Consider the following 57,671-nt stretch of genomic DNA (forward strand, 5'->3'; position numbering starts at 1 on the left):
GATCGGCCACACCGGCATCCAGGCGGCGATTGCCAGGTTGCGATCGACGCCCGGATACCAGACCCGTTGGACCATGGTCTCGCAGCTTGCCCACGAGCCGGCGAATCTGCCGCGTCGTCAGTCCGAGTCTCTCGGCAGCACGCCACGGCTTGAGTTTGCCGTCCACCACGTCCTGAATGACCTTGAATCTGTCCAGCTCGCGCATCGTCATCGTGATCCGTTCCATTGCAACCATCGAAGCCTCCAGTCCCGCGAAAACAGCGGCTGGCTAGCATACGACGGCATCAAAAGCGGACATTTCTATCTAGCTAAAAGCGGACATTACCAGGTAGCCTCTACAACCCAGATGATCGATAATTTATCTTATGTAAAGTTAATCGCCATAACTGCAGAGAGTATTGGTTTGCCGAATACAGAAACTGAGCGGCACACCAGTTTCAGATGGATTTCGCCCAGGTGCGTGGTCTCCCTGACAGCGACGCCCTACAGCCGAAGTAACGCAAGCGCGTTGTTGCCGCGCCAGTCCTCGCGCACCGTGTCTGGCAAGTCGAGCGAATCGAATTCGCTCAATGCTTTCTCCACCGGCATCATCGGAAACGCGGATCCGAAGATCATGCGTTTTTTCAGCACCGTTCGGCCATATTGCAGTAGCGGCTCGTAGCCGGAGTGCGCCGTGGCCAGTAGTCCCGGACGCACGGCGAGCGTGCCGATCCAGACGTTAGGATGCCGCCACGCCACCGCCAGCAGTTCATGCACCCACGGCCAGCCCGGCGGCGACGCGCACACGCGCAGGTCAGGCAACGCCATCATCACGCGATCGAGTGCTGCCGGATGACCGAACGTCATCGACGTATGCGTCGAGAAATTCGTCCCGCAATGAATGTTCACTGGCACATCCAGTTCCACGCACTTGCGATAGAGCGGAAACAGTAGCGGATCGTCAATCGTCAGCTTGTGCTCGAAGCCTTGCACGTTCAGGCCTCGTAGGGGTCGCTTGAGAAAACGGAAAATAAAGCACGTTTAGCCGGCGACGCCCTGTCGGAAAGGGCGTGGGCTACGGCGCGGCGAACGCTTCGTCCATCTGGCGGGAGCGTTTAGCCTCGTCGCTTAGCAGGTAGATCGAGGTCGTTGCGATAGAGGCGTGGCGCAGGTTGTCCCGCACGGTCGTCAGCTCCGCGCCGCGAGCAAGCGCATGGGTGGCGTGGGTATGGCGCGTCCAGTGGGGGCTGGCGCGATGCAACTTTTCAGCTAGTACGGGATAATCGGTGCCGATGACATCGGCGGCCAGGCGGAAAAAACCGCGCATCACGAACCACAGACGGGAACGGGTGATGCCCGTTGCTCCTTCCCCATCAAAACTCGCCAGTAGCGGGGCTTTCGGATCCCAGCGCCGCGGTGTCACTGGCAGATGCCTCTGGACGAGGTACTGTTCGAGTGCAACGCGCGCGAGTGGCGGCAAAGCCACCTTGCCGGGCTTGCCTCCCTTGCCCACGAGATTGAGCCAGTGGGCACCGCGTTCATCTATCCGGATGTCGCCAAGCCTCGCGCCGACAAGTTCGCTCGCACGCAGACCGGTTGCGTAGGAAAAGTCGAGCAGGAAGCGCAGCCGCTGCGCGGCGGGTGCTTCCCAGCCGTAGGACCATTCCAGTCCGTTGGCGATCGTGCGAAGCAGCCCCCATTCGCCTTCCGTGAAGCCGCGCGCCGTGTCAAGTGGCGCGACACGCGTTTTGCCACGCACCTTGATACCGGCAAACGGATTGGTAAGCACGTAGCGTTGCTCGATCAGCCAGCGAAACAGGGCGCCCAGCACGGAGAGTGCGTAGGCGGTCGAGCGGCCCGACAGGTTTCCAGAGAACGGGCGCCAGTCTGGGGCGCTGCGCGGCCGCGGCGGCCCGACCCACCGCTCGCGCGGACCGGGATGCCGCAGAAAGCTCCGATACGCGATCGCATCCTCTGTTGTGAGCGAGGACAGCGCCCGTCCACGTTCGACGATGGCCCAGAGAATCAGGCGTTCAGCCTCCTTGCGGTAGGCACGCTGCGTGGCAGGAGTTTCGTGCAACGCGAGCCACGCGTGAACCGCGTCATAGTCGTTGTTCGCGTCAAGCGCGCAGGCCCGCCTGGGCGCCCGGAAGCTGCCGTGCGAACCATCCACCTCGTGCGGCACCCTCAACTGCTCCCATGGGACGACGACGCCCGACGTGGTCACGGCAACCAGCGCGTGAGCGCGTTCCGTCAGTTGCGGATGGGCGGCAAAGAATGCCTCGATCTGCCGGGCACTGGTCTGGCCAAGTCCGCGCACCGTGCTCCACCAGCGGCGTCGACGCGGCACCCGCACGGTCAGGTCCGCGAGGGTCGCGATGCCATGCGCACGCAGCACGCGCGCCGCGCGCGGCGTCAGCCACAGGCCGATGTCATCGGCGATCTGCGGTTGTGGCATCGGCAACGCACGCAGGATTTCGATCGCGTGTGCGACCGCGCCTGCCCGGGCGAGCCGGTCACCAACAGGATGTTGCAGCAGATCAGCAAGATCGGCGCGCTGGCGTTCAACGGCAAGGTTGACAAGCTGACGGCGGATCGCGCCGATGATGCCGCGCGCCGATGCGCCCGGCGCGCGTGCGTGAGACAGGTAGCGGTCCACGGCGGCCCGCGAAGACAGGCCGGCATACCAGCCGCGCAGCGCCGCAAGCTGGTCGGCATCCGGAAACGCCAGCGGTTCGGTGGAGGCCGGGTGCGAGGCAGGCCAGGACTGACGCGTTTTCATGTTTGTCAGTTTAGTGAAAAAAGGCATCCATTGCGATAAGAAGGATTATGGCAATGGATCGTATTACACTGCTGTTTTTCTGAACCGTCAGTCCAGTGGAATCGGTGCTGCAACCCGCCGTCAGCGCCATCCCCATCCTCTGTCGAGCCCACCATGCCCCGTCGTTCCATTCTCTCGCCGGCCGAGCGAGACAGCCTGTTTTCGTTCCCTGACAGCCACGATGATCTAATTCGCCACTACACGTTTAGCGAGCAGGACATGTCGCTGATCAGGCAGCATCGAGGAACGGCCAATCGCCTCGGATTTGCCGTCCAGTTCTGCTGCTTGCGTTTTCCGGGCTTCGCTTTGAGCGCTGGTGTCGAGCCTCCGCCCGCGCTGCTGCGGTACGTTGCCGGGCAACTCGGCATTGCACCGTCGCACTGGGAGGCGTACGCGCAGCGGGACCAGACGCGCCGTGAGCATCTGCTCGAACTGCAGGCGGCGCTGCAACTGCGTCCGCTTACGGTGGCCGACTACCATCCGGCGGTACTGGCACTCGTCGACCTGGCAATGCAGACCGACAAGGGCTTCGTACTCGCGCAGGCGCTGCTCGAATATCTGCGCCGGCAGGCAATCCTGTTGCCGGGTTCGAACGTGATCGAGCGGATCTGTGCTGAAGCGGTCACCCGCGCGACGCGTCGCATCCACGACGTGCTCACGGAATTGCTGTCGGACGGTCATCGGCGAAGACTCGACGAGTTACTGAAGCGTCGGGACGACGGCCGCATGACGTGGCTGGCATGGTTGCGGCTGCCGCCGGGCAAGGCGAGTTCGCGACAGATGCTGCAGCACATCGACCGCCTGAAAATCCTTCACGCCGTCGACCTGCCCGCGGGCCTCGACCGGCTGGTGCACAGAAACCGTTTGCTCAAGATTGCGCGCGAAGGCGCGCAGATGACGCCACACGACCTCGGGAAGTTCGAAACACAGCGTCGTCACGCGACCTTGGCGGCCATCGTCATGGAAGCGACAGCGACAGTCACCGATGAAATCGTCGACCTGCACGACCGCATCATCGGTCGGCTTTTCAATGCCGCGAAAAAGAAACATCAGCAGCAGTTCCACCGCTCGGGCAAGGCGATCAACGACAAGGTGAGACTGTACGGGAAGCTCGGCCGCGCCCTGCTGAAGGCCAGGGAAAATGGCGGCGATGCCTTCAAGGCGATCGAGTCCGTCATGTCGTGGGAGGTATTCACGAAAAGTGTCAGCGAGGCCGAGCAACTGGCCCAGCCCGAAGCGTTCGATTTCCTGCATCAGATCGGCGACCATTACGCGACGCTGCGTCGCTACGTACCGGCTTTCCTCGAAATCCTGAAACTGCGCGCGGCGCCGGCGGCGACCGATGTGCTCAACGCCGTCAACATGATCAAGGCCATGGACAATGATGGCGTGCGCAAGATGCCGGCGGACGCGCCGACCGCCTTCGTCAAGCCGCGGTGGAAACAACTGGTCTTGACCGACACCGGTATTGATCGTCGTTACTACGAGTTGTGTGCGCTGGCCGAGTTGAAGAATGCGCTGCGATCAGGCGACATCTGGGTGCAGGGCTCACGCCAGTTCAAGGACTTCGACGACTATCTGCTTCCGGCGGAAAATTTCCAGGCGATCAGGCGGGACAATGCGCTGCCAATACCCATCACCACCGACTGCGACCGTTACCTGAACGAGCGGCGGCAGTTGCTGGAGGAGCGGCTGGCAACCGTCAACCGGCTCGCGGCCGAAAACGGACTGCCCGATGCGATCATTACGGAATCGGGCCTGAAAATCACGCCACTCGATGCAGCAGTGCCCGAGGCTGCCCAGACGCTGATCGACCAGACGTCGGTCATGCTGCCGCGCGTGAAGATCACCGAACTGCTGATGGAGGTCGATGCGTGGACCGGATTCACTCGCCATTTCATGCACCTGAAGACCGGAGAGAGCGCAAAAGACAAGACATTGCTGCTCACGACGGTCCTGGCCGATGCGATAAACCTCGGACTGACAAAGATGGCAGAAGCATGCCCGGGGACCACCTACGCGAAACTCTCGTGGCTGCAGGCGTGGCACATCCGTGACGAGACTTATTCGCAGGCGCTGGGCGAACTGGTCAACGCACAGTTCGCCCAGCCGTTCGCTACCCATTGGGGTGACGGCAGCACTTCGTCATCGGACGGGCAGCGTTTCCGGGCCGGCGGACGCGCCGAGAGTACCGGACATGTGAACCCGAAGTATGGCGCCGAACCAGGCCGGATGTTCTACACGCACATCTCCGACCAATACGCGCCGTTCTACCCGAACCTCGTGAACGTCGGCGTGCGCGATTCGACCTACGTGCTCGACGGCCTGCTATACCATGAGTCGGATCTGCGCATTCAGGAACATTACACCGACACCAACGGTTTCACCGACCACGTTTTTGCATTGATGCACCTGCTGGGCTTCCGGTTCGCGCCCCGCATCCGCGATCTCCACGACATGAAGCTGTACGTGCCTGGCAGCGTGAAGGACTATCCGGCGCTCCAGTCGATGATTGGTGACACGTACAACGAGAAGGCAATCCGGCGGAACTGGGACGAGATCCTGCGCCTGGCGACGTCGATCCGGCAGGGTACCGTCACCGCTTCACTGATGCTGCGCAAGCTCGGCAGCTATCCGCGGCAGAACGGCCTCGCCGTTGCGCTACGCGAGATCGGTCGTATCGAGCGTACGCTGTTCATCCTCGACTGGCTGCAGAACGTCGAACTGCGCCGCCGCGTTCACGTCGGCCTGAACAAGGGCGAGGCCCGCAATGCGCTTGCACGTTCGGTCTTCTTCTACCGCCTTGGGGAAATCCGCGATCGCAGCTTTGAGTCGCAGCGCTATCGCGCCAGCGGCCTGAATCTGGTCACTGCCGCAATCGTGCTGTGGAACACCGTCTACCTCGACCGGGCTGTCCACGCGATGGTCGCACGCGGTACCCCGCCCGATGCAGTTTTGCTACCGTATCTCTCACCGCTTGGCTGGGAGCACATCAACCTGACGGGCGATTACGTGTGGCGCGAGGACCAGAACGTGCGGCGCGGTGGATTCCGGCCACTGCGTCCCGCCCGGGACCACTAGCGTTAGCCTTTCCTGTTGGGGGTGTTGTGCGCGGCAACTGTCCTAAGTAAGCTGGCGGAGCGGCGCAGTGCGGCCATGAAGAGACTTTGGTGATGTTCTCTCGAGCGGCTGAAATACGAAGAACAGCCGACTGCCACGTGCAAGCACACAAAGAGAACGCTCCGAGCGCTGCTCGTGGACCTGGAGTCCCGTAGCACATTGGCCTCTTGGGGATCTACAGCGGCGAAACGGCAAATTAACCCGTGTTTGGGAACTTAAATGGAGGTAAACGCCGGAATTTTGACCGAAACTCCACGATGTGTGCTGTTACAAAGTAACCTTCGATCTGCATGGCCAACGGTCCATCATGACAAAAGGCAATCTCGCCTCTTTCCATGAGAGTGATCCATGACGAAGGTGGCAATTTCTGACGCGCATGGTGTCATGCGTGAGGGGCTGCGTGCGCTGCTGTGCAGCACAGGGGAGTTCGAGTTTGCAGGTGAAGCGGCCGACGGAGCAAGCACGCTGGCACTTGCGAGAGCGACCGATGCAGCCTTGCTTACTCTCGGCCTCTCAATGCCCGGCCTCCATGGCCTCGATCTGATCCCCCTGATCAAGATCGAAAATCCTTCGTTGCGCATTCTGGTGGTGACGATGCATCCTGAGCAGGCGTACGCAGTTCGTGCGTTCAAGGCCGGAGCGTCCGGATACGTTACGAAAGATACGCCTGGCAAAGACTTTATAGCGGCGGCCCGAAAGGTTGCGTCCGGAGGCATCTATGTAAGTCTTATGATGGCGGACCAGATCGCCCACGGTTTTGCTGAAGTCGATTCTTCATTTCCCCACCAGCGCCTGTCCGCCCGCGAATTCCAGATACTTCTCCTGATTGCGGCAGGCGAATCTATTGCAGTGATCGCAGGAAAGCTGGGTTTGAGTGCCAAGACGGTCAGCACACATAGGACGAACATTCTGGAAAAGTCCGGCCTCGCGAACGACGCGGCGCTTGTGCGCTACGCTGTGCGCCACGACCTTCTTGAAGATGACGGTGCCGAGCTGCTCTAAGTCGCCCCTGGAGCGTGTCGATGTCACACTGACACGCATCATGCCGCATCGGAGTTTTGGTGTTGCGGGTTACGCAGGCGGATCAACTTTCTGCGCCCGTATATCGAAGGCGAATATCCGTGTCAGGACTGCGCTTCCATTGTCTGTTACCTTAAATTCAGACGCACCGGATGCGCCTGCGGCGCGCTCAACCAATTGCCGGCCTATAAGCTGTTCGACCTCGCGCCGGTCAAGATCAGCGTGCGAGGGAGCTTGTTCTATAAGCATGAGCGCTGACAGTTCATGCGCACTCAGAAACGATTCCATAGGATGGCCTCCGTGTCCCGCCCCTCCCCCGCAGAGGCCATACAGCATCGCAGGACGCTCAATAGCGTCTGGCAGCAAGGGGGCGGCGAACTCAAGCACAAACTATGAGGCTTTGCAGCCTGGTAGGGCAGCCTAAATCTGCCAGTTGGTTCATCTGGATCAATCAAACTGCATTTGAACTATACAAAGTTCGCATTTTGCGATTATCGGGGTCGGTCTCTTGCCCCGCGTCCGTCCATTCATCGCGGGGCCAGCGGTATGGTTTCACTGCTACTGGAATTTCTTGACCTGCTTTGCGCGGTTTGCCGCGGCGACCACCGTGAACGATAGCGCTGCGCAGGTCAATCAGCCGTCGACGATCGGCTCATGCAAGGGCGGAAGCGGCCGTTCGAGATTCGATTTTGAATGACTCCAAGGGGTCGTCTGGCAACGTTCGTCCGCCGCTAACGTGCTTTATTTTCCGTTTTCGCAAGCGACCCCTCGTAAACCCAGTTCGCGCACTGCTGTCTCGAACTCGGCGACCGCAGCGTCGCCCTTGTGTGGATCGACACCCGCGAAGCCGATATAACGCTCGCCGTGCGCGCGACAAAACGTGGCCACGTCCGCATTCGATATCTTCACGCCGAACGTGCTGGTCAGATCTCGCGCCTTTAGCACCACATGGCGCGCGTTCAGGCGCTCGTAAGTGGCAAGATAATCAGCCAGCGGATCGCCGCCGCCCGAATCGGCAACCTGTCGCTCCGTGCCTTCGTACACGCGCCGATAGTTCGCCAGATGGCTGGCAGGTCCGTCGAATTGCAGCGAGGGCGGACGACTCGAAAAGTCCACGAACATGCGATGCTCCACAGACAAGGTGTCAACGCCAACGCGATTCCTGGCGATCGAAAGTCCCGGCGAATGGATCGACCGTCTCGGCGATCAATCGCTTCTTTGCAATTTTTCGCGAGGGCGTTCGCGGGAAATCGCCTTCGATGTATTGCAGGTAGCGCGGCACCTTGAACGAAGCAAGATGCTTCGCACAGTGCTCGAATACGACCTCGGGCGGCAAATCTCCATGTGTCAGACCATCCCGCAATTTCAGATACGCTTTCACCTCTTCGCGGCGCAGCGGATCGGGAACGGGCACCACGGCGGCCTCGTCAATCGCGTCCATGCTACGCAACACCGTCTCCACTTCGGTTGCGGAAACATTTTCGCCTGCGCGCTTGATCATCTCCTTGATGCGACCGACGATGAAAAAGAAACCCTGCGCGTCGCGCCTGAACAGGTCGCCCGTCCGAAACCATTCTCCGTCGAAACTCTCGGCGTTTGCCTCGGGGCGCTTGTAATAGCCCCACAAAATGCCGCGACCGCGAATCCACAGCTCCCCCACTTCATCGACGTCGGCGATGCTGCCGTCAACACACCGGATCTGTAGTTCGCGAAACGGCGCGGGCAGTCCGCATGTGCGCTCCAGTGCCTGTTCGTTCGCCCACGCTGGCACCAGTGCGCCGGTACCCACTTCGGTCATGCCGAACCCTTCCCGCGCGATGACGTTAAAGCGCGCCTGCACCTCTTCCCGCGCCGGTTTGGTCCAGCCATAGATGCTGATGTACTTGAGACACACTTCGGCATCGCGCGGGCTGCGTGGATGCTGGCTCAGCGCCGGCTCAGGAAAGATGCAGTAGTGAATGCGATAGTCGATCAACCACGACATGAAGCGCGTGAGACTCATGCGCTCCGCGATGTACGCGGTGCCGCCGAGCTTCATCGTCATGAGAAATTGCCACATCGGGTCCATGTAGAAAAACGGCGCCCAGATCAGCACGTTTTCGATTCCCGCCTCCGGCCCGCGCCGATGCCGCGCAGCCCCGTGACAATGAATCATCCAGTAGTCGTGGCTCAACATGCAGCCTTTCGGAAAGCCCGTCGTGCCAGAGGTATATTGCAGGTTCAGAAGATCGTTGCGGGAAACCGTGCTGGGTGCCACAAAATCAGCGCTGCCAGCATCGAGCAGCGTCTGCCAGTTCAACGTGTGCCCGCCTTCTCCGCACACGATCACACGCTCCCACGCGAGCAGGCCAGGCAACGCCGGCGTTTCGGCGATACGCGGCAAAAACCCGGCGTCGATCACCAGATATTGCGCATCGGCGTCGGTAAGCACGAACGTCATTTCGTCGAGCGTATAAGCTGTGTTGACCGGAACCATCACGGCGCCGATCCGTCCGAGCGCGATCCACGTGATCGGAAATTCGGGTGAATTCTTGAGCATCAGCGCAACATGACAGCCCTTCCGAATGCCTTGCCTGACGAGCGAATCCGCCAGTCGCGAGGCGGCGTGGTCAATCTGCGCATAGGTCATGCTAATGCCACGGTCGAACCAGACCGCGGCGATCCTGTCGCCATAAAGCGCGGCCTGCTCGCGCACGAACTGCCCAAGCGACTCGGGCAACGCGAGCTGTTCCTGACGTTTCCGACGGGCGAGTTCGTCCTCCACGGTCGGCGACTGTGTCTTCATACCTTTCTCCAGAAATGTCGAAGCCTCGCGTAGCGAGGCGCGCATGTCGCGCGGCCTAGTCCTGCAAGATGATCTGGCAATCCTCGGGCGCCCAGTCCAGCAGGACCGGCGCGCCACGTTCGTGCGCAACCTGCCGTCGGCTGCCCTGCTCCTGCACGACGATCTGCGTGTCGCCCGGCAAGCGCACGTGATGACGCACCACGCTGCCTAGCGTGATTGAATCTTCCAGCGTGCCTGCGTGACGCTTGCCCGCGCCATCCTCCACGTGAGGCGAATCAGACGCGGCGGTCATGCGCACGCTCTCCGGACGCACCAGCAGTTTGACGGCGGTGCCGCGCGGCACCGAGCCAGAGTCGATCGTGGCGGGCAGCAGACCCAGCGACGTCGAGACGACTGTGTTCGTGCCGGCGCTGTCCTGCACGGTGCCCGAAATCAGATTGGCCGTGCCAATGAAATTCGCCGCAAATGCCGTGCGCGGCGAGCGATAGAGTTCGTCGGGCGTCGCGATCTGCTCCACGCGTCCCTGATTCATCAGCACGATGCGATCGGACATGGAGAGCGCCTCGTCCTGGTCGTGCGTGACATTGAGCATCGTGATGCCGAGTTGAGCATGCAGGCGGCGAATTTCGAACTGCATCTGCTCGCGCAGCTTCTTGTCGAGTGCGCCGAGCGGTTCGTCGAGCAGGATCAGCACCGGGTTGTACACGATGCAGCGCGCCAGCGACACGCGCTGCTGCTGGCCGCCCGAGAGTTCCCTGGGCTTGCGCATTGCGATGTCTGGCAAGCGCACCATGTCGAGCACGTCTTTTACTTTGCGCCGGATCTCGTCCTTTGGCATCTTGCGCACACGCAGTGGAAACGCAATGTTGTCGAACACCGTCATATGCGGCATGAGCGCATAGTTCTGGAACACCATGCCAAGACCGCGCGCACTCGGCGCCGCATCCGTGATGTCGATGCCGCGCATGAAAATCCGTCCTGACGACGGACTCACCATGCCTGCAATCACATTGAGCAGCGTTGTCTTACCCGAACCGCTTGGGCCGAGCAGCGTGACGAATTCGCCCTGCTTCACGCTGAAGTCGAGCGGTGCGAGTGCTTCCACCGCACCGTAGCGTCGCGAGACCTGTTTCAGTTCGATCATGTTCATTGCGCAATCCCGTAATCTGTCCGCTCAATGCCGCTCGCCGCGCATCACGACTTGCGCGGCGTTGTGCCCCGGCACGCCCGTCACGCCGCCGCCCGGATGTACCGACGCACCGCACTGATAAAGTCCCCTGACTGGCGTGCGATAGTCCGCGGCGCCTTGTACCGGACGCCTGAAAAAAATCTGGTCCGCGCTCAGTTCACCGTGGTGTACATGGCCACCCGGCAGCGCGAAAATCCGTTCGAGATCCGCGGGCGAAAGCACTTGCGCATCGTCGATACAGTCGCGAATATTGGGCGCGTAGGTCGCGAGTGTGTCGAGCACGATTTCATACAGCCGCTCACGCTGTGTATCCCACGTACCTTCGCGCAGCGCGTAGGGCGCGTGCTGCCCAAAAATGCTCATCAGGTGCTTGCCTTCAGGCGCAACGCCCGGATCGACCGCGCTTGGACTCAACACCACGAGCGGCGGCCGCGACGAGATCTCGCCGTACTTCGCAGCATCCCATGCGCGTTCCAGATACTCCACCGAAGGCCCGATGCGCACCTGTGCCGGATACGCAAAGCCCGCCGCCCCCGCGTCGAAGTCCTTGAATGTGGGCAACTGCCTGAGCGCGAGGTTGACCTTGAACGCGGTGGAGCGGTCACGTATCTGTGCGACCCGCGAGAGAAATTCAGGCGGCACGTTTTCCGCGCTTACAAGCCGCTGAAACAGCACCTTGGTCGCCACATTTGAAATCACGCAGCCCGCCTCGATCTCCTCCCCCGACGACAGCCGCACGCCCGTTGCGCGCTCACCCCTGATGATTATCGATGCGACAGGCGCATTGCAGCGCACCTCCATGCCATGTTCCTTGCCGGATGCCTCGATCGCTTCCGAGATCGAGCCCATGCCGCCGCGCACGAAGCCGGCCGGACCCGCGCTCGTCGTGTGATCGCGAATGAAGCCGCGCAAAAGCACGTACGCCGAACCGGGCGAACAGATGCTCGTCGCGGCGCCGCCGCACGACGCATAGAAACCCATCGCGGTAATCATCTCGTCGGACTGGAACCAGCGCGCGAGAAAATCGCGAGCGCTCAACGTGAGTACGTCGTAGAGATCGTAGAACTGCTCGCCCATGTCGCGAAAACGCCAGGCGAAGCCGAGCAGTCGGCTGCGCGCGCCGAGTCCGCCGTCCGCGGGATCGGGTGGAATTTCCCACAGCATGTCGGAGACGACCTTGCCGAGTCGCGCCATGTGCGCGCGATATCTGCCGTATGCGTGCGCATCGGCCTCGCTGAAGCGGGCAATGTCAGCGCGCAGTTGCTCGCCTTCCGCGCGGAACGTGAGGCTGCGTCCATCGCCATAGAGATGTAGCATCGGCGGCGGAACAATGATCTCGTAGCCATGTTTCGCCAGCTCCAGTTCCTGGATGATGCGAGGCTGCAGAAGCGCCATCGTATAGGACGCGGTGGAAACCCGATATCCCGGCCACACCGCTTCGCTGACGGCCGCGCCGCCCGCGAGTTCGCGCCGCTCCAGCAGGCAGACCTTGAAGCCCTTGCGCGCCAGATAGGCGCCGCAAACGAGCCCGTTGTGTCCCGCGCCAACGATCACTGCGTCGTAGTGGTTCGCCATGTTTTTTACGTTCGCCATGTTTTGTTATGGTCGAAGATCATTCGGCAGATGCGTCGTGCCGTTGCAATGCCATGATGCCGAGACATACCATCAGCGAAATCAGCGTCAGCAGCGTCGAGACGGCCGCAAGAACCGACGACACTTCCCAGCGGATCGCGCTATACATCTTGACCGGTAGCGTCGTGGTCTGCGGCCCTGAGATGAAATACGCCACCACTACTTCGTCGAACGAGAGCAGGAAAGCGAACAGCACGCTCACTGCTACTGATGCGCGAATCTGTGGCAGCACCACCTGAAAGAAAATGCGTGCACGACCCGCACCCATGACGAGCGCGACAGCTTCGAGTGACGCGTCGGCGTGACGCAGCCCCGAGCCCACCGCGATAATCACGAACGGCACCACCAGCACGGCATGTGCGAGCGCAAGGCCCCAGATCGTGTTGACGAGCGCAAGGGTCGAGAACTGCTTGTAGACGCCCAGCCCGAGTACAACAACAGGCACGAGCATCGGCGTAATGGCGAACGTCTCGAGCACACGCTTACCGGGAAAGCGACCGCGTGCGAGCGCATAGGCGCCAGGCACGCCCACCGTGATCGAGATTGCCGACGCGAGCGACGCGACCATCACGCTCGTCACGCATGCGCCCCACCACGCCGGATCGGCAAGAAACTGCTGAAACAGCGCGAGCGAGAAGGTCTTCGGCGGAAAGGTCAGTTCGCTGCCGCCGCCGAAAGAGATCGGCACGATCACGAGGCTCGGCAGCAGCAGGAAGAGGTAGCCCAACCAGCCGCCTGTCGCACCCAGCACGCGCATCACGGCGTGCCAGTCACGGCGCCTTGGTTCGGGTTTTGCGAAGTCGCTGCCGACCCGGGTCGCGGTATCCATCATGCGAATGCCTCCCTGCCCTGCTGCACGCGCCCGAGCATCGCTATGAGCACGCCGGAAAGCACAAGCAGCATCATCGCGATCGAAGCGGCGAGCGTCCAGTCGAGCGTTTGCCGCGTATAGAAGTCGATGAGGTTGGCGAGCATCATGTCTCGCGGCCCACCGAGTAGCGCTGGTGTGATGTACATGCCCATTGAGAGCGTGAGGCACATCAGCACGCCAGCGATCACACCGGGCATGGAAAGCGGCAGCGTGATACGAGCGAAGATCATGAGCGGCCCTGCGCCCATCAACTCGGCGGCGAACTTGAGATTGCGATTCTGCGTGGTGAGGCTCGTGAGAATCGGCAGCACCATGAACGGCAGCAGATAATTGGTCATGCCGATCACCACGCCGGTGCGATTGAATATCAGATCGGGATGCCACGCGTCGCCGCTCAGCCAGCCCGCCAGCTTCGCGATGATGCCCGCACTGCCCAGCACGACCGTAAATGCGTAGCTTTTGACGAGAATGCTGGTCCAGAACGGCAGCATTACCATCACGAGGTACGGCGCGCGTTTCGATGCCGGCATGCGCGCGAGATGCAGCGCGATGATGTAGCCGAGCACGAGACTCGTCGCCGTGGCGAGCGTGCCGATGATCAGGGTGTTGCCGAGCACGCGACGAATCAGCGGGCTCGTGAGCACCTGCTCGTAGCCGCGTAGCGTGAACGCGTGCTCGTAGACGCTCGACCAGCCCACCACACCAAGCGGCCAGAGAAAGAACACCGCCAGCAGGCCGTACAACGGCAGCAACATCACGACCACAGCCTTCAGGTTCAGCGTGTAGTTCATCGCGCGCTCCGGCTCCTTTACGTCAACATCCACGTCGTGAAGCGGTTCTGGAGTGAATCGTAGTGATCGCCCCACCACACGTCGTTGATGATGATGCTGTTGGGATCGTGCATATCCGGCATGCGCGCCTTCGCGGCGGCGGAGACGAGCGGCATTGCCTGCGCGGCATTCGGCGCGAATTCCACCATCTCGCAGAACGCCGCCTGCCGGTCGGGACGCAGACAGAACGCCACGTACTGCATCGCCGCCTGCGTGTTCTTTCCGTACTTTGGCACCGCCAGATATTCGAGGCTGTTGAGCGTCTGCTTCATCGACATCTCGATCGACGTCCCCGCGCGCTGCGCCGGCAATACGCGGCTGAGATACGTGTACGTGAAATCGAGTTCGTTGCTGGCGATGAGCGTGACCGTTTCGGGTGTCGTTTCGATCCACTTGCGCACCGATGGCTTGATGCGGTCCATCGCCTTGAACGCGCGCTCGACATCGAGCGGATAAAGCCTGTCAGGCGCGACGCCATCCGCAAGCAGCGCCATCTCCAGGTTCTCGCTCACTCGCGGACGCAAGCCGCGCCGGCCAGGAAACGCCTTCACGTCCCAGAACTCCGCATAGGTGGTGGGATGCTTGCCGCCACGCTTCGGGTCGTAGCCGATACCGCCGGCATACGAATACGTGCCAACGAAATCCGCGCCTGTCTTCGTGACGAGACCATCAGTCTTGACGATGGCCGGATCGATCTTCTCCCACATCCCCTGACGCGAGCCGGCGACGATCTGCGGGCCGATACTGTCGAACACATCCCACGACACGTTCTTCGACTCGACCTGCACCTTCATGCGCGCGAGGTCGGCGCTATTGACGAGATTCACCGCAATACCCGTCTCTTTCGTGAAAGGCCCGGCGAAAGCGGCTCGCACCGCCGCCTCGTATGCGCCGCCCCAGCACGTCACGCTGATGCTCTTCGCCTGCGCGCGCACGATAGCCGGCGCGCCAAGGAGTGCCACGCCTGCGAGCGCGCCAGCCTGCTGCAAAAAGGCGCGCCGCGGGCGCGAATGAGAACCGGCTGCGGCGTCGGTCCTGACGTCGTCGACTGGACTGCGAGAAGTGTTCGCTTTCATGCTGGTCTCCATGAGTGGTCGGGGCACTGCGTCATCCGGCGATCCAGATCGCTTTCCAGTCCATGTACTTGTCGAACGCGTGCATGGACTTGTCGCGGCCAAAACCGGATTGCCTGAAGCCCCCGAAAGGCGAGGACATCGTGCCCCGGTCGAAGCAGTTGACCCACACCACGCCTGCTTTCAATTGCCGCGACACCTGCTGCGCGCGGGTGACGTTCGAGGTCCACACGGCGGCCGCGAGACCGTAGATGGTGTCGTTGGCAACACGCACCGCTTCTTCCGGCGACTCTACCGTAATGGCGGACAGCACGGGCCCGAAGATCTCTTCACGTGCGATACGCATGTCGTTGCTTACTTGATCGAACACGGTGGGTTCGATGAAATAGCCGCCGGACTCGGGCCGTGCCGCGCGCCCGCCCGCGATTATCCGCGCCCCATCGGCCCGGCCTGCATCGATGTATGACATGACTGTTTCGTGCTGTGTCTGGCTCACGATCGCGCCCATCTTCGTGGCAGGGTCGAGTGGATCGCCCGGCGCGAGTTCACGCGCAATGGCCGCGACTTTCTCCAGCAGCTCGTCGCGCACCGCTGCCTGCACGATGAGCCGCGACCCCGCGTTGCACACCTGGCCGCTGTTGGCGAATATGCCCGCCGCGACGGCACGGGCGGCAGCATCGAGATCGGGACAATCGTCGAGCACGATATGCGGACTCTTGCCACCGCATTCGAGTCCAACGCGCTTGATGTTCGATTGTCCCGAGTACTGCATGAAGAGTTTGCCTACCGCGGTGGAACCGGTGAAGCCCACCGCGTCCACGTCCATATGGAGGCCGAGCGCGCGGCCCGCTGCCTCGCCATAGCCTGGCAGCACGTTGAGGACGCCTGCCGGCAAGCCAGCCTCGGCAGCAAGTGCGGCGATCCGGATTGCGCTTAGGGGCGACTGCTCAGCGGGCTTGAGAATGACGGAGTTGCCTGCCGCCAGCGCGGGACCCAGCTTCCAGCTCGCCATCGAAAGCGGATAGTTCCAGGGTACCACTGCCGCGACCACACCAAGCGGTTCGCGCACGATCATGGTGGTCACGTCGGGTGCGGCGGGCGCGGTCTCGCCGTAAAGCTTGTCGATCGCTTCGCCGTACCACTGAATGCAGGTGGCCGAGCTAACGATGTCGCCGTTATACGCGTTCGCAATGGGCTTGCCGACATCGAGCGATTCGAGCAGCGCCAGTTCTTCGCGATGCTCCAGCATGAGTTGCGCGAAGCGCAACATCACGGCCTTGCGTTCTGCTGGCGCGCGCCGCGACCATGCGCCCGATTCAAACGCTTTGCGCGCGCTCGCAACGGCGAGGTCCACGTCCTCCTTCCCGCATTCGGCGATCCTGGCGATGACGCGGCCCGTTGCAGGGTTGACTGTCTCGAAGGTCTTGCCCGACAGCGCGCTCACATAGCGCCCGTCGATGAACGCCCGCCCCTCTGGCCTGATCTCCTGCGCGCGGGCGCGCCACACCGATGCGTCGGGAATGCTCACAGCAAAGCTCCTTGAATTTTAAGTGGATTGCGTGCTTCCTCATGCGACTGAAACCCAGTGTAGAGTGTCAAAAGTATGAAAACCAATACATTCTGATAAGCTTGTTCCTTCCAGAAAGTTATGCCGTGGCCCGGGTCCATCATGCTCAAGGTGCGTCATCTCGAGATATTCCGTGCGGTCGTGAAGGCGGGCAGCGTGTCGGCAGCTGCGCGTCTTCTTTATGTGTCCCAGCCTGCCGTGACCAAGACATTGCGCATGCTGGAAGAGGAAATTGGCCTCGCGCTCTTTCTGCGTGTCAAGGGGAGGCTCGTCTGCACACCCGAAGCCGAGGCCATCCTGCCCGAGATCGAGCGGCTCTTTGGCAGCGTGCAATCCATCGCGGAGACGGCTCGCGAAATACAGCAGGGACAGCGAGGTTCGATACGTGTGTCCACGGTGTCGATGCTGGCCACCACGATCGTCGCGCGCGCAGTAGGCGAGTTCCGAAAGACGCACCCGTATATTAAATTCGACGTCCGTGCGTTACCCACCCGGCACGTCGTCGAGTACGTCAACAACAATCAGGCGGACTTCGGAATCCTGGATGTGGCCGCACCTTCCGGCACGCTCGAAGTGGAAGAGTTCTGCAGGGCGGAGTTGCGCTGCGTGATGCTCGCACAGCATCCGCTCGCATCGCGTAAGACGATCACACCGCGCCTGCTGGACAACGAAACGCTTGCGACCTTCGGCGAGGACACGCTCACCGGCTGGCGCTTGCGCGAGGCGTTTCGCGCGCAAGGTCGAACGTTCACGAGCGTGTTTGTTTCGAACAGCACGCCGGTGCTATGCGCGCTGGTGAGAGAAGCCAACGCGGTGGCGCTCGTCGACCCCTTTGCGTTGATGAGCCACTCTTTCCCCGACCTCGTTTCCCGGCGGTTCTCACCAGCGGTGCCTGTCGAGCCGCGTTTTCTGTTTGCACCGGGTCGGCCGCGCTCGGTGATTGTTGATCAGTTCGTCTCGCAGTTGAAGAAAACCGCCGGGGAAATGGCGTCGGGGTGAGGTCCGGCACCGGCCGTTCGGAAGGCATCAACCTTGCCTGTCCCAGGAAGGGCCACCGTGCAAGCGCGCCGACGGCAACGGTATCTCGATATGACGTATTTGAGCAGGCGATGGAGCATCGCCAGGTTGCTGGGTCGGTCACGTAAGACGGCGCGATGAGGAAACCGAAATTGCGCTATCACGCACACCGTTTCCCGGGCGGCGTCATCAGTTGCGCCGTGCGCTGGTACTTTCGCTTCCAGTCGTCACATCCTTCTGCCCCGGAAGCTGCGACACATCCCACCCACCGCCCAGCGCCTCGATCAACTGCACGCTGCTCGTCATCTGCTGCACGCGCAGCGTGATCATCGTCTGCTGATCGGAAAGCAACGCCGTCTGTGCAACGAACACGTTCAGATACGTATCCACGCCCGTGCGATACCGCGCCGTCGAAAGATCGTAGTAACGCTGCGCAGCCGCCACCACCGCCTTCTGCTGTTCCAGTTGCGTGGCCAGAATGCGCTGCGCGGCGAGGTAATCCTCTGTCTGCTGGAAAGCCGTCAGCACGGTCTGACGGTACGCCGCCACCGTACCCTCGTACTGCGCCTTGTATTGCGCGACCGTCGCCGTGCGCAAACCGCCGTCGAAAAGCGTCTGCGACACCGAAGGCCCCAGCGAGAAAAACCGGGCCGGCCACGTGAACCAGTTCTGCAGCAACGAACTCTCGAAGCCGCCCGACAGCGAAATGCTCACCGTCGGATAAAACGCCGCCGTCTCGACGCCGATCAACGCGTTCGCCTGCGACATCGACCGTTCCGCCGCCGCGATGTCGGGCCTGCGCTGGAGGAGCGTCGACGGAATCCCGGCGGGAATCACCGGCACGGTCGTCGTGAGCGGCCTCGCTGGCAACGAGAACGTCGAAGCCGGCTCGCCGGTCAGCAACGCAATCGCGTGCTCATACTGCGCGCGCGCGAGTCGCAAGTTCGTCGCCGACGCCTCCGCTGTCTTCAGATTCAGTTGCGCCTGCGCCACCGACTGCGCGCTGTCGATGCCGGTACGTCCCAGCACTTCGGTCAACGCAAGACTCTTGCGATAAGCCTCGATCGTCTGTTCGTTCAGCGCGATGAGTTCGTCCTGGCCGCGCAGCTCGAAATAGTATTGAGCGAGGTTGGCCTGTTCGCTCAACCGCTTGTTGGCCAGATCGGCGGCGCTAACCTGCGCCGCGTTCGCGTATTCCCGCACGGTGTTGCCGATGCGCCCCCACAGGTCCGGTTCCCACGATATCGCGAGCGGAAAGTTGAAGTCGTTGCTCGTGAAGCGCACGCCCCTGTTGGGTATCCCGGGCGCCGAAAACGACGACCCGGAGCGCGTGTAGGCGGGTTGAAGCGTGGCGGTCGGCGCGTAGCTCGCGCGTGCCTGACTCACCTGCGCGCGGGCCGCCATGAAGTTCTGGTACGCCTGCGCGATGTTCTGGTTCGAGCGATTCAGGCGGTCTTCCAGTTCGTCCAGTTCCGGCTCCTGATAGATCTTCCACCACGCGCCGCGCTGCGCCGCGTCCTGCGGACTGGCCGGCGTCCACGTCGTGCCATCGGGCGAGACGGCCGGTCCCGCTTCCTTGAACGACGCAGGCGTCGCGACCGAAGGACGGACATAGTCCGGTCCGACCGTACATCCCTCTACCATCGCCAACGCCGCAAACAGGACCGCACACGCCAGGATGCGCAGTGAAGGAGGGGTGAATCGAGCGAACTTCTGCATGATTTTTCCGGCAGATCAGATCAGGTTTGCGCGGGCGAATTGCGGCCCGCGCGGTCTTGGCGGCGTCGGTTGAAACGCTGGCGCATGCGGTCGAAATACAGATAGATCACGGGCGTCGTATAGAGCGTGAGAATCTGGCTGAAGATCAACCCGCCGACAATCGCAATACCCAGCGGCCGTCTCAATTCCGAGCCCGTGCCGTGACCGATTGCAAGCGGCAGCGCGCCCAGTGCCGCGGCAACGGTTGTCATCAGGATAGGCCTGAAACGCAGCATGCAGGCTTCGAAGATCGCGTCTTCGGTGCTCTTGCCTTCGACACGTTCTGTCTGCAACGCGAAATCGATCATCAGAATCGCGTTCTTCTTGACGATCCCGATCAGCAGGAAAATGCCGATCAGCGAGATCACGTCCAGCTCGCTATGAAAGAGGATGAGCGCGATCATCGCGCCCACGCTCGCGGACGGCAACGTGGTGAGAATCGTAACCGGATGAATCAGGCTTTCATAAAGCACGCCGAGCACGATATAGATCGCCAGCAGCGCGCCGAGAATCAGGTACGGCTCGCTGGCAAGGGAACTCTGGAACGCCTGCGCGGTGCCCGCGAACTGTGCGGTGATATTCGCGGGCGTGCCGAGGCGTTGCTGCATCTGCGTGATGAGCGTGGTGGCCTCTCCGAGCGACACGTTCGGCGCAAGATTGAACGCGATGGTGACCGAGGGAAAGAACGAGGAATGGTTGACCGAAAGCGGCGAAGTCGACACCCGCGTGGTCGAGAACGCACCGAGCGGCACGGCACCCTTCCCCGATGCGTGGACGTACGTCGATTGCAGCGTCGATGGCGACTGCAGGAGCGTGGGGTTCGCCTGCATCACGACGTAATACTGGTTGAGCGACGTGTAGATGGTCGATACCTGCGACTCGCCGAATTCGTAGTAAAGCGCGCTGTCGATCAGCTTTGGCGTAATGCCGAACCGGGCGGCCGTCATGCGGTCGTAACTGATCAGCGCCTGGAGACCGTTGTTCTGCTGGTCGGTCGTGACATCCTTGATCTGCGGCATTTTCTGCATCGCGTGATACAGCACGGGCGCCCACTGGCTCAGCGCATCGACGGTATCGGCGGATAGCTGGTACTGGTACTGCGCGTTACTTTGCCGGCCACCCACGCCGATATCCTGCGCCGCCTGCAGGAACGTCGACGCCCCCGCGATTGCGTTGAGCTTTGGACGCAGGCGGTCGAGAACCCCGGCCGCGCTCACGTCCCGTTCGCTGCGCGGCTTGAGCGTGATGAACAGAAACGCGGCGTTGCTCGCGCCACCGCCAGGACCGCCCTGCCCGCCAGCGAATCCAGCCGTGTTCTCGACGGCGGGGTCCTGACGGATCACGCTCTGGATGTTCAGCAGCGAGCGGTTCATCGACTGGAACGACGCATCCTGCGCGCCCTGAAAACCGCCGAATATCGTGCCGGTATCCTGCTGCGGAAAGAGCCCTTTTTGCACGATGCCCGCCAGCACGACGTTGAGCACCAGCGTCAGCACGAGGCTGAAGATCACCGTGCGCGGATGCTGGATCGCCCAGCCGAGTGTGGTCCGGTACGCGGCCAGGATATGGTCGAAGCCGCGCTCGCTCCACCGGTACAGCCGGCCATGCTGCGTGTCGCTCGCGGGCTTGAGCAGGTACGCGCACATCGCGGGCGTCACGGTCAGCGAGACCACCATCGATATCGCAACGGAAGTCGCGAGCGTATACGCGAATTCGTGAAAGAGACGCCCCGGCACGCCGCCCATGAACAGGATCGGCACGAAGACCGCGATCAGCGAAAGACTCATCGCGACCACCGTGAACGCGACTTCCTGCGTGCCCTGGAACGCGGCGCGCATGGCCGGCACGCCACGTTCGATGAGCCGCGTGATGTTCTCCATCACAACGATCGCGTCGTCGACCACAAAACCGGTCGAGACGGCCAGTGCCATCAGCGACAGGTTGTCGAGCGTAAAACCCTGCAGATACATCACGGCGAACGTGCCGATCAGCGAAATCGCCACGGCGACACCGGGAATCAGCGTCGCACCCGGGCTGCGCAGAAACACGAACACCACGCCGATGACGAGCACGATCGACAGCACGAGCGTGAGTTCGACGTCGTGTACGGACGCGCGGATCGTGGTGGTCGTGTCGAGCATGAGCTGCAGGTGGTCGCTTGCGGGCATCGACGCGCGGATCGACGGCAACGCCTGCTTGATGCGATCGACCGTATCGATCACGTTCGCGTTCGGCAGCCTGAAAACGAGCAGGATGACCGACGGCTTGCCGTTGACGTACCCCGCCGAACGCAGCGTCTGCACGGAATCGTAGACGTGCGCGACGTCGCGCAGGCGCACGACCTTGCCGTTGCTCGCGCCGACCACCAGCGGCGCGTAGTCCTGTGCCCGGGAAATCTGGTCGTTTGCGGTAATCACCGAAGTGGTCAGGTCGTCGCTAAAACCGCCTTTCGGCCGGTTCGAGTTCTGGACCGACAGGGCGCTGGCGACGTTCTGCACGCCGATGCCATAGCTGTTCAACTGGGCCGGGTTCAGGTCGACGCGCACGGCGGGCAACGAACTGCCCACCACCTGAACCTGCCCGACGCCCTGCAACTGCGCGATTTTCTGCGAAATGACCGAGGACGCGAGGTCGTACAGCCTCCCCCGGTCGGCGGAATCCGAGGTCAGGCTCAGCACCATCATCGGTGCGATGGCGGAGTTGATCTTCCGGTAGGTCGGATTGGAAGGCAGGTTTGCCGGCAGGTCGGTGCGCGCGGCGTTGATGGCGGCCTCGACGTCCCGTGCGGCGCCGTCGACGTCGCGGCTCAGGTCGAACTGCAGCGTCACGGAGGTCAGGCCCAGCGTGCTGGACGACGTCATCTGCGTTACGCCCGCGATGTGGCCGAACTGGCGTTCGAGCGGCGTCGCGATGGAAGACGCCATCACTTCCGGGCTCGCGCCCGGCAACGTGGCGGCGACGGTGATCGTTGCGAAGTCCACCTGCGGAAGCGACGCCACGGGCAGTTGCCTGAACGCGACCGCACCGGCGATCACGATCGCCATCGCCATCAGCGTCGTCGCGACGGGCCGCCTGATGAACAGTGACGAGATGTTGATCACGTTTCTTCAGCCGTCCGCGGACCGCGAGGCCGCGCGCCGCGCGGCCGGAAACGCTTCGCGAGTCCGTCGAAGAAAACGTAGACGACAGGCGTCGTGTACAACGTCAGCACCTGGCTCAGCAGCAGCCCGCCCACCATCGAAATGCCGAGCGGCCGGCGCAGTTCCGCGCCGATGCCCGAGCCGAACGCAAGCGGCAGGCCGGCAAAGAGCGCGCAGAGCGTCGTCATCAGGATCGGCCGCAGGCGCAGCTGCGCCGCTTCGAACACGGCTTCGACCGGGCTCAGGCCGCGCGAGCGCTGCCCCTCGAGGGCGAAATCGACGAGCATGATGCCGTTCTTCTTCACGATGCCGATCAGCAGGATGATGCCGATCACCGCGATGACGCCCAGGTCCTCGTGGAAGAGCCGCAGCGCCAGCAACGCGCCCACGCCCGCGGAAGGCAACGTCGAAAGAATCGTGACCGGGTGAATGAAACTCTCGTACAGGATGCCCAGCACGATATAGACGGCGACCAGCGCGGCGAAAATCAGCAGCGCTTCGTTCGAGCCGATGTCTTCATACGCCGCCGCCGTGCCCTGAAAATCCGGCTGCACGCTTGCCGGCATCTTCAGGTCGCCCTGGGCCCGCTGGATCGCCGCGACAGCCTGCCCGAGCGACGCGCCCGGCGCCACGTTGAACGAGATCGTGACAACCGGAAACTGCCCCTGATGCGTGATCGTCAAAGGCGCGGCGCGTGTCGTGAACCGGCTGATCGCGCTGAGCGGAACCGGCGTCGATTGCGACGTCGTGTTACCCGTGTTGCTGCCTGCCCCACCCGACCCGCCGGCGCTACCCGTGCCGTTCGAACCCGCCTCCGCCCCGGATGACGATGAACCCGATCCGCTCGACGTGCGCGACGCAAGCACGGTGGTGGGTGTCGTCGCGGTGAGGCTCTGGTTCGACGACGCAACGAGGCTCGACACCGTGCCGCTCGAACTCAGCGACGTGCGGCCCGACGTGCTCTGCGCCGCGGGCGTGGTGGTGGCGTTCGTGCTGCCCTGAATGTAGATGCGGTTGAGCTGCGCGGGATTGCGCTGAAACTCCGGCAGCGCCTCGAGGATCACGTGATACTGGTTCGACTGCGTATAAAGCGTGCTGACCTGACGCTGGCCGAACGCGTCGTACAGCGTGGAGTCGATCTGGTCCGGCGTGATGTTCAGACGCGAAGCCGTCGGCCGGTCGATCGTCAGGTTGGTGCTGATGCCGTTGTTCTGCTGGTCGGTCGTTACGTCGACCAGTTCGGGCAGTGTCCGCAGTTTCGCGACGAGCCGGTCGGTCCACTGGTTGAGTTCCTGCGTGTCCGGGTCTTCGAGCGTGTACTGATACTGCGTGCGGCTCACGCGGTCGTCCACGGTCAGGTCCTGCACCGGCTGAAGATAAAGCTGTACGCCGGGCACGTCGCGCACACGGTCGCGCAGCCGGTCGATCACTTCGCTTGCCGTCAGGCCGCGCACGGCGATGGGCTTCAGGTTGATCTGGATCCGGCCGCTATTGAGCGTCGTGTTGATGCCGTCCTGCCCGATGAACGACGACAGGCTCGCCACCGCCGGATCCTTGAGGATTTCGCTCGCGAGCTGCTGCTGCTTTCGCGACATCGCGGCAAACGAGGTCGACTCGGGCGCCTGCGAAATCGCCTGGATGATGCCGGTATCCTGCGGCGGGAAAAAGCCCTTGGGAATCTCGATGTACTGGAAGACCGTCAGCACCAGCGTCGCGAGCACGACAAGCAGCGTGGCGGTCGAATGATCGAGCACCCAGCGCAGACTGCGTCCGTACGCGGCGATGACGCGGTCGAAACGTTGCTGCGTCCAGCGGTAAAAGCGGTTCTGTTCGGCGTCCGGCGTGTGGCGCAAAAGACGCGAGCTCATCATCGGCGTCAGCGTCAGCGAAACGACGCCTGAAATCAGCACCGTGACGCTCAGCGTGACCGCGAACTCGCGGAACAGCCGCCCGACGACGTCGCCCATGAACAGCAGCGGAATCAGCACGGCGATCAGCGAGATCGTCAGCGAGACGATCGTGAAGCCGATCTGGCGCGCGCCTTCCAGCGCGGCTTCCATCGGCTTCATGCCCTCTTCGAGAAAACGCGAGATGTTCTCGATCATCACGATGGCGTCGTCGACGACGAAGCCCGTCGCAATCGTGAACGCCATCATCGTGAGATTGTTGATGCTGTAGCCGAGCGCATGCATGACGGCGAGCGTGCCGATCAGCGAGAGCGGCACGGCAACCGTCGGAATGATCGTCGCGGAGACGCTGCGCAGAAACAGGAACATCACCATCACGACGAGCGCGATCGTGAGCATCAGTTCGAACTGCACGTTCTTCACCGATGCACGGATCGTCGTCGTGCGGTCGGTCAGCACGGTCACCTCCACGGCTGCGGGAAGCGTCGCTTTCAGCTTCGGCAGCAACTGCTGGATTTCGTTGACGACGGCGATCGTGTTGGCGCCGGGCTGCCGCTGGATATTGACGAGAATAGCCGGCGTTTCGTTTTTCCACGCCGCGAGTTTTGTGTTCTCGATGCCGTCCGTGATCTTCGCGACATCGGTGAGCATCACGGGCGCGCCGTTTTTATACGCGACGATGACGTCGCGAAAGCCTTTCGCCGAAAGCAGCTGGTCGTTCGCGTTGATCTGGAACGCCTGCGCGGGACCGTCGAACGTGCCCTTCGCCATGTTGACCGAGGCGTTCGTCAGCGCCGATCTCAGGTCTTCCAGGTTCAGGCCATACGAGGCGAGTGCAACCGGGTTCGCCTGGATGCGCACCGCGGGTTTGTGGCCGCCGCTGATCGTCACGAGGCCGACGCCGCTCAGTTGCGAAATCTTCGGTGCGAGCCGCGTGTCGACGAGGTCCTCGATCGTCGAAAGCGGCAACGCGCGCGACGTCAGCGCGAGCGTGATGACCGGCGCGTCGGCGGGATTCGATTTGCTGTAGACCGGTGGCGCGGGCAGGTCGGTCGGCAGATAGCTGGTGGCCGCGTTGATGGCGGCCTGCACTTCCTGCTCGGCAACGTCGATGTTCAGCGAAAGCGCGAACTGCAGCACGATCACCGAACTGCCGTCCGAGCTGGTCGACGTCATCTGCGTGAGGCCCGCGACCTGCCCGAACTGGCGCTCGAGCGGCGCCGTCACCGCCGACGACATCACGTCCGGACTCGCGCCTGGATAAAACGTCTTGACCTGGATCGTCGGATAGTCGGCTTCCGGCAGCGCGGAAACCGGCAGCCCTGGCAGCGCGGCAAGACCGATGACCAGAATCGCGATCATCAGCAGCGCAGTCGCCACCGGCCGGACGATGAAGAGTCGCGACGGATTCATGACGTCTGGCCGGCCTTCATGCCCGCGCCTTGCGCGCCACCGCTCGCGCCACTTGCGGCGCCGTTGTCCGGCCCGTTCCCCGTCGACGTTTTCGGCCCCGGCGCGGCGGTGTTATGGACCGTGATCCGCGCTCCGTCCTGAAGCTTGTCGAAACTGGAAATCGCGACGACCGTGCCCGCGTCGATTCCGCTCACGGCCGCCACGTCGTTCTCGGTCGCGAGCTCCGTGAGGTTGCGCATTTTCACGGTATCGCCCGCGAGTACGTAGACGAACGCCTGCGTGCCGTTATGCTGGAGCGCCGCCGTCGGGACGAGCACGACGTTCTTCAATGTCTTCACCAGCAGCCGGGCATTGACGAACTGGTTCGGATAGAGCGTGAGCTCCGCGTTGTCGAACTGCCCGCGAAAACGCACGGTTCCGGTGGACGTGTCGACCTGGTTGTCGAGCGTCAGCAGCTTGCCGGTCGCGATTCGTGTCTGCTGCGACCGGTCGAAAATATCGACGGGCAGCGACGCGCGCCGGGTGATTTCATCGTGGACCTGCGCGAGGTTGTCTTCCGCGACGTTGAACACGACCGTGATCGGTTGCAACTGCGTGATGACGGCAATCGAAGTCGCGCTGCCCGAGAACACCACGTTGCCAGGATCGACCAGACGCAGCCCGATACGCCCGGCAATCGGCGACGTGATGTGGCAGTAATCCAGCTGGACCTTCGCGTACTGAACCTGCCCTTCGTCGTTCTTCACGGTTCCGCGATCCTGCTCGACGATGAGCCGCTGGTCTTCATACGTCTGACGCGCGATCGCCTGCTGGTCCGACGCTTCCTGATAGCGCGCGAGATCCATCTCCGCCTGGGCAAGCACGGCGCGATCGTGCTGCAACGTGCCTTCGGCCTGCTGCAACTGCGCCGCGTAGGCACGCGGGTCGATGTCGACGAGCGGGTCGCCGCGCCGGACCATCTGGCCTTCCGTGTAGTGAACGGCCTCGACCGTGCCGTTCACCTGGCTGTAGACGTTGACCGTCGCGACGGGCGTCACGTTGCCGAGCGCCTCGACATAGACGCCCATGTCGCCGGCATGCGCGGTCGCGGTCCGGATCGTGACCGCCTGGGGCGCCTGCGCTTCCCCGTTGCCGCTTTTCGGCTTGCGCACCACGATCAGCACCAGGATGACAGCGAACGCGATGGCCGCGCCGATCAGCACCCAGTGCCGTTTGCGACGGGGCCGCGGTTCGCCGCCAGGGCCAGGACCGTTGCGTGAGGGTTCGGCTTCGTGTTCGCCGTGCGTGGGTTCATTCATGTTTTTTTGCGCCCTTTCTGGCTGAAGGCACGGATGCCACGCCGCGCGCAAAGAGCGCCGCGAAGCCATCCGCCATCCGCTCGATATCGGCGGGTTGAGTCCGATGCAGCTCGCGATGCATGAAGGCGAGTTGAAAGACAAAACCCAGTAGCAGTTCGGTCGCCATGTCGAGATCGAGTGCCGGGTCGATCATGCCCGCATCGACGTAGCGCGCAAGGCGCGCCTTGAGACTGCGCCGGACTTCCTGACGCGTGGAGATGCGCTGGAAATCGGCCTGGAATGCGCGATCCAGCAGGACACGCGAGAAGACGATGCGGATCGTCTCAGCGCGCTCCGCGAAAACGGCCATGCCGTGATCGATCATCTCGCGCGCTTCCCGCGCGAGCGTGGCGCAGAGAGGTCGCTCGAAAAACAGGTCGCGGTTCGGGGCGCCCTGGCGCTTCAACACGGCCAGCAGAAGCCCTTCCTTGCCCTTGAAATAGCGCTGGATGAGGCCTTCGGAGCATCCGGCTGCCAGGGCGATGCCACGCGTCGTGGCCTTTTCGAAGCCCCGCTCCGCGAAGGCAACCGCCGCGGCCGTGATGAGTTCTTCCTCCGTGGCCTGTCGGTCCCGCTGTCGTGCCCTGCCCGCCGCTGGTAGCGATGATTTCACAGCCTGCCCATGTGTATGTGCGTGACCACATACATCATGCTAAGGCGTTGGGCTGGCGTCAAGCCGAAGATAAACATCGAGTACCGGTGAATCGACCGGCGTTGAGAGCGATCGCTATCGTACGTCGCTGATCGCGCGCTCCTGACCTGGTGTCTTCCCGAAGCACTGCTTGTAGCAGCGCCCGAGGTGAGACGGGCTTGCGAAACCACAATGCATCGCAATGTCGAGCAGGGACCAGGTCGATTCCCGGATCAGCTTCTGCGCGGCTTTCAGGCGCAGTTCCAGATAGAACTGCGAGGGGCGGACGCTGAAATGCTTAAGCCACATCCTTTCGAAAGTTCGCGGCGAAATCCCGGCCAGCGAAGCGATGGTTTTCATCGGAATGGGTCGTTCGATGTTCTGTTCCATCAGCGTGATGGCGTTAACGATGCGACGGTCTTCGACACCGTATCGCCACTGGATCGCCATCTTCTGACTTTCCTGCGCGGTGCGCATGCGCGTATGAATAAACTGGTCGGCAACCTCCCCTGCCATCTGGTGACCGTGCTGGCGTGCGATCAGTTCGAGCATCATGTCGATGGCTGCCGTGCCACCGCTGCAGGTCATCCGGTCGCCATCGATGCAGTAGATATCGCGGCTCACGTCGAGCGACGGAAACTCCTCGGCGAGTTCCCTGAGCGCCTCCCAGTGGATCGTACAGCGGCGCCTGTCGAGCAGCCCGGCGCGCGCGAGGATCATGGTGCCGAGGCTGATTCCGCCGAGCGTCAGACCTGTCGCCGCATAACGCCGCAAAAAATCGAATACCTGTGCGTTCCGGTAGTCCGACACGCCGATGCTGGCAACGACAAAAAGATGGCTGAATTCCGGCGATGACGTAATCGCGAATTCGGGCAGCAGTGCGAAGCCGGAACTCGATGACACCGGCTCGCCGTCCACGCTGATCAGATGCCAGCTGTAGAGCGGTTTGCCACTGACCCGGTTGGCCGCGCGCAGGGGCTCGGTCACCGAACTGAGCGCCATCATCGAAAAATGGGGAACCAGAAAGAAGCCCATCCGCTGGGTTACCGGATCGACGCTGCCGGTTTCTGACGGGTCCATGAGCGCGTGTGCATTGATTGCAGGAGAGCCCGTGGCATCCCTGGCTGATTGAATGGGGTCTGTCCTCGCCCCGCTATCGATGGGCCGCGTGTCGATCGACTTCACAGGCTAGACCTTGATTTCACCAAGCACCCGATCGAGCAGCGCCGCGATCGGGGCGTCGTTCGAACCCAGTTCGTCGACGCGGTTCTCCAGTTCCGTAGCCAGCCGGGTGTTGCAGGCGCGTTCGGCAAAGCGCCGGAATTTCTGCCGGATCCCGGCGGCGCCAAGCGGCAGATCCGGATCGCCGAGCGCCTGGGTCGTCCCGGAGTCAAAGCATCGGCCATCGACCAGTTCCACGCTGACCTGCGCCAGGCGTTCGCCTGGAAAACGCGAGGTGAATTCCGCCTGCTCTTCGGTACGTATCAGATGGCTCAGGCGTAGCACTTCGGCATCCTTGAGTTCGTCGCCGTGAATCGCATCGAAATCGACGACGCCATACTTGAGCGCAACTGCCACCGGAAAGAGCAGACTGTACTGCGCCTCCTCGGTCGTGGCGGGATGCGCGTGGGCGAGCCGGGTTGCGTGATGGAAGGTTCGCACCCTTATCGCGCGGATCTGCCCGCTTGAGAAACCGTGCAGCTGCCTGAGTGCCTGCACCGCATCGATCGCCGGGTGCGCCCAGCGACAGACGGGCTGCGGCTTGAAATACTGTTCCATGATGCGCCAGCGCTCGCCAAGATCGCCCCAGTATGCCTGCACTTCGGGCTGCTCGACGGTAATCGCGGGTGCGCCGGTGAATCCCTCCCGCGCCAGAAAGCCCGCGCTCAAACCTGCCATGCACCCCCATCCGGAGCCGTCCTTCACCATCGTCGGATGGTCGATGCAACGCATCATCTGGCTGCGGGGCCCGTGGTATTCGGCAATGCCGAGCGCCTCACGGGTCTGTCGCGGGTCGAGCGGCAGCAGGCGTGCGACGAGCGCGGCCGCAGCCAGCGCATTCCATGCGCCCGACGTGTGATAGTCGCAGGCGCTGGCATGCAGCGCAATGCCAGCGCGTGTCCCGATCTCGTAACCCAGCACGAGCGACGTGAGGAACTCCCGGCCGCTCATGTCGGGCCGCTGTTCGGCCAGCGCAAGCAATGCCGGCAGCACGGTCACGCCGACATGTCCTTTCGTTTGCGCATGGCCATCGTGGCCGTCGCAGCTATCGATGGTCATCGCGCCCGCGAGGCCGGCGCCGATCGGGCTCGCGACTCGCCCGTCGAAGAGAATGCGCGAGCGCAGCTTGCCGGCCGCGAAGAACTCGACCGCGTGGTCGCCGGCGATACGCGATAACGCGGTCTGTCTGCCGGCCAGCGCAACGCCCAGCAGGTCGAGCAGGCACAATCTGCCCTGCGCGGCGACGCCCTCGGGCAAATCATCGAACCTCAGTTGATGAATGAACGCAACGGCGGGGACACCCATCAATCAGTCTCCAGTAAAAATCGGCGGGCGTTTCTGAAAGGTCGCGGCGAGCGCCTCGCGATGGTCCGCTGTCCGGTGCGCAATGCCCTGAAACGCGGCCGACAGCTCGAGCAGGCTGGGCAGATCCATCCGCTGTCCTTCCCGGATGAGCCGCCTGGACATCCGCAACACGCCAGGCGGATTGCTGGCGATCGCCCGCGCGAGCGAAAGCGCGGCATCCATCAATTCGTCATCCGGCACGACCCGGGACACCAGTCCCCATTCGTGGGCACGCTGCGCATCGATCGGCGTGCCCGTGAAGATCATTTCACTGGCCCGCGAAAGCCCGATCGCACGGGGCAGCAGCCAGGCGCCGCCGTCGCCCGGAATGATGCCGACCTTGGCGAAGCTTTCCGCGAACACCGCACTGGCGCCGGCAATACGGATATCGCACATCAAGGTCAGGTCGCAGCCGGCGCCATGCGCCGGGCCGTTCACCGCCGCGATGCACGGCACATCCAGCTCATGAAACGCTTTCGGAATGCGCTGGATGCCGCGGCGATAGTTCTCGCGGATGTGTGCCGAACTGCCCGCAAACGTGCCGACGTCGTCGCGCATGTGCTTGATGTTGCCGCCCGACGAGAACGCCGGACCGGCGCCGGTCAGCACGATCACGCGGACGCCGGTATCGGCCTGCGCACGTTCGAGGGCGGCCACCAGGGCGTCGACGACCTCCAGCCCGGTCAGCGCGTTGCGCGTGGCCGGCCGGTTGAGGGTCAGCGTGACGATCGAATCGTCCTGTTCATACAGTACTGCGTCGCTCATCGTCAGGCTCCTGCCACCAGTTTTTGATAGACCGCTCCGGCCAGCTCGTGCCGTAACACCTTGCCGCTCGGATTGAGCGGTAGCTGGTCAACGAAGAACACTTTTTTCGGGCGCTTGTAGGGTGCGAGATCGTCGCTCGCCTTGCAGAACGCGACAACGTCCGCTTCGGTGAGCGTGGCATCGCTGCGCACCACGAACGCGGTCACCGCCTGCCCCCACTTCGGGTCGGCGATGCCGATGACCGCGGCCTCCTGCACGCCGGGGCAGTGATACAGGACCTCCTCGACTTCGCGCGGATAGATGTTTTCGCCACCCGATACGATCATGTCGTCGGCGCGGCCGTGAAAGTGAAAATATCCGGCTTCATCGACGCTAAAGAGGTCGCCCGTATAGAGCCAGCCGCCCCTGAATTTCTTCTCCGTTTCAACGGGATTGTTCCAGTAGCTGGCCGCGAGTTGCGGGCCTTTCACGATCAGCTGACCCACTTCGCCAGCGGCCACGTTCTCGGTTGGCGGCACCGTTCGCCCGGGATCGTTCGTGACGACACGGCACGTGCTGATCAGCGTCGGCTTGCCGCAGGAGCCGAGATACGCCAGCGCGTCACGTGGATGCAGCAGCAGCGTCAGGCTCGCTTCGGTCATCCCGTAGCCGTTGAAGATGTTCGGGCAGAACGCCTGGATCACGCGCTGCATGGTCGCAGCGGGGATGGCTGCACCGCCTGTCGTGATCATGCGCAGACTGCTGACATCGATTGACGCGAAATCAGGGTGGAACAGCATGTCCTGGATCTGCGTGGGCACCGCGAACAGGGTCGTGATGTGGTGCTCGGCGATTGCCTCGAGCGTGGCCAGCGGCTCATAGCGCGGCAGGATCACGTTCGCGGCGCCCACCATCAGGTGGGGCACGAAATACGCCTGCATGCCGCCCACGTGGTAAAGCGGGGCGATATGCAGCGCCGCGTCGGTGCCCGTCAGGCTGTATTCCATCACGCAGTTGGTCGCGATCGCGACGTCATTGCCGTGCGTGTGGATCGCCCCCTTGGGCCGGCCGGTCGTGCCCGACGTGTAGACGAGTGCCGAGATGTCGTCCGGCTTCAGGCGCGGAAGTGGCGCGTCGAGTTGCCCGACACCCTCGATCAGCGCCTCGAACGAATGATGACCTGCCGGCACGCCGGACGCATCGGGCGGGTTGCCCGCGACACAGACGTAGACGCGCAGGTCGGGCAGCGCCTGCTCGATCTTGCCGATGACGGGCAGCATCGAATCGTCGTAGATCACGACACGCGCACCGGCATCCCGCAGGATGAATGCCGCCTCGTTGGCCGAGAGCCGGAAATTCATCGGCACCGCGATCGCGCCAAGCAACTGGCACGCCATGTAGGCCGTTGGCGTCGCGTCGGAGGTTTTCTGCAGGATCGCCACACGGTCCATCTGGCGGACCCCGAGATTGAACAGCGCCTGCGCGAAGCACCTGACGCGGCGGTTCCACGCCACATAGGTGAGCCGGGTGTCACCGCAAACGAGTGCAAGGCGGTCGGGATATTTTGCGACCGTGTTTTCGAAGAGAGACGTGATCGTGAGCATGGGATGGGGCGAAGCTGTCTAGAGATTGATCCGGATGTCCGGAAGGTCACGCCCTGCGATCAGGTATTTGGCGATCTCGGACGTACCGCCGACGATCGTCAACGCGCGGGCATCGCGATAGAGTTGCTCGGCACGCCCAAACTCCTTGGTGATGCCATCGCCGCCGAGGATCTGCACGGTTTCGTTCGCGCAGAAATTCGCGGTTTCGGTCGCGACCAGTTTTGCCATGGCGGCCTCTTTCATCAGCGCCTTGCCGTCGACCCCTGCGTCGTACATCTTCGTCGCCCGATAGGTGAGCAGCTCCGCTGCGTCGATCCGCCAGCTCATGTGCGCGATCTTGTCCCAGATCAGCTGCTTGCAGCCAAGCGCCTGACCGAACGACTGGCGCCGCTGCGCATGCGCCGTCGCAATGTCGAATGCGCTGCGTGCGACGCCGAGCCCCGAACCGCCGAGGATGGCCCGTTCGAAATTGAACATGCCACGCATGATGCGAAAGCCGCCGCCCCGCTCGCCGAGTAGATGATCCGCGGGCACGCGGCAGTCACTAAATTCGACTTCACCCACGATGCAGCCGCGCCGGCCCATGAAGGTGTAATTGCGCGGAAAGCGGATGCCGGCCGCGGTAGCCGGCACCGCGACGGCCGTCATGCCGGCCTGGTCCGGGTCCGTGCCGGTCGCGATGCCATAGACGATGTAGACGTCGGCAACAGACGCGTTCGAGATATATCGCTTGAAACCGTTGATGACCCACTCATTGGTCTTTGCATCAAAATCGATCCGCGTTTCCATGCCGGCGGAATCGCTGCCGACGCTGGATTCGGTCACGCAGATCGCACCGATCGCTGTCCCGTCGAGAATCGGTGCCAGATAGGTGTCGCGCAGTCGCTCGCTGGCATGGCGATGCAACGGATAGGCGCAGCTCAACGCGGTCCCAATGGTGGTTTCAAACGCGTAGTTGAGGTACGCGGCTTCCTCGGAAAGGATCGTTGCGTGGGTGAGCCCCGGGCTGGTCAGCGTGCCCTGATACAGATCGGGAAACATCAGCCGGAGATAGCCGGCCTCCCCCAGCGCGCGGACAACATGCTTCACGGCCGACCAGTCCTGCCGGTCTTCGATATCGGCCGCCCGCGGCGCGAGTTCGCGCTGCAGGAATTCCCGGACTTCGCGCTGGAATGCCCGGTCGGCGTCATCAAGAAGAAAATCTCGCATCGTCGTGTCTCAATCCGGTTTAAGGGTAAAGTCGCGCTTCGCCGCGCTCTCGCGCAACGCAAACGCGCGTGCGTCCCGCACTGTCGGCAACAGGAACCGCGCCCGACGAACCGATTCATAGTCGAGTTCGCCGATGACGAGCCCTTCTTCGGTCTCCGAGCCGAGCGCGACAGTCTTGCCGAACGGATCGAGAATCCGCGAGCCGCCCCAGAAGGTCATCATCCCTTCGGTGCCGACGCGGTTTGCCATGACGATGCCCACGCCGTACGTCATCGCGTGGAAACGCAGGTTGACGTCCCAGCCGGCAGGATTGTCGAAACCTTCGCCCACCGCCTCGCGAGCCGAACTGATCGGCGCCGCGATCAACGTGACGCCATCGCAGGCGAGCGCATGCACGAGCGCCGGATTCCACAGATCCGCGCAGATCGGCGTCGCCATCCGCCAGCGCTCATTGAGCGGGAAACTCCCGAGTACCGTGCCGGCCGCGTAATAAAGCCCGTCCCTCAGCTTGCCGTAGGTTGCGAGTTGCGCCTTGCGGTGAACATGAACAACCTTGCCGTTCGAGACGGTCGCCTGGCTGTTGTAGAACTGCGCACCGGGTGCTTCCTCGATGAACCCGAACACGGTATGCAGGTTGGTGCTGGCCTCTGCAAGCGTCGCGATCACCGGATCATCGACGGTCATCGCGAGCCTCAGGGCATCCTTGCCCGCGCTGTGCCCGCATAGCGAGAGCTCGGGGAAAACGAGGAGCCGTACGCCGCTCGCCCGCGCCTGCTCCATGTGACCAAGGTGCCTCGCCAGGTTTGCGCCGACATCGCCGTAGGCGCCGTCGATCTGGGCGGCGGCCACCTTGATCAGGTTGTGCCGCGGATCGTTGCCGGCCATCGAATTCATCTCTCTTCTCTCGCGTTGCGTGAATGGACGCCCTGGCCGGGCCTCAGATCAGACCGGACTGTTTCAGGAATTCGTGCGCGACGTCGCTGAAGGACTTCTTCGACACGTCGACGCTCGCATTCAGCCGGGCCATCGTCGGCGCATCGAGCTTCGCCGAGAGCGCGTTCAGGATGGGCCCGAGCGACGGGTTGGCATCGAGCGTGGCCTTGCGGATAACCGGTGTGAGCGCATAGGCCGGGAAGTAGCCCTTGTCGTCCTTGAGCAGCACGAAATGGAAGGCCGGCACGCGGCCGTCGGTGGCGAACACCAGCGCGAGGTCGACCTGGCGGTCTTTCAACGCCTGATAGGTCAGCCCCGAATCCATCCGCTTGACCTCATCCTGGCTGAATTCGAAGCCGTACATCTTCTCGAGCGGATGCAGGCCATCGGGGCGCGCATAGAATTCCGAGTTGCACGCGAACGTGAGCGTCTTGCCACTCTTGAGCGCCTTTGCGAGATCGCTGATCGTCACAATGCCGAGCTTCTTCGCTTCATCCTCGTTCATCGCGAACGCGTAGACATTGTTGGCGCGCGACGGGTTCAGCCAGACGAGGCCCTTCGCCGCATCCAGCTCCTTGACCTTTTTATAGGTGTCTTCGGGACTCAGACGGTCGTTGATCTTGTTGTAGGTGATCAGCGACGTGCCGGTGTACTCCCAGTAGACATCGACCTGACCGTTTTCCTGGGCCTGCCGCAATACCGCGCTGCCCATGCCGTCCTTCTTCGTCACCGTGAAGCCTTTGGCTTCCAGCAGTTGCGTGGTCATCTCCGCCATCAGTTGCTGTTCGGTGAAGTTCTTGCCGCCGACGATGACTGTCGCGGCCGATGAAGGGATGATCCAGCAGGCTGCAATCAGTACGCAGATCAGCGCGAATGCGCGCGCAAGCAATGAATTTTTCATGGTCTCCTCAATGGATTGGTACAACTGGCAGGGGATTCAGCTTCTGGAGGTGACGCCGCGCGAGACGAGCCTGCGCTGCATCTGCCCGACGAATGCATCGGTGAAGATCGCCAGCAGGGCGGTCGGGATGGCGCCGGCGAGCAACATGGTGAAATCGTTAAGGTCGATGCCGGTGAAGATCAGTTCACCGAGACCGCCGCCACCGATCAGGAAGGCGAGCGGCGCCGTCCCGACGGTGATCGCGAGCGCCGTGCGGATACCCGCGAATATGACGTACAGCGCGTTGGGCAATTCGACGCGCAGGAGAATCTGTAGCGGTGTCATGCCCATTCCGGTGGCGGCCTCGATCAGCGAACGCGGCACCGCTCGCAGACCCTCGTAGGTATTCAGGGCGATCGGCAGCAACGTTGCCACCCACAGCCCGAAAATCGCCGGAATCGAGCCGATACCCATCGCGCTCATCGCCAGCGCGAGCAGCGCGAGCTTCGGAATCGCCTGCCCGACGTTCAACGTCTGCATGACGACCGCTGCACCGTGCCGTTGCGATGGCCGGCTCATATAGATGCCGACCGGCACTGCGACGAAGATCGCGAGGACACCGGCGATCGCGACCATCGTCATCATCTGGACCGACTGGTACACGATGTCCTTGCGATACTGGGTGACCCCGGAGAACCAGCTATCGGCGTGGGCGCCCGCCGACATCACGGCGAGCAGCAGACCGGTCGCCGCGTTCGCACACCTTGCCGCGCGGATGCGTCGTTCGGGTTTCATGCCTGCTCTCCGGCCGGTACACGCAACAGTTCGACGATATGCGCCTGGCTGACATAGCCGACAAACCGGCCGTCGTCGTCGACCGCGGGCAGCCGCGACACACCACTCGCGAACATCGCCGAAACCACCGTGCGCAGATCGTCTGCCAGATTGGCCGTTCCCTGAACCGGAGTGGCGTGTGCCACGCTCAGCGCGCCATCGACCGCCTGCAGCCGGGTGGCGGTCAGATAGCCCTGTGGCCTGTCGGCCCCGTCGACGAGCACGATCTGGTCGACACCGTGCTCGGCCATGAGCGCCTGCGCACGGGCACTGCTCTCGCCGACGCGCACCATGCATTCACATTCCGACAGCGCATCTTTCGCACGAACCAGACGCAGGCGCTTGAGCGCACGATCCGACCCAACGAAGCCCGCGATGAACGGCGTCGCGGGGCGCGCGAGGATGTTATCCGGCGAATCGAACTGCTCAAGCCGGCCGGCACGGAAAATCGCGATCCTGTCGGCCATCTTCACCGCCTCATCGATGTCGTGACTGACAAAGACGATGGTCTTCCTGACCTGCTTCTGGATCCTGAGGAACTCGTCCTGGATCAACTCGCGGTTGATCGGATCGATCGCACCGAACGGCTCGTCCATCAGCATGACAGGCGGATCGGTCGCAAGCGCCCGGGCCACGCCGACACGCTGCGCCTGGCCACCCGACAGGTCCTTCGGGTAGCGGGTAAGGTAAATGGCCGGATCGAGCGCGACGATCTCGAGCAGTTCCGCGGCCCGCCGGCGCGCCTTCGCCTTGTCCCAGCCCAGCAGTTGCGGCACCACGCAGATGTTTTCCTCGACGGTCATGTTGGGAAACAGGCCGATCTGCTGGATCACGTAGCCGATGCGGCGGCGCAACGCGACCACGTCGAATTCATCGGTGTCCCTGCCCTCGAGAAAGATCTTGCCGGAAGTGGGCTGGACCAGACGATTGATCATCTTGAGCGTCGTCGTCTTGCCGCATCCTGACGGACCCAGCAGCACGCAGATTTCTCCGGCGCCCACTTCCATGTTGATGCCGTCGACCACCGGACCGCTTGCGCCGTCGTAGCGCTTCGTAACGTTGGATAGCTTGATCATGATTAATGCGCCTGTCGTGGTTGTTTGCGAATCCCCGTCAACACGCCCAGTCGCAGCGCGAAACTGGCCGTGCGGGAGGGACTGCGCAATCCCCTGGGTGTCAGGAACCGTTGAACCCAGCCGAGGCCGAAGTCTGCCGCGATGGCAAGCAGGCTGACCAGAATGGCGCCCGCGATCAACTGGCGTGGATCCGATTGGGAAATACCGCGACTGATGAGCTTGCCCAGACCGCCGGCCCCGATGTAAGCCGCAATCGCCGCAACCCCGACATTGATGACCACCGCCATGCGCACGCCAGCCATGATGATGGGCAGCGCGATCGGGAGTTCCACCTTGCGCAGACGCTCGCCCGTCTTCATCCCCATCCCTCTCGCGGCTTCGCGCAGAGCCGGGTCGATATTGGTAATCGCGGTATAGGTATTGCGGACGATCGGCAGTTGCGAGTAGAGGAATAGCGCGATGACCGTCGGCAGGAAGCCGATGCCCTGGCCAATCACGGAGAGCACCGGAATCATGATGCCGAACAGCGCAACGGACGGAATCGTCATGATGATCGACGCGACGTACAGCACGATCTTCGCGACGCGTTCGTTGATGGTGATCGCGATGCCGAGCGGCACGCCGGTGAGGATGGCGAAGCCAACGCCCACGCCGACGATCTCGATATGCTCGACGGTCATCCTGGCGATGCTCGCCAGGTTGTCCCAGATGAAAGCAAGGGTTTCCACAGTGTCTCCTGGACTCTGAAAGAGCCATGTTTTCGTGTGTGCTGCTTTGGTGACAGGATAGGGGCGGAGTGGGCGCCGCCTTTAGCATCGGATCGACATTGTTTGTCACAAAAGCGGCATGTCGCGACTGTGATAAATTTTTATCCTTCTAAATCAATGCGATATAGGGTTACCACCGATGTCTCCAGCAGACTATCCCGGCTTCCCTGTGTGCCGTGCAAGTCGATCCGTTCTGCAAATATCCTCAGGCTTGCAGTCCGGATGGGCGCTGTTTTGAGCAGAGCGGAATTGAAGCGAAGGTAAAGCGTCACGTGATCACGCGGCGCTGGCCATGCCGCGACGGGCGCTCACGCTGAGCAAGGCCTGAATGGCAAGGACTGCGGTCACGGTCATGGTGAACAGATAGATGCCCAGGGGACCGACCCACTTCATCACCAGCGATGCGATGACCGGTCCGGCACTCCCCCCGAGCGCGAAAGTCAGCAGCAGGCCGGCACTCGTGGCAACGCGATGTGTCGAAGGGACCCGGTCGTTGGCGTGCGCGATGGACAGGCCGTAGACGGTAAAGATCAGGCTGACGTAGAGGTACGCCACGGGTTGAAGTACCCCGTCGCCATGGAACAGAAAGAGTGTCACGCTGCTCAGGGTCAGCAACAACGAAACGGCCAGGATGACCCACCTCCGGTCGACGTGGTCAGACAGGTAAGCCACCGGCCATTGCGGCAGGAGCGCTGCGATCAGGGCGGTACCCATGAAACGGGATACCGCCGGCACCGGATAACCGGCGTTACGCATATATACCGGATACAGGGAGTAGAACACGCTGCTCAGCAAGCCGGCCGCAAGGCACCCGCACAGACCCAGCGGCGCCAGGCGACAGAGGGAGCGCACGCCGTCCAGCCCGAGACCGGGTCCCGACTCAGGGGTGCTGTCGTGCGCGTGCGCGGATGTTTCGGCGGCAACGCTGCGAGCGAGGGTAACGGGCACGAGGGATGCCGCGAACAGGCAGCCCACGAGACTGAAAAGCTCGAACCCGTAGGGATCAGTCGTGCTGACCAGAAATTGTCCGGTGCCTGCACAGAGATAGGTGGTGATCAGATACACGGAGAAGACCCGCCCCCGCCACGCGTTGCGCGCCACGCCATTCAGCCAGCTTTCCATTACCGTGAAAATGCCCGCCAGGCAAAAGCCCGTCATGAACCGCAGACACCCCCAGATGAGCGGCTGGGTGGAAACCGCATACCCGAGCGCCGTGCAGGTCGCGACGGCGGCGAAGATTGCAAATGCACGGTGATGACCGATCCGTGCGATGAGTGATCCGCCTCGCCAGGCGCCGAGCATGAAGCCGGCGTAATAGGCGGCCTGAACGAATCCAACGGTCATCGAAGGAAAGTTTGCATGGACCATGCGCAGCGCGATCAGCGTGCCGAGCAGGCCGTTCCCCATGACCAGCAGGGCGAACCCAAGCAGCAGGCTGGAAATGGAGGACACCACACCGGGCGCCGGGGCTCCCGTGTGTACGTCGCGGGCGCCGGCATTCGCACGTGTCTCGCACTGCAATCCGTCAGTGCTCACGTTCGCGATCTCACTGGTTGGGGAATCGATGGTTCGGCACGTCCGCCGACGCGTCTGTCGGGACCGGAACTCCATGCGGGAGCATCGACGTCACGAGCAGGGATGTGCCGACGGACGTCCCGGCAGATCATCGCCTGACGCGTCGCCGTAGCCTTTACAGACCGTTCGACTATAAGGAAGAGTGTTCGCTCACGAATAACACCGCTGCGACATTGTTCGGCACAGAGACGACACGTTGCGACAGCTACCCGCCGCAACGGCAAACGCGATCGTCGCCGGACACGCCGCGCGCCACTTACCGCAGGTTCGTCCTCGCGAGCTCGACGATCTCGTCGCCCCGTCCGCTCAATACGGCACGCAGCATATAGAGGCTGAAGCCCTTTGCCTGCGCCAGCTCGATGCTGGGTGGCAGCGCCAGTTCGTGCTTCGACGTGACCACGTCCACGAGCGCCGGCCCCGGATGCGCGAACGCTTCCTTCAACGCGCGTTCGAGCGCCTCCGATTCCGTCACCCGCACGCTGAAAATACCGGCGCCGTGCGCAATCGCCGCGAAGTCCGTCTTGCTCAGATCCACGTTCGTGTCGAGGTAGCCGCCGGCTTTCAGCTCCATCGACACGAAACCGAGCAGGCTGTTGTTGAACACCACCACCTTGATCGGCAGATCGAGCTGGCGCGCGGACAGCAGGTCACCGAGCAGCATCGACAATCCGCCGTCGCCTGAAAGCGAAACCACCATCCGGTCCGGATGGGCGGCCTGCGCACCGAGCGCCTGCGGCATCGCGTTCGCCATCGACCCATGATTGAACGAACCATGCAGTTGCCGCCGGCCGTTCATCGTCAGATAGCGCGCGGCCCATAGCGTGGGCGTACCGACGTCGGCGGAAAAGATCGCGTCGTCGCTGGCGATCTCGTCGATCATCCGCGTCAGGTACTGCGGATGAATCGGCCGACCGGGCCCCGCGGGCGTCGCCAGTTCATCGAGGCCCTTGCGCGCGGAAAGATAGTGTTTGCGCGCCTTGTCGATAAACGTGCGATCCGTTTTGCGCTGCAGCTTCGGCAACAGCGCCGCGACCGTTTCCTTCACGGTGCCGACCAGCCCGAGCGCAAGCGGCGTGCGGCGCCCCAGTTGCGAGCCCTTCCGGTCGATCTGCACGACTTTCGCTTCGGGCGGATAGAACGGACGATACGGAAAGTCGCATCCCAGCAGCAGCACCGTGTCGCACGACATCATCGCGTGATAGCCGGAGCTGAATCCGATCAGCCCGGTCATGCCGACGTCGAACGGGTTGTCGTATTCGATGAACTGCTTGCCGCGCAGCGCGTGAACGACCGGGGCGCCCAGCGTATCGGCGAGTTGCACGACTTCGGCATGCGCGCCTGCCACGCCGCTGCCGCACATGATCGTCACGGCTTCGCAGCCGTTCAGCATCGACGCAAGCCGGTCGATGTCGGGCTCCGACGGCAAAATGCTCGAAGGCTCGCCCAGGTTCCATTCGGGCACCGGCACGCGGCATTCGCTCAGCGCGACGTCGCCCGGCAGCACGATCACGGCGACGCCGCGCTCCTCGGTGGCGGCGCGCATCGCCCGTTCCAGCACGCGCGGAAACTGCGAAGCGTTCGACACCAGTTCCACGAAGTGGCTGCACTCCCTGAAAAGATCCTGCGGATGCGTTTCCTGAAAGTAGCCGAGACCAATTTCGGTAGACGGAATATGCGCGGCAATCGCGAGCACGGGCTGCTGGTTGCGATGACAGTCGAAGAGCCCGTTGATCAGATGCAGGTTGCCGGGACCGCAACTGCCCGCACACACGGCGAGACGGCCGCTCGCTGCCGCATCGGCGCCAGCGGCAAACGCGGCGACTTCCTCGTGACGCGTGTGCATCCAGCGGATCGTGCCGACCTGATCGAGGCTGTATGCGAGGCCGTTCAGGCTGTCGCCGGTTACGCCCCAGATACGCTCGACGCCCGCGCCTGAAAGCGTCCTTGCCAGATAATCCGCGACCGTCTGTGTGGCCATGTGCTGCTCCTCGCCAAGTGCGCCAGCCCGAACATGGAAGCGAAACCCGGGCCGGCACGAAACCCAAAGAAGAAGATCGACTGGGCACGCAGGCCGCGCTAGTCGCGCTGGTCACGCGAAACGGACAGACGTGCCGCCGATGCACCTGATGACTTTCCCGCGGCGAAGTACGTCCGCCGCGCCTCACCGCCCTGCATGACACCCGTCACATACTACGCCGGGATCGTGTCAGCCCACACGTTGCCAGCCGGACTTGCTCGCGACACCGATAGAGCCGGCGTCATGGGCGCCCCGTGAATAAACGGCCTCCCCCGACGTTCGATAAACGCACCGCCTCGTTGCACGGTAACGCGTGCAAAACGAGGGTCTTCCATCATCACGCAAGGCTCGCCGTGTGCGTGACCTCTTGTTATAATTCTCTCAGGAAATCGAACGAAACATAACGCGCACCCCCGCCATGCGCCAGGACCTCCATGCTGAAAACCGACCGCCTCCGCGCCCTCGCCGATGCGCTGGCCAGGCAAAACGTGATGCGCCTGCGTGACGCCGCCACCCTGCTCGGCGTTTCGGAAATGACTGTTCGCCGCGATATCGCGGGTAGCCCCGAGCGGTTCACCTATCTCGGCGGCTACATCGTCAGCGCCACCGATGTCCCGAACAACGCGGGCTACTCGCTCGAAGAAGAAAAAGACCACTTCGCGCAGGCCAAGGCCGAAGCGTCGGCGATCGCGGCGGGCCTGATCGGCGATAACGAAACGCTCTTCATCGACTGCGGCACGACGCTCACCACGCTCGCGCGCCTGATTCCGGTCGAGCGCCATGTCACGGTGGTGTGCTATTCGCTGAACGTCGCGGAAATCCTGCGGCGCAAGCCGAACGTCCGGATGATCCTGCTAGGCGGCGTCTACGTGCCGTCGTCCGATTCGTTCGCGGGCGAAGAGAGCCTGGAGGTGCTGCGTCGCATGGGCATCAACAAGGCGTTTATTTCCGCCGGCGGCGTGGATCCGGCGCGCGGCGTGACCTGCTGGAATTTTCACGAAGTCGCGCTGAAACAGGCCGCGATGGCGAGCGCCGTCGAGCGCCATCTCGTGGTGGACATGAGCAAGTTCGGTGTGGTGAAAGCGGTGCGCTTCTCACAGATCGACGACTTCGATTCGATCATCACCGAGAAAGGCCAGGATCACCGCAAGCGCAAGTAAGCGCGCCCGCCGCCGCGACGGCGGGCATCATGTGCGCGGCAAGCCGCGTCGGCAGGAGCGCTCAGCTCTTGCGTTGCAGTGCGAAGAGCGTGCCAGCCACCAGAATGAACGCACCGATGATCACCTTCTGCCAGGTGCTCGGCACGCCGGTCAGAATGAGCACGCTGTTGATCAGCGTCACCAGCGCCACACCCAGCAGCGTCCCCGCCACCGTCCCGGTGCCGCCCGTGATGCGCGCACCACCCAGGATCACCGCGGCGATCACGTCGAGTTCCGAGCCGACCAGATCGAACGGATTCGCAAGACGGTTGTTCGACACATGCAGGATGCCCGCGACACCGGCGAGCATGCCCGTATAGCCGAACACGAACAGATGGATCGCGCGCAGGTTGTATCCAAGCCGTTCGGCAATCGCGAGACTGCCGCCCATCGCATACACGCCACGTCCCATCATCGTCCGGTTGAGCAGCCACCACGTGACGATCGCGGCCACGACGAGCGCCAGCACCGATACCGGCAACACGGCACGCAGGCCCTCGCTCGTGTGATAGAAGAACAGCGGAATGCGGCCGAACCGGTCCATGCTGTGCGGAATGTTCATGAAGAACGATGTGCCGATGAACGTCAGCAGCAGACCGCGAAACAGATACTGCGTGCCGATCGTGACGATCAGCGACGGCGCCTTCAGCCGGTAAACCAGCAGCCCGTTGACGATGCCGAGCACGACGCCGCCCAGCGCCCCCGTGATCAGGATCAGCGCAAACGGCGCGTCGGGCCACCACGCGAACACGGCCTTGGTGATGCCGTACATCGTCAGCGCGGCGATCGCGGTGAACGACACGTCGATGCCGCCCGATGCCAGCACGACGAGCGTGCCCAGCGCGAAGAGCGACATCGTCGTCGCCGAATGCAGCAGGTCGAACAGCGTCGCGAGCTGGAAGAAGCGCGGATTGATCGCACCGACGATCAAACAGGTCACCACGATCAGCGCGACGGTGAACCACTCCGGATTGCGCGCGAGCTTCGCGCGCACGCTGGGCGGCTTGACCTTGGGTGCGATTTCGACGAGGGTTGGGGTGGTCATGGTCTGATTAACACGGAAATTCATGCGGGTGACGTCCTCGGGTTCCAGCTAGGCCGCTTCCGAAAGCAGCGCGTGATACAGGTCGGCTTCGCTCAGCGCGTCGGCCTTGTACTCGTTCGCGACGCGTCCCTTCTTCATCATCAGGATGCGGTCGCAGTTCTGCAGCAGTTCGGGCAGGTCGTCGCTGATGAGGACAATACCGATGCCGCGCTGCGAGAGCCGCTGCATGATGCGGTAGATGATGTCCTTCGATCCGACATCGACGCCGACTGTCGGTCCGTGCAGGATCAGCACGCGCGGATCGATCGCAAGCCAGCGGCCGATCAGCACGCGTTGCTGGTTGCCGCCGGAAAGCGACTGCACCGGCTTGTCGACGCCAGGCGTCGCGATCTGCAGATCCTTCACGGTCTGTTCGGCCAGTGTCTGCGCGCGCACCCGGTCGATCTGGCCGAAGCGGTCGCGCAGGCTCGAAATCATCGCGGTGATCACGTTGTCGCGAATCGGCTTGTCGAGAAAGAGCCCTTCGTTCAGGCGGTCTTCCGGCACATAGCCGATCCGGTGATTTTTTGCATCCGATGGCGTGCGCAACGTGACAGGCTTGCCGTCGAGCACGACCTGCCCCGACTGCGCGGGCGCGACGCCCGCCAGCGCACGCGCGAGCTCATTGCGGCCCGAGTCGAGCAGCCCGGTGATGCCGAGTATTTCGCCCGCGTGCAGCGTGAACGAAACGTCGCTGAACTGGCCCGCGCGCGTGAAACCGCGCACGTCGAGCACGACGTCCTGCCCGAGGCTGCCTTCACGATAACGTTCGTTCGACAGATGGCGGCCCGTCATCAGCTCGCTGATCTGCGCCTTCGTGTACTGCGCGATCGGACCTTGCGCCATTTTCTGGCCGTCGCGCAGCACGATCACTTCGCCGCCAATCGCGTAGCACTCGTCCAGCTTGTGGCTGACGAAAAGCACCGTCACGCCCTGCGCGCGCAGATTCGCGAGCACGGCGATCAGGTTGTCGACTTCCTTTTGCGTGAGCGACGTCGTCGGTTCGTCCATGATCACGAACTTCGCTTCGCTCGCGATCGCGCGGGCGATCGCGACGAGCTGACGTGTCGCAAGTGGCAACTGCTCAATGAGCGTTGCCTGAAATTCCGCCGTGCCGGGTAACCCGACCGCTTCGAGCGCGCGTGCGGCGGTTCGCGCGAGCGCGCGCCGGTCGAACGTGCGGGCGAGCCGGCCGCCGTGTTCGGCGAGCTCGGACGTGAGCGCGACGTTTTCGGCGACGCTCATGTTCGGCAGCAGCGACAGGTCCTGATACACCGTTTCGATCCCCGCCGCGAGCGATTCGAGCGCCGAGAGCCGCGCGTGCCGCACGCCTTCGATCACCAGTTCGCCTTCGTCGGGCGGCTGCGCGCCGGAGATGATCTTGATGAGCGTGCTCTTGCCGCAGCCGTTTTCGCCGAGCAGGTGATAGATCTGGCCGCGCTCGAACGAAAGGTTCACGCCGCGCAACGCATGCACGCCTGTGAAACGCTTGTGTACGCCGCGCACTTCCAGAAACGGTTGCGACGGTGAAGACCGCGGTGTCGATACGTCTTGATTCATGATGGCAAGCCAGTGAGTCGCGGGTTGGATGGCGTGCCCGCCCGGGCACGCCATGAGACACCGGTCAGAACGGATACTGCTTGTAGTTCGACTTGTCGACGTTCACCCAGCCCTGGCCGCGCACGATGATGCCCTTGCCCGGACCCTTCGAGACCGTGACCTTCGTGTAGCCCGGAAGGCCGAGGTCGGCGCCGTTCTCAACCGTCTTGCCGTCGATCAGCATCTTCGCGATCTTGTTCATCGCGATGCCCGCGAGCTTCGGATCCCAGAACGCGATGCCGTTGATCGCACCGCTTTCGAGGTACTTGCCCGCTTCGGCCGGCAGCCCCGTGCCGTACACGCAGATCTTGCCCTGCAGGCCGGCTTCCTCGACGGCGCGGCCAATGCCGATCACGTCGAGCGACGACGAGCCCTGGAAGCCCTTCAGGTCCGGATGCTTGCGCAGCACTTCCTTCGCGACTTCGTACGCGCGCTCGCCGTCGTTGTTGGTTTCGAGTTTCGGCTCGACCAGATTCATCTTCGGATACTTCGCTTTCGCGTTGCCGATGCCGCCGTCCGCCCACTGCACCTGCGAGCGGCTGCCGAGCGAGCCGACCAGCACGGCCCACTTGCCTTCGCCGTGCATGCACGACGCGAGGCGTTCGTTCAGCGCCGCGCCGTATGCGGTGTTGTCGAAGGCCTCGACGTCGACCATCGTGTTCTTCTCGTTGTCCGCCTCATGCGTGACCACCTTGATGCCGCGATCCATCGCCTTTTTCAGCGCCGGTTCCAGCGTCGGCGGATCGTACGGCACGACCGCGATCGCGGTCACTTTCTTCGCGATCAGGTCTTCGATGATCTTCAGCTGCTGCGCGGCGTCGGCGCGGCCCGGGCCGGTCTGATACGCCTTCACGCCGGGGTTGTCCTTCGCGAACTCCTTGACGCCGTCGTCCATCCGGTTGAACCAGTTGATCCCCGTCACTTTGACGACCGTGACGATCGTCTCGTCAGTTGCCGCCTGCGCCGCTGCAACGACGCCCACCGTCAGGACGCCTGCTGCGATCGCGGCACCCAGTCGAGTCAGTTTCATGCGATGTCTCCTTTATCGTTCGATTTCGCCCCTGATCACGGTCGCGGACAGTCAGGGCCCGATGTCCGCCGCGTACTGAAAACCTTCTGGCGCGGGTGCCTTCGCTAACGCCCGGGTGCGGAATCTGAACTGCCCGGGCGAACGGAGCCGCTCGCGGCCGGATTGCCCCCCGTACCGCCGAATCCAAAGATCGCGCGCACCCGCTCGCCGCCCGCGAAAGCGAGCGAAAGCAGCAGCAGGAAACCCCACGCGCAATCGCCAAAAAACTGGGACACGCCGAGCAGGTTGAACAGGCTCGACAGAAACTGCAGCACGGTCGCGGCGAAGAACACGCAGATGATGCGTCCATAGCCGCCCGCGGGATTCACACCGCCCATCACGGCGATCAGGATGGCAATCAGCAGATACGAATTGCCGTAGTCCCATTTCGCGCTGGACGTGTGCGTGGCGCTGATCAGCCCGGCCAGCGAGGCGAGCACGCCGCACATCGCGTAGGTCGTGACCAGCATGCGCACACGCGGAATGCCCGCATAAAACGCCGCTTTCGGATTCGTGCCCATCAGGTACAGGCGCAGGCCGAACGGGCTGCGCCTGAGCAGCCAGCCCAGCACGACGATAGCCGCGATGAAGATGCAGAACGCGATCGGCACCTGAAACACCGTACCGTTGCCGATCGCCGACAGCGGGTCGACATAGTCGACAGGCACCGATGCGCCGTTGCTGAGCACCACGGCAATGCCGGTGAACAGCAGTTGCGTGCCAAGCGTGCAGAGAATCGGCGTGAGATTGAGCCGCGCGATGACGATGCCGTTCAGCAGGCCGCCAAGCAGCCCCATCACGACGACGATCACACAGAAGAGCGACGTATAGAGCACCGGCGAGTTATCGCCGTTGACGTACTGCGGAACGACCATCGCGGCGACCATGCCCGACAGGTTCGCGAGCCCGACGCCCGACAGATCGATCCCGCCGTTGCCGGACACCATCGAAAGCATGATGCCGAGCGCGAGCAGGCCGAGTTCGGGCAACTGGCCGCCCATCGACTGCAGGTTGTCGATGTCGACGAACTGTCCATGCGACAACCACGTCGCGACCAGCACGACGAGCACGTTGACGATCAGCAGAAAATTCAGTTGCCGGTCGGCGAACAGCTTTCCATTGGCAAACGAGGACTTCATGGTGATGACGAACTCCTTCAGACTGCACAGCCAGCCACGCGGCCGGCGACGTATAGCACTATGAATACGATGGCGATGGCGCCGGTTGCCGGAGAACCTGATTCACTTCGTCGAGCGTCGGCATCGAGGGCGCCGTGCCGGCACGCGTGACGGAAATGCCCGCCAGCGCGCAACCGAAGCGCATTGCCGCGATCGGCTCTTCGCCACGCGCAAGCGCGGCTGCAAAACCGCCCGTGAAGCCGTCCCCGGCGCCGGCCGTCTCGACCACGCGACCGCAGTGATATGCGGGCACCAGCACCGATTGCGTTGCCGAATGCAGCAGCGCGCCACCTTCGCCCAGCGTGACGATCACCGTGCCGACGCCTTTGGCGAGCAGCACGTCGGCGGCGCGTCGTGCGTCGTCGGCGTTCGCGATCGGCACGCCGGTGAGCGCCGTGGCTTCCGTTTCATTCGGGGTGATGTAGTCGCACAGCGGGAAAATGTCGTCGTCGAGCGGCAACGCGGGCGCCGGATTGAACACCGTGGTCACGCCGTGCTTGCGCGCCACTTCCAGCCCGCGTCGCGCGGCGGGCAGCGGCTGCTCGAGCTGCGTGACGAACACGCGCGCCGCGGCGATGTCGGCCTCGATCGCGTCGACGTCGGCGGCATTCATCGTGCCGGCCGCGCCAGACGCGACGATGATCGCGTTCTTGCCGGTGGTGTCGTCGACAAAGATATGGGCCGCGCCTGTCGAGACGCCGTTGAGCACCGTCGCGCGCGCGATGATGCCTTCGGCGTTCCATGTCGCGCGCGCGATCGAACCGAACGCGTCGTCGCCGATGCGGGTGCAGAACACGACCTGCGCGCCCGCGCGCGCGGCGGCGACGGCCTGGTTCGAACCCTTGCCGCCGGGCCCCATCGCGAATGCGGAGCCCGCGATCGTTTCGCCGATCAGCGGCATGCGCTCCGCGCGAAACGTCAGGTCGGTCACATAGATGCCGAGGATGACGACGCGCCCGTTGCGTTCCTGGGGTGCGCTCATGTGCGATCCCCTTGAGGGACTTCCTTCGGGGCGCCCCCCAAGGGGACTTCCTTCGGGGCGTCCGCCGCGAGGAGCACGCCTTTCTTGAACACGAAGCATCCATAGCCTCGCTGTTCGCCGGTCGCGATCACGCAGTACGCGTGCCGCGCCCGCTCATAAAACGCGAAACGTTCGATCGAAGCGAACGGCAGGTCGCGTCCTTCCGCCCTGTTCACTTCGGCCTGCGCCTCGCGCTGCACGGCGGGAATCGTATCCGGCTCGCCGACGACTTCCATGCGCAGCGCCGGATCGTCGACGAAGGTGTCAAGTGGCATCACCGACAGCACCGCGCGAATCGCGCGCGCCGCATCGACGCCGTCAAGACGCAGCAGCTTGCCGGTGACCGTTGCACGTGCAACGGAGTCGGCCGGGAAATTCGCGTCGCAAATGACGAGTTCGTCGCCATGGCCCATCGCGCTCAATGCGTAGAGCACGTCGGCGTTCAACAGCGGGTCCAGATTCTTCAGCACGTTGTCTCCTCCATTTTCTGGTTGGCGTGCAATTCGTTACCGGCAGTCAGACATTCAGTCAGTCACCGTAGGGTATCCAGATGTTCTTCACCTGCACCGCCTGGCGCAGGAACGGCAAGCCCTCGCTCGACCGGTCGTGCCAGTCGAACTGGCGCCCATGGTCGACAAACGTGCGCTTCAGGTTGCCAATCGACTCGCGTTCGACCAGCGTCGAATCCGAGGCACTGCCAAAACACCAGAGCGCATCGACATCGTCGTGTTTCGCGAGCGCCGGCAGCAACGCGCCGCGCTCGCCCGTGACGATGTTCAGCACGCCGCCCGGCACATCCGACGTTTCCGCCACCTGATAGAAATCGGTGACGGCAAGCGGACATCTCTCACCCGGCAACACGACAACCCGGTTGCCCATCGCGAGCGCCGGCGCCACCAGCGAAACGAAACCGAGCAGCGGCGCTTCGTCCGGGCAGGCAATGCCGATCACACCGAGCGGCTCATGCATGGCGAGCGCGACGCCGCGCAGCGGCGGCGTATGCACCGCGCCATCGAACTTGTCGGCCCACGCCGCATACGTGAGAAGCCGCGACACCGATGCCTCGACTTCGGCACGGGCCGCCGCTTCCTTCGCGCCGTTGCGCACGACGAGCTGGCGCGCGAATTCGTCGGCGCGTACCGCGAGATTCTCGGCGAGGTAATACAACACCTGCGCGCGATTGTGCGTGCTGGCCTGCGACCATTTGTGCGCCGCGCGTGCCGCTTCCACGGCATTACGGATGTCCTTGCGGTTGCCCTCGCCCACTTCGCCTGCCAGCGTGCCATCGGGCGCGTACACCGGCAGCGAATAGCCACTATCCGGACGCACCTGCCTGCCACCGATAAAGAGCTTCGCCGTACGGTCGATCAACGCGACGTTCGAAGGCTCGCTGCGCTTCGCCGCGCCTGCCGCAGCAGACACCGGCACCGGCACCGGCACCGGCACACGATCCGCCAGCTTGAGCCACGCGCGCGGCTTCAGATATTCGTAAATGCCCTCACGTCCGCCTTCGCGGCCATAGCCCGACTCGCGATAGCCGCCGAAGCCGACCGCCGCATCGAACAGATTCGTCGCGTTGACCCACACCACGCCACATGCAAGACGCGGCGCGATATCGAGCGCGCGCCCGATCGTCTCGCTCCACACGCTGGCGGCGAGCCCGTAGCGCGAGTTGTTCGCGAGCGCGATGGCCTCGTCGGGCGTGCGAAAGCTCATCGTGATCAGCACCGGGCCGAAGATTTCTTCCTGCGCGAGCGTCGAAGCGGGCGAGACGCCGGTGACCAGCGTCGGTGGATAAAAGCAGCCGCTTGCCGGCATCGTCGCATCGGGCGATTGCCAGACCGCGCAGCCTTCGCGCCTGCCGGCTTCCACCAGTGAATGGATGCGCTCCAGCTGGACCGGATCGACAATCGCGCCCATGTCGATGCTCTTGTCGAGCGAGTTGCCGACGCGCAGCGTTTCCATCCGGCGCTTAAGCTTCGCGATGAAACGCGCCTCGATGCCTTCCTGCACGAGCAGACGCGAGCCCGCGCAGCAAACCTGCCCCTGGTTGAACCAGATCGCGTCGACCACGCCTTCCACCGCGCCGTCGATATCCGCGTCGTCGAATACGATGAACGGCGACTTGCCGCCGAGTTCGAGCGTCAGCGACTTGCCCGAGCCCGCCGTCACCGAGCGGATCAACCGGCCGACTTCTGTCGAACCCGTGAACGCGATCTTGTCGACGTCCGGATGCGCGACGAGCGCGGCGCCCGTGTTGCCATCGCCGGTAACAACGTTCAGCACGCCCGCGGGCAACCCGGCACGATGCGCGAGTTCGGCGAACAGCAGTGCGGTAAGCGGCGTGTATTCGGCCGGCTTCAGCACCACGCAGTTACCCGTGGCGATCGCGGGCGCGATCTTCCATGCGAGCATCAGCAGCGGAAAATTCCACGGCACGATCTGGCCGACGACACCGAGCGGCGCGTAATCGCGGAACTCGGTGTCCTGCAACTGCGCCCAGCCGGCGTGATGCAGGAAATGGCGCGCGACGAGCGGCACGTCGATGTCGCGTGTTTCGCGGATCGGCTTGCCGTTGTCGAGCGCTTCGAGCACCGCGAACAGCCGGCTATGGCGCTGGACCATGCGCGCGAGCGCATACAGATGGCGCGCGCGTCCGGCGCCGCCCAGCGCGAACCAGGCCGGCTGCGCGGCGCGCGCGGCGGCGACGGCCGCGTCGACATCGGCAACGTCGCCCTGGGCGATATCGGCGAGACGCTCGCCGGTCGCGGGCGCATGCGAAACGAACCGCTCACCGCTGGCCGGCGCATGCCACGCGCCAGCGATGAAGTGCCCAAAGCTCGCCTCGTGCTGCGCGAGCCATGCGCGCACGGACTGATCGTCCTCGGGTGCGGGACCGTACTCCATCGAAGAAAAATACTCGGCTACGCTCATGGGATCGGTCTTGAATTCAGGCTACAGGGTGACGGTTGAAAGCGGAATAACGGCCGCTCACATGATGTTCGAGCTGACGTTCGATATCCGCCAGCAGGCTCGATGCGCCGATACGGAACAGCTCCGGTTCGAGCCACGCGCGGCCCAGTTCTTCTTTCATCAGGATCTGGTACGACAGCACGGACTTCGCGCTGGACACACCACCCGCCGGCTTGAAACCGATCAGCACGCCCGTGCGCTCCTGGTATTCGCGGATCATGCGGACCATCACGAGCGACACGTCGAGCGTCGCGTTCACGCCCTCCTTGCCGGTCGACGTCTTGATGAAATCGGCGCCCGCCATCATGCAGACCATCGACGCGCGCGCGACGTTCGACAGCGTGCGGATGTCGCCGGTGGCGAGAATCGCCTTCAGATGCGCCGGGCCGCAGGCCTCGCGGAAATCGCGCACCTCGTCGTAAAGCGCCTGCCAGTTGCCGGTGAGCACGTGTTCGCGCGTGACGACGATATCGATTTCCATCGCGCCGTCCGCCACCGAAGCCTCGATTTCCTTCAGCTTGAGCGGATGCGGAATCAGCCCGGCAGGAAAGCCCGTGGAAACAGCGGCAACCGGAATGTCGCTGCCCTTGAGCGCATCGACGGCGGCCGCGACGAAGCGGTGATAGACACACACCGCGCCGGTCGTGACGACTCGCGGCGCGATGCCGAGCGCTTCGAGAATGTCGGCGCGCACGGGTTGCCGCGCCTTCGCGCACAGACGCCTGACGCGGCCCTCGGTATCGTCGCCGTTCAACGTGGTGAGGTCGATGCAGGTCACTGCCTTCAGCAGCCAGGCCGCCTGGGCGTCTTTCTTGACGGTGCGGCGCGTGGCCAGCGTGCCCGTGCGCCGCTCGACCGCCGACTGGTTCACGCGCAGGCCGTCGAGCCATGACGCGTCGAATGGTGTACCCGGGTTGCGCACAGGATGAACAAGCGGCCCACCGCGTAGCGCGATGACCGTGGAAGACGAAGAAGGAGCTTCAGGCATGAGACATCCGGAATTGGTGCAATGCACAGCAAAAAGCCGATGGGCCGTTCGGGTCTATGCTACATCGAGTGATATGATTCTAACAAGCATGACGAGTCAATCGTGACATTTTCATTGCACATGGATTGCCGGATGCCTTGAATGTTATTGGTCAGTCAGATCGATGGTGCGAAGGTCACAACACCGTATGCACCTGATCGCGCGACAAAGACGGGGATTTCGCCGCTCGCGACGAAGGGGCGTGACGGCCGTAGATAGGGTCTGGGATCAGGAATCGGGGATCAGCGATGGAAATCGCCTGGGGGAATGCTCAAGGCAACTGGCTCGCAACACCTGTGCGGCCAGGGTGTCGTCGAGGCGATGGCGAATCAGCGCGCGGGAAACACGTCGCCAAAGCCGCCGGACTTCGCACCGGACGCGTGTAGCGCGGCGGCAACACGAGGCGAAAGCAGCGCATGGAGTTCGTCTGCGTGACGATAGTCGCGCATGCCGTCACTCAAGGCACCCTCGCCGGCCGTGGCGGGATGACAATAGATTTCGCCGACACCTTCGGGCAAACCGGCTAACGCCGCAAGCCATGTCGCTTCGTCCATCCGGCCCGATCCGGCGATGCCCACGACATAGTCGTTATGAGCGATGCCGGCCTGATCGAGTTGACGGCATACGTGTGCGATCCAGGGCTTCAACCAGAGCGGCGCGCCGGCCCGTGCATCCGGCTTCGTGCTGACCTCGTAAGGCAGACGCATCGCGCGCATGCCATAGTCGCGCCCGATTTCCAGAATCAGCTGCAGCACGGTGGGATGCAGATGAAAATGCTTGTGTGTGTTGACGTGATCGAGCGTCAGACCGGTCTTTTCGAACGCGTCGAACTGCGCGCGAATTTCGCGCGCGAGCTGCTTGCGCACATGCGGCAGCAGGAAAAACCGCACGCCGTCGAGCACCATGTTATTGCCGAAGCGGCCTTCATGATCGACCAGCGCGGGGATATGCGCACGCGGCGCGAGTGCGGCGCCATCGGCCAGCACCAGATGCAGGCCGACGCGCAAATCCGGCAACGCCCGCGCCCGTTCCACGGCATCGCGCGCCGCGGGTGCGCCGACCATCAGGCTCGCGGCCGTCAGAACGCCGCGCTCATGCGCCCATTCGACAGCCAGGTTGACACGCTCATGCAAGCCGAAGTCGTCTGCGGTAACAATCAGCGCGCGTGTCGCCTTAAGCTCGCCCTTAACGCCGGCCGCCTGAACCCGCGCATTGCGTGACGACGTTATTTGCCGCGCCTCAACCGCCATCCGGTGCCTCCATGCCATCCCGCTCCACCGATACCTCCAGTGGCACGCGGGCGCCACGCCACATGACATGCGAACCGAACGCGGCCGCGAACCATTGTACGGCCAGCAACGTGTCGCGCAGGGGCGTCAGTGCAAGATCGCGCCAGAACGTCCGCGCGTGGCGTGCGCTGCGCCAGTGCAGGAGCACGCGCGCGACGCCGCCAGCGATGATGCAGACCTCGCTCGCCAGCACGGCCGGACCGTGCGCGCCGCCCGTTGCGGCTTCAAGTCCCCAGGCCATGCCCGCGGCGAGCATCAGCCAGGGCGAGGTGAACGTAATGAACAGGAACGCGAAGCCGTGTGGCCGCACCGAGCGGATCGTCCGCAGCCAGCGGGTCTCGCGTTGCCATAGCGTCGCCAGCGTCGGCTCGATGACGTCGGTGGTGACCATCACACGCGAGAGCACGGTGCGCAACCCGAGCGCGCGGACGTGCTCGGCGAGCCAGTAGTCGTCGGCGAGGCAGTTGCGCAGCGCACCAAAGCCGCCGATGCGTTCGAGCGTCGAGCGACGCAACGCCAGCGTTGCGCCAAAGCCGAAGCGCCGCGAACCCGTTGCATGCGCAACACGCACGGACGGCGCAAACCATTCGTTGACAAAGAGCGCGCCGACACGCGGCCAGAATCCACCGATGCCCTGCGCAACATACAGGCACGTGACCACACCGACGTGTCGATCGGTGAGCGGTGCCGCAACCCGGTCGAGATAATCGGGCTGGACGGCGATGTCGCTGTCCGCGATGACGATCACTTCATATCGGGCGTGCTCCGCCATGTTGATCAGATTGCTGACCTTGCGGTTGCTGCCATGCACGCGTCCGTCCACCACGAGTTCGATATCGTGCGCGGGCCACGCGGCCTGCAGGCGCCGCACCACGGAGACAGCGGGATCGTCCGGTGACGATACGCCCAGCACGAGCTGGAAACGTTCATGACGCTGCTTGCAGAACGTCGTGAGATTCTCGTAGAGACGCGGCTCCGCCCCACACAACGGCTTGAGAACACTGATACCAGTGGTGGCGGGCAGCCGGGCTGCGTGATGACCGTTAGCAGAATGATGCCGCGGGAAAAGCGGCATGGCGAACGCGGCAAGCACCGCGTATAACGACGCCGCGCAACAGCCGGCTAGCAGCATCCAGAGCAGTGCAGACAACGCATGAGCCGCCATCGTCTGATTCCGCTAGCGTATGAAAGAAATGGAAAGTCCCCGACTGACACACATCTTGTCGACATTGACCGGATTCATTGGCATGGGCTCGTGATACGCACGACGGAATCCAGCCGTGCCTTTCATACGTGTACGTGTGTTGGTGTCGCGGTGTGTGACCGGTTGCACAGCGCGTTTCGATACGAGAAGACGCGCCATGCCGGTCGTTCAAGGAGCGATAGTAGCGACGCATCCTGAAGGAAATCTTAAGGAGGGGCGCACTCATGCTGTCGGCCTCACGTCGGAAACACCCGGACAATCCGTAAGCCCTTCGTCAATCTGCCCTTCACCTTCCCTGCGTGTCTGCGGGAACCGCACGTCGTGCGGCGAGCTTCTGCTGATGCAGCGCTTTGGTTGCTTCGCTGGAACCGTCCGCGCGCGACGGCGGCGGCGGCGGTCTCAAGGCTCTCACGACCTTGCCGCTGAACCGGCATTCCTCATAAAAAAAGCGCAGCGGACGGATTGATACGCGTGCGCAAAGGACAGGCGGACAAACGCATCGTCCTTCGCGCGGCTATTACAGCGGAATCAGTCCTGCAGTGCGGACCACATTTCCTTGTCGCGCTGCGCGGTCCAGATGCGCGGATGCGTCACGCCGCCCGCTTCATCGAAGGCACGCGAGACGTCGAACGGCAGGCAATGCTCATAGATGAACACGTGCCCGAACTTCGGATCCATTGATTTGCGCGTAAGCGCCATCGCCCCCTTCAGGTCGAGCTTTTGCGCGTACGCTTCGCGACCGGCCTTGAGCAGCGTGGTCACGAAATCCCGCGTGTAATCGATGCCTTTGTGAACATCCGCCGGCGAAAGCAGCGCCGGGCCGCGACCGGGCACGAGCTTTTCGGCACCGAGCGCGCGCAACGCTTCAAGTGTGGCGGGCCACTGCTCGAGTTGCGCATCGCCGCAATAGCACGCCGCGTCGTATTCGACGAGGTCGCCCGAGAACAGCACCTTCTGCGAGGGCAGCCACACGACCGTGTCGCCCTTCGTATGACCCGCGCCCAGGTGCGCGATCTTCACTTCCAGCTTGCCGAGCCACAGGGTGATTTCCCTGTCGAAGACGAGCGTGGGCCACGTAAGGCCAGGCACGGTTTCAACACCCGCGAAGAGACGCGGAAAGCGCTCGATCTCCGACTTCATGTCCTGCTCGCCGCGCTCGACGATCATCTCGTACGTGCCGCGGCTCGCGATAACCTGCTGCGCACCTTCCGCGAAATAGGCCGACGCGCCGAGCACGCGCACCGCGTGGTAGTGCGACAGCACGACGTATTTGATCGGCTTGTCGGTCACGCTACGGATCTTCGCGATGAGGTCCTGCGCCATCGCAGGCGTGGCCGTGGTGTCGACGATCAGCACGCCGTCGTCACCGATGATCACGCCGGAATTCGGATCGCCCTCAGCGGTGTACGCATACGCGTTATCGGAAAGCTGCGTGAACGTGATCTTTTTTTCTTCGAGGTCCGCCTGCGATGCGAATGCCTTTGCCATGTCTGTCTCCATTGCCGCCTGGTGAGGGGATGAAGCATGGTCGGCCTGGCGTGATAATTCGTCAATGGCAAATCTATTTGCTAACAGATAACCTCGGGTAAACGACGATCACAGGGTTCGCGTGACGCGATCGGATACCATGCTGTCGTTCCAGTACGAGACATTCAAATTGACCAGGCCTTCAAAGACCGGAGACATCGAGAGCCCTTCCGACGACGCATCCGCCGCAAAAAAACAGCGCGGCAT

General features: G+C 63.1%; 45 protein-coding genes and 1 pseudogene (1 of these 46 running past the window's edge). 6 read left to right on the forward strand and 40 right to left on the reverse strand.

Annotated features, from left to right (window positions below; translation table 11 throughout):
* From BLV45_RS13890 to BLV45_RS13900, 3 genes are all read right to left on the reverse strand, one after another.
* Positions 1–235, reverse strand: a 235-nt coding sequence (locus tag BLV45_RS13890) for a helix-turn-helix domain-containing protein (protein WP_143130425.1), incomplete at its 3' end; no start/stop codon positions are given.
* Between the two features lie 248 nt (positions 236–483).
* Positions 484–1,011, reverse strand: coding sequence for an amidohydrolase family protein (locus BLV45_RS13895; RefSeq protein ID WP_322788614.1), 528 nt, complete (start codon positions 1,009–1,011; stop codon positions 484–486).
* 43 nt (positions 1,012–1,054) lie between these two features.
* Positions 1,055–2,761, reverse strand: coding sequence for a phage integrase family protein (locus BLV45_RS13900; protein WP_046565383.1), 1,707 nt, complete (start codon positions 2,759–2,761; stop codon positions 1,055–1,057).
* Positions 2,762–2,914: 153 nt separating this feature from the next.
* Here BLV45_RS13900 and BLV45_RS13905 point away from each other — a divergent pair, with 153 nt between their 5' ends.
* Complete coding sequence (locus BLV45_RS13905; RefSeq protein ID WP_046565381.1) at positions 2,915–5,881, forward strand: Tn3 family transposase; 2,967 nt, start codon at positions 2,915–2,917, stop codon at positions 5,879–5,881.
* Between the two features lie 387 nt (positions 5,882–6,268).
* Positions 6,269–6,922 carry a response regulator gene (locus tag BLV45_RS13910; protein WP_060090756.1) on the forward strand — a complete coding sequence of 218 codons (654 nt, stop codon included), beginning with the start codon at positions 6,269–6,271 and terminating at the stop codon, positions 6,920–6,922.
* Between the two features lie 69 nt (positions 6,923–6,991).
* On the opposite strand, the gene BLV45_RS13915 is transcribed toward BLV45_RS13910, so the two are convergent.
* The 9 genes from BLV45_RS13915 to BLV45_RS13955 all read right to left on the reverse strand — a co-directional run bounded on the left by BLV45_RS13915 (position 6,992) and on the right by BLV45_RS13955 (position 16,848).
* Positions 6,992–7,228: a hypothetical protein gene (locus BLV45_RS13915; RefSeq protein WP_088176911.1), complete on the reverse strand. Its 237-nt coding sequence runs from the start codon at positions 7,226–7,228 to the stop codon at positions 6,992–6,994.
* A 453-nt stretch (positions 7,229–7,681) separates the two neighbouring features.
* Complete coding sequence (locus BLV45_RS13920; protein WP_245753263.1) at positions 7,682–7,984, reverse strand: amidohydrolase family protein; 303 nt, start codon at positions 7,982–7,984, stop codon at positions 7,682–7,684.
* A 100-nt stretch (positions 7,985–8,084) separates the two neighbouring features.
* The gene (locus BLV45_RS13925) at positions 8,085–9,725 is read right to left on the reverse strand and encodes a class I adenylate-forming enzyme family protein (protein WP_090533927.1); all 1,641 of its coding nucleotides are present in this window, start codon (positions 9,723–9,725) and stop codon (positions 8,085–8,087) included.
* A gap of 55 nt (positions 9,726–9,780) precedes the next feature.
* The gene (locus BLV45_RS13930; protein ID WP_090533929.1) at positions 9,781–10,875 is read right to left on the reverse strand and encodes an ABC transporter ATP-binding protein; all 1,095 of its coding nucleotides are present in this window, start codon (positions 10,873–10,875) and stop codon (positions 9,781–9,783) included.
* A 24-nt stretch (positions 10,876–10,899) separates the two neighbouring features.
* A complete protein-coding gene (locus tag BLV45_RS13935; RefSeq protein ID WP_245753265.1) occupies positions 10,900–12,507 on the reverse strand; it encodes a phytoene desaturase family protein in 1,608 nt (535 codons plus the stop codon).
* 19 nt (positions 12,508–12,526) lie between these two features.
* Positions 12,527–13,378 (reverse strand): ABC transporter permease, encoded by an 852-nt coding sequence (locus BLV45_RS13940; RefSeq protein WP_090533931.1) that lies wholly within the window; start codon positions 13,376–13,378, stop codon positions 12,527–12,529.
* The gene (locus BLV45_RS13945) at positions 13,375–14,208 is read right to left on the reverse strand and encodes an ABC transporter permease (protein ID WP_090533933.1); all 834 of its coding nucleotides are present in this window, start codon (positions 14,206–14,208) and stop codon (positions 13,375–13,377) included. The genes BLV45_RS13940 and BLV45_RS13945 overlap by 4 nt, the downstream gene beginning before the upstream one ends.
* Before the next feature lie 17 nt (positions 14,209–14,225).
* Positions 14,226–15,323, reverse strand: coding sequence for an ABC transporter substrate-binding protein (locus BLV45_RS13950; RefSeq protein WP_090533935.1), 1,098 nt, complete (start codon positions 15,321–15,323; stop codon positions 14,226–14,228).
* 31 nt (positions 15,324–15,354) lie between these two features.
* Positions 15,355–16,848 (reverse strand): aldehyde dehydrogenase, encoded by a 1,494-nt coding sequence (locus BLV45_RS13955; RefSeq protein WP_218133543.1) that lies wholly within the window; start codon positions 16,846–16,848, stop codon positions 15,355–15,357.
* Positions 16,849–16,989: 141 nt separating this feature from the next.
* Here BLV45_RS13955 and BLV45_RS13960 point away from each other — a divergent pair, with 141 nt between their 5' ends.
* Positions 16,990–17,886 carry a LysR family transcriptional regulator gene (locus tag BLV45_RS13960; protein ID WP_090533937.1) on the forward strand — a complete coding sequence of 299 codons (897 nt, stop codon included), beginning with the start codon at positions 16,990–16,992 and terminating at the stop codon, positions 17,884–17,886.
* Positions 17,887–18,041: 155 nt separating this feature from the next.
* Positions 18,042–18,134: pseudogene (locus BLV45_RS27880) on the forward strand (IS6 family transposase); the annotation flags it as partial.
* Here BLV45_RS27880 and BLV45_RS13965 read toward each other — a convergent pair.
* The 17 genes from BLV45_RS13965 to poxB form a co-directional block, all read right to left on the reverse strand.
* Positions 18,094–19,623: an efflux transporter outer membrane subunit gene (locus BLV45_RS13965; RefSeq protein ID WP_090533939.1), complete on the reverse strand. Its 1,530-nt coding sequence runs from the start codon at positions 19,621–19,623 to the stop codon at positions 18,094–18,096. The pseudogene BLV45_RS27880 and the gene BLV45_RS13965 overlap by 41 nt on opposite strands.
* A 20-nt stretch (positions 19,624–19,643) precedes the next feature.
* Complete coding sequence (locus BLV45_RS13970; protein WP_090534661.1) at positions 19,644–22,760, reverse strand: efflux RND transporter permease subunit; 3,117 nt, start codon at positions 22,758–22,760, stop codon at positions 19,644–19,646.
* Positions 22,760–26,122, reverse strand: a complete 3,363-nt coding sequence (locus tag BLV45_RS13975) for an efflux RND transporter permease subunit (RefSeq protein WP_090533941.1) — start codon at positions 26,120–26,122, stop codon at positions 22,760–22,762. The genes BLV45_RS13970 and BLV45_RS13975 overlap by 1 nt, the downstream gene beginning before the upstream one ends.
* Positions 26,119–27,420: an efflux RND transporter periplasmic adaptor subunit gene (locus BLV45_RS13980; RefSeq protein WP_090533943.1), complete on the reverse strand. Its 1,302-nt coding sequence runs from the start codon at positions 27,418–27,420 to the stop codon at positions 26,119–26,121. The genes BLV45_RS13975 and BLV45_RS13980 overlap by 4 nt, the downstream gene beginning before the upstream one ends.
* Positions 27,413–28,072: a TetR/AcrR family transcriptional regulator gene (locus tag BLV45_RS13985; RefSeq protein ID WP_090533944.1), complete on the reverse strand. Its 660-nt coding sequence runs from the start codon at positions 28,070–28,072 to the stop codon at positions 27,413–27,415. The genes BLV45_RS13980 and BLV45_RS13985 overlap by 8 nt, the downstream gene beginning before the upstream one ends.
* A 114-nt stretch (positions 28,073–28,186) precedes the next feature.
* Positions 28,187–29,170 carry a GlxA family transcriptional regulator gene (locus BLV45_RS13990; protein ID WP_090533946.1) on the reverse strand — a complete coding sequence of 328 codons (984 nt, stop codon included), beginning with the start codon at positions 29,168–29,170 and terminating at the stop codon, positions 28,187–28,189.
* Positions 29,171–29,278: 108 nt separating this feature from the next.
* On the reverse strand, positions 29,279–30,616 hold the full coding sequence (locus BLV45_RS13995) for an MmgE/PrpD family protein (RefSeq protein WP_090533948.1): 1,338 nt from the start codon (positions 30,614–30,616) through the stop codon (positions 29,279–29,281).
* Between the two features lie 3 nt (positions 30,617–30,619).
* Positions 30,620–31,420 (reverse strand): crotonase/enoyl-CoA hydratase family protein, encoded by an 801-nt coding sequence (locus tag BLV45_RS14000; RefSeq protein WP_090533950.1) that lies wholly within the window; start codon positions 31,418–31,420, stop codon positions 30,620–30,622.
* Between the two features lie 2 nt (positions 31,421–31,422).
* The gene (locus BLV45_RS14005; RefSeq protein WP_090533952.1) at positions 31,423–33,003 is read right to left on the reverse strand and encodes a class I adenylate-forming enzyme family protein; all 1,581 of its coding nucleotides are present in this window, start codon (positions 33,001–33,003) and stop codon (positions 31,423–31,425) included.
* 18 nt (positions 33,004–33,021) lie between these two features.
* On the reverse strand, positions 33,022–34,212 hold the full coding sequence (locus BLV45_RS14010) for an acyl-CoA dehydrogenase family protein (protein ID WP_090533955.1): 1,191 nt from the start codon (positions 34,210–34,212) through the stop codon (positions 33,022–33,024).
* 9 nt (positions 34,213–34,221) lie between these two features.
* Positions 34,222–35,106 carry a nitrilase-related carbon-nitrogen hydrolase gene (locus BLV45_RS14015; protein ID WP_090533957.1) on the reverse strand — a complete coding sequence of 295 codons (885 nt, stop codon included), beginning with the start codon at positions 35,104–35,106 and terminating at the stop codon, positions 34,222–34,224.
* Between the two features lie 43 nt (positions 35,107–35,149).
* On the reverse strand, positions 35,150–36,046 hold the full coding sequence (locus BLV45_RS14020) for a glycine betaine ABC transporter substrate-binding protein (RefSeq protein ID WP_090533959.1): 897 nt from the start codon (positions 36,044–36,046) through the stop codon (positions 35,150–35,152).
* A gap of 36 nt (positions 36,047–36,082) precedes the next feature.
* Entirely contained in the window at positions 36,083–36,820 is a 738-nt protein-coding gene (locus BLV45_RS14025; protein ID WP_090533961.1) for an ABC transporter permease, read from the reverse strand.
* On the reverse strand, positions 36,817–37,935 hold the full coding sequence (locus tag BLV45_RS14030) for an ABC transporter ATP-binding protein (RefSeq protein ID WP_090533963.1): 1,119 nt from the start codon (positions 37,933–37,935) through the stop codon (positions 36,817–36,819). Before BLV45_RS14030 ends, BLV45_RS14025 begins: the two co-directional genes overlap by 4 nt.
* Positions 37,936–37,937: 2 nt before the next feature.
* Positions 37,938–38,663: an ABC transporter permease gene (locus BLV45_RS14035; RefSeq protein ID WP_090533965.1), complete on the reverse strand. Its 726-nt coding sequence runs from the start codon at positions 38,661–38,663 to the stop codon at positions 37,938–37,940.
* Between the two features lie 315 nt (positions 38,664–38,978).
* Positions 38,979–40,154 (reverse strand): MFS transporter, encoded by a 1,176-nt coding sequence (locus BLV45_RS14040; protein WP_176954163.1) that lies wholly within the window; start codon positions 40,152–40,154, stop codon positions 38,979–38,981.
* Positions 40,155–40,533: 379 nt separating this feature from the next.
* On the reverse strand, positions 40,534–42,255 hold the full coding sequence (poxB, locus tag BLV45_RS14045) for a ubiquinone-dependent pyruvate dehydrogenase (protein ID WP_090533969.1): 1,722 nt from the start codon (positions 42,253–42,255) through the stop codon (positions 40,534–40,536).
* Positions 42,256–42,728: 473 nt separating this feature from the next.
* Between poxB and BLV45_RS14050 the strand changes: the two genes are divergently transcribed.
* Positions 42,729–43,454, forward strand: a complete 726-nt coding sequence (locus BLV45_RS14050; RefSeq protein ID WP_090533972.1) for a DeoR/GlpR family DNA-binding transcription regulator — start codon at positions 42,729–42,731, stop codon at positions 43,452–43,454.
* A 61-nt stretch (positions 43,455–43,515) separates the two neighbouring features.
* On the opposite strand, the gene BLV45_RS14055 is transcribed toward BLV45_RS14050, so the two are convergent.
* From BLV45_RS14055 to BLV45_RS14105, 11 genes are all read right to left on the reverse strand, one after another.
* Positions 43,516–44,538, reverse strand: a complete 1,023-nt coding sequence (locus BLV45_RS14055) for an ABC transporter permease (RefSeq protein WP_407671014.1) — start codon at positions 44,536–44,538, stop codon at positions 43,516–43,518.
* A gap of 48 nt (positions 44,539–44,586) precedes the next feature.
* The gene (locus tag BLV45_RS14060) at positions 44,587–46,137 is read right to left on the reverse strand and encodes a sugar ABC transporter ATP-binding protein (RefSeq protein ID WP_090533976.1); all 1,551 of its coding nucleotides are present in this window, start codon (positions 46,135–46,137) and stop codon (positions 44,587–44,589) included.
* A gap of 64 nt (positions 46,138–46,201) precedes the next feature.
* The gene (locus BLV45_RS14065) at positions 46,202–47,206 is read right to left on the reverse strand and encodes an autoinducer 2 ABC transporter substrate-binding protein (protein WP_090533978.1); all 1,005 of its coding nucleotides are present in this window, start codon (positions 47,204–47,206) and stop codon (positions 46,202–46,204) included.
* A gap of 104 nt (positions 47,207–47,310) precedes the next feature.
* Positions 47,311–48,384 (reverse strand): ABC transporter permease, encoded by a 1,074-nt coding sequence (locus BLV45_RS14070; RefSeq protein ID WP_090533980.1) that lies wholly within the window; start codon positions 48,382–48,384, stop codon positions 47,311–47,313.
* A gap of 58 nt (positions 48,385–48,442) precedes the next feature.
* Positions 48,443–49,405 (reverse strand): ribokinase, encoded by a 963-nt coding sequence (gene rbsK, locus BLV45_RS14075; RefSeq protein WP_090533982.1) that lies wholly within the window; start codon positions 49,403–49,405, stop codon positions 48,443–48,445.
* Entirely contained in the window at positions 49,402–49,914 is a 513-nt protein-coding gene (locus tag BLV45_RS14080) for an RbsD/FucU family protein (protein ID WP_090533984.1), read from the reverse strand. Before BLV45_RS14080 ends, rbsK begins: the two co-directional genes overlap by 4 nt.
* 58 nt (positions 49,915–49,972) lie before the next feature.
* Positions 49,973–52,378 (reverse strand): aldehyde dehydrogenase family protein, encoded by a 2,406-nt coding sequence (locus BLV45_RS14085; RefSeq protein WP_090533987.1) that lies wholly within the window; start codon positions 52,376–52,378, stop codon positions 49,973–49,975.
* A 16-nt stretch (positions 52,379–52,394) separates the two neighbouring features.
* A complete protein-coding gene (gene deoC / locus BLV45_RS14090; RefSeq protein ID WP_090533989.1) occupies positions 52,395–53,405 on the reverse strand; it encodes a deoxyribose-phosphate aldolase in 1,011 nt (336 codons plus the stop codon).
* Positions 53,406–53,773: 368 nt separating this feature from the next.
* Complete coding sequence (hpnK, locus tag BLV45_RS14095; protein ID WP_090533991.1) at positions 53,774–54,694, reverse strand: hopanoid biosynthesis-associated protein HpnK; 921 nt, start codon at positions 54,692–54,694, stop codon at positions 53,774–53,776.
* Entirely contained in the window at positions 54,684–55,898 is a 1,215-nt protein-coding gene (hpnI, locus tag BLV45_RS14100) for a bacteriohopanetetrol glucosamine biosynthesis glycosyltransferase HpnI (RefSeq protein WP_090533994.1), read from the reverse strand. The genes hpnK and hpnI overlap by 11 nt, the downstream gene beginning before the upstream one ends.
* A 567-nt stretch (positions 55,899–56,465) precedes the next feature.
* Positions 56,466–57,425: an MBL fold metallo-hydrolase gene (locus BLV45_RS14105; protein WP_090533996.1), complete on the reverse strand. Its 960-nt coding sequence runs from the start codon at positions 57,423–57,425 to the stop codon at positions 56,466–56,468.
* 169 nt (positions 57,426–57,594) lie between these two features.
* On the opposite strand from BLV45_RS14105, the gene BLV45_RS28325 reads away from it, so the two are divergent.
* On the forward strand, positions 57,595–57,671 hold the 5' portion of the coding sequence (locus tag BLV45_RS28325; protein WP_322788613.1) for an IclR family transcriptional regulator. Its footprint extends 775 nt past the window's final position; only the first 77 of its 852 coding nucleotides appear in the window; it begins with the start codon at positions 57,595–57,597; its stop codon lies off the right edge, out of view.

This window comes from Paraburkholderia sartisoli (assembly GCF_900107685.1).
Lineage (GTDB): Bacteria > Pseudomonadota > Gammaproteobacteria > Burkholderiales > Burkholderiaceae > Paraburkholderia > Paraburkholderia sartisoli.

Bases quoted from the DNA above. Each gene is read 5' to 3' on its own strand.
- BLV45_RS13915 (WP_088176911.1), bottom strand. From the start codon at position 7,228: ATGGAATCGTTTCTGAGTGCGCATGAACTGTCAGCGCTCATGCTTATA.
- BLV45_RS14055 (WP_407671014.1), bottom strand. From the start codon at position 44,538: ATGACCACCCCAACCCTCGTCGAAATCGCACCCAAGGTCAAGCCGCCC.
- BLV45_RS13945 (WP_090533933.1), bottom strand. From the start codon at position 14,208: ATGAACTACACGCTGAACCTGAAGGCTGTGGTCGTGATGTTGCTGCCG.
- BLV45_RS14070 (WP_090533980.1), bottom strand. From the start codon at position 48,384: ATGAAGTCCTCGTTTGCCAATGGAAAGCTGTTCGCCGACCGGCAACTG.
- BLV45_RS14025 (WP_090533961.1), bottom strand. From the start codon at position 36,820: ATGAAACCCGAACGACGCATCCGCGCGGCAAGGTGTGCGAACGCGGCG.
- BLV45_RS14005 (WP_090533952.1), bottom strand. From the start codon at position 33,003: ATGCTCACGATCACGTCTCTCTTCGAAAACACGGTCGCAAAATATCCC.
- hpnK (WP_090533991.1), bottom strand. From the start codon at position 54,694: ATGGCGGTTGAGGCGCGGCAAATAACGTCGTCACGCAATGCGCGGGTT.
- BLV45_RS14105 (WP_090533996.1), bottom strand. From the start codon at position 57,425: ATGGCAAAGGCATTCGCATCGCAGGCGGACCTCGAAGAAAAAAAGATC.
- BLV45_RS14030 (WP_090533963.1), bottom strand. From the start codon at position 37,935: ATGATCAAGCTATCCAACGTTACGAAGCGCTACGACGGCGCAAGCGGT.
- BLV45_RS13935 (WP_245753265.1), bottom strand. From the start codon at position 12,507: ATGGCGAACGTAAAAAACATGGCGAACCACTACGACGCAGTGATCGTT.
- deoC (WP_090533989.1), bottom strand. From the start codon at position 53,405: ATGCCTGAAGCTCCTTCTTCGTCTTCCACGGTCATCGCGCTACGCGGT.
- BLV45_RS13925 (WP_090533927.1), bottom strand. From the start codon at position 9,725: ATGAAGACACAGTCGCCGACCGTGGAGGACGAACTCGCCCGTCGGAAA.
- BLV45_RS13965 (WP_090533939.1), bottom strand. From the start codon at position 19,623: ATGCAGAAGTTCGCTCGATTCACCCCTCCTTCACTGCGCATCCTGGCG.
- hpnI (WP_090533994.1), bottom strand. From the start codon at position 55,898: ATGGCGGCTCATGCGTTGTCTGCACTGCTCTGGATGCTGCTAGCCGGC.
- BLV45_RS13975 (WP_090533941.1), bottom strand. From the start codon at position 26,122: ATGAATCCGTCGCGACTCTTCATCGTCCGGCCGGTGGCGACTGCGCTG.
- BLV45_RS14000 (WP_090533950.1), bottom strand. From the start codon at position 31,420: ATGAGCGACGCAGTACTGTATGAACAGGACGATTCGATCGTCACGCTG.
- BLV45_RS13905 (WP_046565381.1), top strand. From the start codon at position 2,915: ATGCCCCGTCGTTCCATTCTCTCGCCGGCCGAGCGAGACAGCCTGTTT.
- BLV45_RS14050 (WP_090533972.1), top strand. From the start codon at position 42,729: ATGCTGAAAACCGACCGCCTCCGCGCCCTCGCCGATGCGCTGGCCAGG.
- BLV45_RS13900 (WP_046565383.1), bottom strand. From the start codon at position 2,761: ATGAAAACGCGTCAGTCCTGGCCTGCCTCGCACCCGGCCTCCACCGAA.
- BLV45_RS14060 (WP_090533976.1), bottom strand. From the start codon at position 46,137: ATGAATCAAGACGTATCGACACCGCGGTCTTCACCGTCGCAACCGTTT.
- BLV45_RS14020 (WP_090533959.1), bottom strand. From the start codon at position 36,046: ATGAAAAATTCATTGCTTGCGCGCGCATTCGCGCTGATCTGCGTACTG.
- BLV45_RS13980 (WP_090533943.1), bottom strand. From the start codon at position 27,420: ATGAATGAACCCACGCACGGCGAACACGAAGCCGAACCCTCACGCAAC.
- BLV45_RS14065 (WP_090533978.1), bottom strand. From the start codon at position 47,206: ATGAAACTGACTCGACTGGGTGCCGCGATCGCAGCAGGCGTCCTGACG.
- BLV45_RS13910 (WP_060090756.1), top strand. From the start codon at position 6,269: ATGACGAAGGTGGCAATTTCTGACGCGCATGGTGTCATGCGTGAGGGG.
- BLV45_RS13950 (WP_090533935.1), bottom strand. From the start codon at position 15,323: ATGAAAGCGAACACTTCTCGCAGTCCAGTCGACGACGTCAGGACCGAC.
- poxB (WP_090533969.1), bottom strand. From the start codon at position 42,255: ATGGCCACACAGACGGTCGCGGATTATCTGGCAAGGACGCTTTCAGGC.
- BLV45_RS13930 (WP_090533929.1), bottom strand. From the start codon at position 10,875: ATGAACATGATCGAACTGAAACAGGTCTCGCGACGCTACGGTGCGGTG.
- BLV45_RS13995 (WP_090533948.1), bottom strand. From the start codon at position 30,616: ATGGGTGTCCCCGCCGTTGCGTTCATTCATCAACTGAGGTTCGATGAT.
- BLV45_RS13990 (WP_090533946.1), bottom strand. From the start codon at position 29,170: ATGGACCCGTCAGAAACCGGCAGCGTCGATCCGGTAACCCAGCGGATG.
- BLV45_RS13960 (WP_090533937.1), top strand. From the start codon at position 16,990: ATGCTCAAGGTGCGTCATCTCGAGATATTCCGTGCGGTCGTGAAGGCG.
- BLV45_RS14085 (WP_090533987.1), bottom strand. From the start codon at position 52,378: ATGAGCGTAGCCGAGTATTTTTCTTCGATGGAGTACGGTCCCGCACCC.
- BLV45_RS13940 (WP_090533931.1), bottom strand. From the start codon at position 13,378: ATGATGGATACCGCGACCCGGGTCGGCAGCGACTTCGCAAAACCCGAA.
- BLV45_RS14010 (WP_090533955.1), bottom strand. From the start codon at position 34,212: ATGCGAGATTTTCTTCTTGATGACGCCGACCGGGCATTCCAGCGCGAA.
- rbsK (WP_090533982.1), bottom strand. From the start codon at position 49,405: ATGAGCGCACCCCAGGAACGCAACGGGCGCGTCGTCATCCTCGGCATC.
- BLV45_RS14015 (WP_090533957.1), bottom strand. From the start codon at position 35,106: ATGAATTCGATGGCCGGCAACGATCCGCGGCACAACCTGATCAAGGTG.